45 protein-coding genes (2 of these 45 cut by a window edge) are annotated in these 57671 nt (G+C 68.0%); 21 read left to right on the top strand and 24 right to left on the bottom strand.

What is annotated here, in order from left to right; genetic code table 11:
- Nucleotides 1–591: the final stretch of a glucose-1-phosphate adenylyltransferase gene (gene glgC / locus VPH46_RS02710; protein WP_416608823.1), read on the top strand. It extends 666 nt beyond the left edge of the window; only the last 591 of its 1257 coding nucleotides appear in the window; its start codon lies beyond the left edge, outside the window; it ends in the stop codon at nt 589–591.
- On the top strand, nt 588–2024 hold the full coding sequence (glgA, locus tag VPH46_RS02705) for a glycogen synthase GlgA (protein WP_416608678.1): 1437 nt from the start codon (nt 588–590) through the stop codon (nt 2022–2024). The genes glgC and glgA overlap by 4 nt, the downstream gene beginning before the upstream one ends.
- A gap of 226 nt (nt 2025–2250) precedes the next feature.
- Here the strand turns inward: glgA and VPH46_RS02700 are convergent, their stop codons facing one another.
- Nucleotides 2251–2703, bottom strand: coding sequence for an Lrp/AsnC ligand binding domain-containing protein (locus VPH46_RS02700; RefSeq protein ID WP_125959160.1), 453 nt, complete (start codon nt 2701–2703; stop codon nt 2251–2253).
- A 130-nt stretch (nt 2704–2833) separates the two neighbouring features.
- Between VPH46_RS02700 and putA the strand changes: the two genes are divergently transcribed.
- Complete coding sequence (gene putA, locus VPH46_RS02695; RefSeq protein WP_416608675.1) at nt 2834–5935, top strand: bifunctional proline dehydrogenase/L-glutamate gamma-semialdehyde dehydrogenase PutA; 3102 nt, start codon at nt 2834–2836, stop codon at nt 5933–5935.
- Nucleotides 5936–5973: 38 nt separating this feature from the next.
- On the opposite strand, the gene VPH46_RS02690 is transcribed toward putA, so the two are convergent.
- From VPH46_RS02690 to VPH46_RS02670, 5 genes are all read right to left on the bottom strand, one after another.
- The gene (locus VPH46_RS02690) at nt 5974–7023 is read right to left on the bottom strand and encodes a LacI family DNA-binding transcriptional regulator (protein WP_416608673.1); all 1050 of its coding nucleotides are present in this window, start codon (nt 7021–7023) and stop codon (nt 5974–5976) included.
- Nucleotides 7024–7028: 5 nt separating this feature from the next.
- Nucleotides 7029–8513, bottom strand: coding sequence for a tryptophan halogenase family protein (locus VPH46_RS02685; protein WP_416608671.1), 1485 nt, complete (start codon nt 8511–8513; stop codon nt 7029–7031).
- Nucleotides 8514–8527: 14 nt separating this feature from the next.
- Nucleotides 8528–9559: a cupin-like domain-containing protein gene (locus VPH46_RS02680; protein ID WP_416608669.1), complete on the bottom strand. Its 1032-nt coding sequence runs from the start codon at nt 9557–9559 to the stop codon at nt 8528–8530.
- Nucleotides 9552–10268: a SapC family protein gene (locus tag VPH46_RS02675; protein ID WP_416608667.1), complete on the bottom strand. Its 717-nt coding sequence runs from the start codon at nt 10266–10268 to the stop codon at nt 9552–9554. Before VPH46_RS02675 ends, VPH46_RS02680 begins: the two co-directional genes overlap by 8 nt.
- 129 nt (nt 10269–10397) lie before the next feature.
- Complete coding sequence (locus tag VPH46_RS02670) at nt 10398–13436, bottom strand: TonB-dependent receptor (protein WP_416608665.1); 3039 nt, start codon at nt 13434–13436, stop codon at nt 10398–10400.
- 219 nt (nt 13437–13655) lie between these two features.
- Between VPH46_RS02670 and VPH46_RS02665 the strand changes: the two genes are divergently transcribed.
- Together VPH46_RS02665 and VPH46_RS02660 are read left to right on the top strand one after the other, a co-directional pair.
- Nucleotides 13656–15914 carry a beta-glucosidase gene (locus VPH46_RS02665; RefSeq protein WP_416608663.1) on the top strand — a complete coding sequence of 753 codons (2259 nt, stop codon included), beginning with the start codon at nt 13656–13658 and terminating at the stop codon, nt 15912–15914.
- A gap of 77 nt (nt 15915–15991) precedes the next feature.
- Entirely contained in the window at nt 15992–16387 is a 396-nt protein-coding gene (locus VPH46_RS02660; RefSeq protein WP_416608661.1) for an acyl-CoA thioesterase, read from the top strand.
- Nucleotide 16388: 1 nt separating this feature from the next.
- Here VPH46_RS02660 and VPH46_RS02655 read toward each other — a convergent pair whose 3' ends face one another.
- From VPH46_RS02655 to VPH46_RS02625, 7 genes are all read right to left on the bottom strand, one after another.
- Nucleotides 16389–18386, bottom strand: a complete 1998-nt coding sequence (locus VPH46_RS02655) for an acetyl-CoA carboxylase biotin carboxylase subunit (RefSeq protein ID WP_416608659.1) — start codon at nt 18384–18386, stop codon at nt 16389–16391.
- Between the two features lie 268 nt (nt 18387–18654).
- Complete coding sequence (bioB, locus tag VPH46_RS02650) at nt 18655–19683, bottom strand: biotin synthase BioB (RefSeq protein ID WP_125959170.1); 1029 nt, start codon at nt 19681–19683, stop codon at nt 18655–18657.
- A complete protein-coding gene (scpA, locus tag VPH46_RS02645) occupies nt 19680–21833 on the bottom strand; it encodes a methylmalonyl-CoA mutase (protein ID WP_416608821.1) in 2154 nt (717 codons plus the stop codon). The genes bioB and scpA overlap by 4 nt, the downstream gene beginning before the upstream one ends.
- Nucleotides 21834–21888: 55 nt before the next feature.
- Nucleotides 21889–22308: a methylmalonyl-CoA epimerase gene (mce, locus tag VPH46_RS02640; protein ID WP_416608657.1), complete on the bottom strand. Its 420-nt coding sequence runs from the start codon at nt 22306–22308 to the stop codon at nt 21889–21891.
- Nucleotides 22305–22799, bottom strand: coding sequence for a hypothetical protein (locus VPH46_RS02635; protein WP_416608655.1), 495 nt, complete (start codon nt 22797–22799; stop codon nt 22305–22307). Before VPH46_RS02635 ends, mce begins: the two co-directional genes overlap by 4 nt.
- A 133-nt stretch (nt 22800–22932) precedes the next feature.
- Nucleotides 22933–23757, bottom strand: coding sequence for a hypothetical protein (locus VPH46_RS02630; protein WP_416608653.1), 825 nt, complete (start codon nt 23755–23757; stop codon nt 22933–22935).
- Nucleotides 23738–25264, bottom strand: coding sequence for an acyl-CoA carboxylase subunit beta (locus VPH46_RS02625; protein ID WP_416608651.1), 1527 nt, complete (start codon nt 25262–25264; stop codon nt 23738–23740). Before VPH46_RS02625 ends, VPH46_RS02630 begins: the two co-directional genes overlap by 20 nt.
- 224 nt (nt 25265–25488) lie before the next feature.
- Here VPH46_RS02625 and VPH46_RS02620 point away from each other — a divergent pair, with 224 nt between their 5' ends.
- Entirely contained in the window at nt 25489–26466 is a 978-nt protein-coding gene (locus tag VPH46_RS02620; RefSeq protein ID WP_272695251.1) for a Gfo/Idh/MocA family protein, read from the top strand.
- A 373-nt stretch (nt 26467–26839) separates the two neighbouring features.
- Here the strand turns inward: VPH46_RS02620 and topA are convergent, their stop codons facing one another.
- The gene (topA, locus tag VPH46_RS02615; protein WP_416608648.1) at nt 26840–29428 is read right to left on the bottom strand and encodes a type I DNA topoisomerase; all 2589 of its coding nucleotides are present in this window, start codon (nt 29426–29428) and stop codon (nt 26840–26842) included.
- Nucleotides 29429–29514: 86 nt separating this feature from the next.
- Complete coding sequence (locus VPH46_RS02610) at nt 29515–29967, bottom strand: hypothetical protein (RefSeq protein ID WP_416608646.1); 453 nt, start codon at nt 29965–29967, stop codon at nt 29515–29517.
- A 312-nt stretch (nt 29968–30279) separates the two neighbouring features.
- On the opposite strand from VPH46_RS02610, the gene VPH46_RS02605 reads away from it, so the two are divergent.
- The 3 genes from VPH46_RS02605 (at nt 30280) to VPH46_RS02595 (ending at nt 33211) form a co-directional block, all read left to right on the top strand.
- Nucleotides 30280–30552, top strand: a complete 273-nt coding sequence (locus VPH46_RS02605) for a hypothetical protein (RefSeq protein WP_416608644.1) — start codon at nt 30280–30282, stop codon at nt 30550–30552.
- Nucleotides 30553–30594: 42 nt separating this feature from the next.
- Nucleotides 30595–31323 carry an energy transducer TonB gene (locus tag VPH46_RS02600; RefSeq protein ID WP_416608642.1) on the top strand — a complete coding sequence of 243 codons (729 nt, stop codon included), beginning with the start codon at nt 30595–30597 and terminating at the stop codon, nt 31321–31323.
- Between the two features lie 79 nt (nt 31324–31402).
- A complete protein-coding gene (locus VPH46_RS02595) occupies nt 31403–33211 on the top strand; it encodes a DUF885 domain-containing protein (RefSeq protein ID WP_416608640.1) in 1809 nt (602 codons plus the stop codon).
- 6 nt (nt 33212–33217) lie between these two features.
- Here the strand turns inward: VPH46_RS02595 and VPH46_RS02590 are convergent, their stop codons facing one another.
- Together VPH46_RS02590 and VPH46_RS02585 are read right to left on the bottom strand one after the other, a co-directional pair.
- Nucleotides 33218–33475 (bottom strand): hypothetical protein, encoded by a 258-nt coding sequence (locus VPH46_RS02590; RefSeq protein ID WP_416608638.1) that lies wholly within the window; start codon nt 33473–33475, stop codon nt 33218–33220.
- A gap of 11 nt (nt 33476–33486) precedes the next feature.
- Nucleotides 33487–34506 carry a GlxA family transcriptional regulator gene (locus tag VPH46_RS02585; protein WP_416608636.1) on the bottom strand — a complete coding sequence of 340 codons (1020 nt, stop codon included), beginning with the start codon at nt 34504–34506 and terminating at the stop codon, nt 33487–33489.
- A gap of 113 nt (nt 34507–34619) precedes the next feature.
- On the opposite strand from VPH46_RS02585, the gene VPH46_RS02580 reads away from it, so the two are divergent.
- From VPH46_RS02580 to VPH46_RS02560, 5 genes are all read left to right on the top strand, one after another.
- The gene (locus VPH46_RS02580) at nt 34620–35450 is read left to right on the top strand and encodes an alpha/beta fold hydrolase (RefSeq protein WP_416608634.1); all 831 of its coding nucleotides are present in this window, start codon (nt 34620–34622) and stop codon (nt 35448–35450) included.
- 141 nt (nt 35451–35591) lie between these two features.
- Nucleotides 35592–36092 (top strand): MarR family winged helix-turn-helix transcriptional regulator, encoded by a 501-nt coding sequence (locus VPH46_RS02575; RefSeq protein WP_416608632.1) that lies wholly within the window; start codon nt 35592–35594, stop codon nt 36090–36092.
- Nucleotides 36093–36124: 32 nt separating this feature from the next.
- A complete protein-coding gene (locus VPH46_RS02570) occupies nt 36125–37741 on the top strand; it encodes an NAD(P)/FAD-dependent oxidoreductase (RefSeq protein ID WP_416608630.1) in 1617 nt (538 codons plus the stop codon).
- Nucleotides 37738–38277: a pseudouridine synthase gene (locus VPH46_RS02565; RefSeq protein WP_416608628.1), complete on the top strand. Its 540-nt coding sequence runs from the start codon at nt 37738–37740 to the stop codon at nt 38275–38277. Before VPH46_RS02570 ends, VPH46_RS02565 begins: the two co-directional genes overlap by 4 nt.
- Nucleotides 38262–38642, top strand: a complete 381-nt coding sequence (locus VPH46_RS02560; RefSeq protein WP_416608626.1) for a reverse transcriptase-like protein — start codon at nt 38262–38264, stop codon at nt 38640–38642. The genes VPH46_RS02565 and VPH46_RS02560 overlap by 16 nt, the downstream gene beginning before the upstream one ends.
- Before the next feature lie 98 nt (nt 38643–38740).
- On the opposite strand, the gene VPH46_RS02555 is transcribed toward VPH46_RS02560, so the two are convergent.
- A complete protein-coding gene (locus tag VPH46_RS02555; RefSeq protein ID WP_416608624.1) occupies nt 38741–41158 on the bottom strand; it encodes a PAS domain S-box protein in 2418 nt (805 codons plus the stop codon).
- 301 nt (nt 41159–41459) lie between these two features.
- Here VPH46_RS02555 and VPH46_RS02550 point away from each other — a divergent pair, with 301 nt between their 5' ends.
- Complete coding sequence (locus VPH46_RS02550; RefSeq protein ID WP_416608622.1) at nt 41460–41663, top strand: hypothetical protein; 204 nt, start codon at nt 41460–41462, stop codon at nt 41661–41663.
- 135 nt (nt 41664–41798) lie between these two features.
- Here VPH46_RS02550 and VPH46_RS02545 read toward each other — a convergent pair whose 3' ends face one another.
- Nucleotides 41799–43121, bottom strand: coding sequence for a cystathionine gamma-synthase family protein (locus tag VPH46_RS02545; protein ID WP_416608620.1), 1323 nt, complete (start codon nt 43119–43121; stop codon nt 41799–41801).
- Between the two features lie 398 nt (nt 43122–43519).
- Between VPH46_RS02545 and VPH46_RS02540 the strand changes: the two genes are divergently transcribed.
- The gene (locus tag VPH46_RS02540) at nt 43520–44476 is read left to right on the top strand and encodes a TIM44-like domain-containing protein (RefSeq protein WP_416608618.1); all 957 of its coding nucleotides are present in this window, start codon (nt 43520–43522) and stop codon (nt 44474–44476) included.
- A 66-nt stretch (nt 44477–44542) separates the two neighbouring features.
- Here VPH46_RS02540 and VPH46_RS02535 read toward each other — a convergent pair whose 3' ends face one another.
- From VPH46_RS02535 to VPH46_RS02520, 4 genes are read right to left on the bottom strand one after another with little or no spacing between them, the layout of a single operon-like run.
- Nucleotides 44543–46324, bottom strand: a complete 1782-nt coding sequence (locus VPH46_RS02535; RefSeq protein WP_416608616.1) for a M14 family metallopeptidase — start codon at nt 46322–46324, stop codon at nt 44543–44545.
- 11 nt (nt 46325–46335) lie between these two features.
- On the bottom strand, nt 46336–47697 hold the full coding sequence (locus tag VPH46_RS02530; protein ID WP_416608614.1) for an ABC transporter permease: 1362 nt from the start codon (nt 47695–47697) through the stop codon (nt 46336–46338).
- Nucleotides 47694–49115, bottom strand: a complete 1422-nt coding sequence (locus VPH46_RS02525; RefSeq protein ID WP_416608612.1) for an ABC transporter permease — start codon at nt 49113–49115, stop codon at nt 47694–47696. The genes VPH46_RS02530 and VPH46_RS02525 overlap by 4 nt, the downstream gene beginning before the upstream one ends.
- Entirely contained in the window at nt 49112–49834 is a 723-nt protein-coding gene (locus tag VPH46_RS02520) for an ABC transporter ATP-binding protein (protein ID WP_416608819.1), read from the bottom strand. The genes VPH46_RS02525 and VPH46_RS02520 overlap by 4 nt, the downstream gene beginning before the upstream one ends.
- Nucleotides 49835–49970: 136 nt before the next feature.
- Here VPH46_RS02520 and VPH46_RS02515 point away from each other — a divergent pair, with 136 nt between their 5' ends.
- Entirely contained in the window at nt 49971–52088 is a 2118-nt protein-coding gene (locus VPH46_RS02515) for a TonB-dependent siderophore receptor (RefSeq protein ID WP_416608611.1), read from the top strand.
- Nucleotides 52089–52113: 25 nt separating this feature from the next.
- On the opposite strand, the gene VPH46_RS02510 is transcribed toward VPH46_RS02515, so the two are convergent.
- Nucleotides 52114–54891: a PAS domain S-box protein gene (locus VPH46_RS02510; protein WP_416608609.1), complete on the bottom strand. Its 2778-nt coding sequence runs from the start codon at nt 54889–54891 to the stop codon at nt 52114–52116.
- A gap of 92 nt (nt 54892–54983) precedes the next feature.
- On the opposite strand from VPH46_RS02510, the gene VPH46_RS02505 reads away from it, so the two are divergent.
- The 4 genes from VPH46_RS02505 to VPH46_RS02490 form a co-directional block, all read left to right on the top strand.
- Nucleotides 54984–55451 (top strand): hypothetical protein, encoded by a 468-nt coding sequence (locus VPH46_RS02505; protein WP_416608607.1) that lies wholly within the window; start codon nt 54984–54986, stop codon nt 55449–55451.
- 5 nt (nt 55452–55456) lie between these two features.
- The gene (locus VPH46_RS02500) at nt 55457–55981 is read left to right on the top strand and encodes a spore coat U domain-containing protein (protein ID WP_416608817.1); all 525 of its coding nucleotides are present in this window, start codon (nt 55457–55459) and stop codon (nt 55979–55981) included.
- Between the two features lie 11 nt (nt 55982–55992).
- Nucleotides 55993–56706 carry a molecular chaperone gene (locus VPH46_RS02495; RefSeq protein ID WP_416608605.1) on the top strand — a complete coding sequence of 238 codons (714 nt, stop codon included), beginning with the start codon at nt 55993–55995 and terminating at the stop codon, nt 56704–56706.
- A 124-nt stretch (nt 56707–56830) separates the two neighbouring features.
- Nucleotides 56831–57671, top strand: partial view of a fimbria/pilus outer membrane usher protein gene (locus VPH46_RS02490; RefSeq protein ID WP_416608603.1) — the beginning only. The gene runs 1439 nt beyond the window's last position; only the first 841 of its 2280 coding nucleotides appear in the window; it begins with the start codon at nt 56831–56833; its stop codon lies off the right edge, out of view.

Genomic DNA, 57671 nt, shown 5'->3' with positions numbered 1-57671 from the left:
GCCGCCGATCCAAATTCGGCGCGCGATTTCGGCAAGGACATCATTCCCTATCTGGTCCGCCACGGGAATGCGGTGGCGCATCGCTTCTCCGATTCCTGCGTGCGTGCGCCAGAGGAGCGCGCGGCCTATTGGCGCGACGTCGGCACCGTGGATGCCTACTGGGAAGCCAATATCGACCTGACCGACGTGGTCCCCAAGCTCGATCTCTACGACCACAGCTGGCCACTCTGGACCTATTCGGAGGTCACCCCGCCCGCCAAGTTCGTCCATGACGAGGAAGGCCGCCGGGGCGAGGCAACCAGCTCGCTCATCTCCGGCGACTGCATCATCTCGGGCGCGTCCATCCGCAACAGCCTCGTCTTCACCGGTGTGCGCGCGCACAGCTTCGCCACGCTGGAGCAGGCGGTGATCCTGCCGCGCTGCAAGATTTCCCGTAACGCCCGGCTCACCAAGGTGGTGGTCGACGCGGGCGTGTGCATCCCGGACGGGCTGGTGGTCGGCGAGGATCCGGTGCTCGACGCACGCCGCTTCCGCCGGACCGAAAGCGGCGTGTGCCTGATCACCCAGCCGATGATCGACCGGCTGGCATGATCCGCGCGCTGTCGGTCGCGTCGGAGGCCTATCCGCTGGTCAAGACCGGCGGACTTGCCGACGTGGTCGGCGCACTGCCGGATGCCTTGGCGCCGCACGGGGTCGCCACGACCACCCTGCTGCCGGGGTATCCGAAGGTCCTGGCGCAGGTCTCCGACGCTCAGGTCGTGCATCACTGGCCCGCGTTGCTGGGCGTCGAGGCGCGGTTGCTCGCCGGATCGCTCGGCGACCATCCGCTGTGGGTGCTGGACGCACCCGCGCTGTTCGCGCGCGACGGCGGTCCCTACGCCGATGCATCCGGGCGCGACTGGGACGATAACTGGCGCCGCTTCGCTGCCCTCTCGCGGGCCGCCGCGGACCTGGCATCGGGCGCGATGGGGAACCAGCGCTTCGACCTGCTGCACGCCCACGACTGGCAGGCAGGGCTCGCGCCCGCCTATCTGCGGTTCGCCGGCGACGCACAGGACACGAAGAGCGTCGCCACGATCCACAACATCGCCTTCCAGGGCAGCTTCGACGCGGGTGTGTTCCCCGCCCTCGAATTGCCGCCGCATGCCTGGGGCATCGAAGGGGTCGAGTATTACGGCGCGGTCGGCCTGCTGAAGGCGGGGCTGTGGGCGGCCGATGCCATCACCACGGTGAGCCCCACTTATGCAGAGGAGATCCGCCGGCCGGAGTTCGGCATGGGGCTGGAGGGGCTGATCGCCGCGCGCGGTGCCCGGGTCACCGGCATCCTCAACGGCATCGACCCGGCGGTGTGGAACCCGGCAACCGATCCGCTGCTGGCCGCCCGCTACAGTGCCGACACGCTGGATGCGCGCGCCGCCAACACGCGCGCCGTGGAAGCCCGCTTCGGCCTGAATGGCGAGGGCCCGATCTTCACAGTCGTCAGCCGGCTCACCTGGCAGAAGGGCATGGACGTGCTCGCCGGCCTGCTGGACGAGCTGGTCGCGATGGGCGGGCGCCTGGCGATGCTCGGCTCCGGCGACGCGGCGCTGGAACATGCGTTTCGTGCCGCGGCCGACCGCCACCCTGGCCGCATCGGCGTGGAGATCGGCTATGACGAGCCCTTGTCCCACCTGTTGCAGGGCGGCGCCGACGCGATCCTGATCCCCTCCCGGTTCGAGCCGTGCGGCCTGACCCAGCTCTATGGCCTCGCCTATGGCTGCGTGCCGGTGGTGGCGCGGACCGGCGGGCTCGCCGACACGGTGATCGACGCCAATGTCGCCGCGCTGGACGCGGGGGTCGCAACCGGCGTGCAGTTCGACGGCGTCACACCGCAGGCGCTGCGCGGCGCGATCGCGCGCACGATCGCGCTGCATGGCGACCGGACACGGTGGCGGCAGATGCAGCGGCGGGGAATGGCGGCGGATTTTTCGTGGGGGAACAGCGGGGCGAAATATGCGGCGCTGTACAAGGGGCTGCTGGGGTAACCGCCACCTCCTGCTCTCGCGGCCCTTTCCTCCTCAGACGTTCGTGCCGAGTAGAGGCCGAGTAGCCCCGCAGGGGCGTATCGAGGGCTCGTATCGAGGTACGGCCCCAAGCAACCCTCCCTCGATACGCCGTCTCGGTACGCGGCTGCGCCGCTACTCGACGGCTACTCGGGATGAACGGGAGTGGGTTAGGCGTGGGAGGTTCGAAAGGCGGTGAGCGCCTCCCCTACAGTGGCAGCCGCGTCGTCGCCTTCACTTCCTCCAGCACCGCATAGGTCCGCGTCTCGCGGATGCCGGGCATCGCCACCAGCGTATCTCCCAGGAAGGCGCGGTACGCGGCCATGTCGGCGACCCGCACCTTGAGCAGATAGTCGAAGCCGCCCGCGACCATGTGGCACTCCAGCACCTCCGGCACCCGGCGGACATGCTCGGCAAAGGCGGCGAACGCGTCGTCGGTGGTGCGATCCAGCAGCACCTCCACGAAGATCATCAGCGCGCGGTCGAGCTGCCCGGGATCGAGCAGCGCCGTGTAGCCGGTGATGACGCCGCTCGCACGCAGCCGCTTCACCCGGTCGAAGCAGGCGGCCGGCGATAGCCCGCAGCGTTCGGCGAGCGCCTGGTTGGTGATGCGCCCGTCCTCTTGCAGCACGCGCAGCAGCTTGCGGTCCATTGCGTCCATCGAAGATCCTTCGGCCCAACTGCCATTGGGACGCGCAGATTCGGCGCGAGCCCCCAAAATGCAAAGCACAATCGGCAGGCTTTCGCATAGCTGCCGGAGCAACTTGCAAGAAATCCCGCCGGAGAGCCGCATGCTTCGTTCGTTCGATTGGAACCACCTCGACGCCCTGCAGTACCAGGATGAAGAGGAAACCGTCGCAGACCTGCTGCGCGCGGTTCCGCTGTCGCTGGAGGAGCGCAGCCTGATCGGCCAGGATGCGGTGGGGCTGGTGAAGGCGGCGCGCGCCTCCACCCGCAAGCAGGGCGTGGTCGAGAGCTTCCTTCAGGAATTCTCGCTCGGCACCAAGGAAGGCCTGGCGCTGATGTGCCTGGCCGAGGCACTGCTGCGCACGCCCGACGCCGAGACGCGCGACCGGCTGATCGCGGAAAAGATCGGTTCGGCCGACTGGGCGAGCCACCTCGGCGGTTCCGACAGCCTGTTCGTCAACGCCTCGACCTGGGGGCTGATGCTGACCGGCAAGCTGATCGACGTGGACGAGGAAGCGCGTGCCGACCTGTCGGGTTGGGCCAAGCGGCTGGCCGCGCGGGTGGGCGAGCCGGTGATCCGCCAGGCGGTCGGCGCCGCGGTCAAGATGATGGGCGAGCAGTTCGTGCTCGGCCGCACCATCGAGGGCGCGCTCAGCCGTGCCAAGCGCGAGGGTTATCTCTGCTCGTTCGACATGCTGGGCGAAGGCGCGCGCACGGCCGTGGACGCCGCCCGCTACGAGCGCATCTATGCCGACGCAATTGAGGCGGTCGGCCGCGCGCGTGGTGCCGGGCTTTCGCCGGAGGACGGCCACGGCGTCTCGGTCAAGCTGTCGGCGCTCTGCCCCCGCTATGAGGCGGTGCAGGAAGCGCGGGTGTGGGAAGAACTCTACCCGCGCATGGTGCGGCTGGCGAAGATCGCCGCCAGGCACGACCTCAACCTCGCGATCGACGCCGAGGAGTCGGAGCGGCTGGTGCTCTCGCTCAAGCTGATCGAGCGGCTGGTGCGCGAGCCGGAGCTCGGCAGCTGGACCGGTCTCGGCGTCGTCGTGCAGGCCTATCAGAAGCGCGGCCGCGCGGTGATCGCCGGGCTGGAGGCGCTGGCCCAGTCGAGCGGCCGCCGCCTGATGGTCCGGCTGGTGAAGGGCGCCTATTGGGACAGCGAGATCAAGCGCTCTCAGGTCGGCGGCCGCCCGGACTATCCGGTGTTCACCACCAAGCCGGCGACCGATCTCTCCTACCTCGTCTGCGCCGAGCAGCTGATCCGCGCCGCACCCAGCCTCCATCCGCAGTTCGCGACCCACAACGCGCACACGCTGGCGGCGGTTCGACGCATGGCGGATCGCGCCGGCGTCCGCATCGAACACCAGCGGCTGCACGGCATGGGCGAGGCGCTGTACCGCTCGGCCGGGGACCGCTTCACGCTGCGCGCCTATGCGCCGGTCGGTGGGCACGAGGAGTTGCTGCCCTATCTCGTCCGCCGCCTGCTGGAGAATGGTGCCAACACCAGCTTCGTCCACGCCCTGCTCGACGAGCGCGTGCCGGCGGAGACCGTGGTCGGCGATCCGATCGCGGCAGTGCAGGCGCAGCCCGGCCGCCATCCGCGCATCCCCGTGCCGGGCGACCTCTACGGCGCGACCCGCCGCAACCCGCTCGGCCGGGACTATAGCCGCGACAGCGAGCGGGCCACCGCGCGTCTGGCCGCCGATCTCGGGGCCGCCGACACCATCTCCGCCGGCCCGATCGTCGGCGGGCGCCTGCTGGCCGGCAAGGGACCGCAGCCGATGACCAGCCCGGTCGACCGCAGCCGCCTGATCGGCGCGGTGAGCGAAGCGACCGCGGAGGACATCGACCTCGCCGCTCGTGTCGCCCGCGCCGCCCAGCCGGCCTGGGACCGCAAGGGCGGCGCCGGCCGCGCCGTCGTGCTGCGCGCGATGGGCGATGCGCTCGAGGCCGAAATGGACCGCTTCGTGGCGCTGCTGTCGCGCGAGGCGGGAAAGACGCTCAACGACGGTGTCGCCGAGGTGCGCGAGGCGGTCGATTTCTGCCGTTACTACGCGCATCTGGCCGAGAAGCAGTTCTCCGGACTTCAGCCGCTCACTGGGCCGGTCGGCGAGACGAACCACCTCGAACTGCGCGGCCGCGGCACCTTCGTGTGCATCAGCCCGTGGAACTTCCCGCTGGCGATCTTCACCGGCCAGATCGCCGCCGCGCTCGCTGCGGGCAACGCCGTGCTCGCCAAGCCCGCCGAGCAGACCCCGTTGGTCGCGGCCGAGGCGATCCGGCTGTTCCACCGCGCCGGCCTCGACGCGGACCTGCTCGCGCTCCTGCCGGGCGACGGCGCCACGGTCGGCGCGGCGCTGATCGGCCACCCGTTGGTCCACGGCGTGGCCTTCACCGGCGGCACCGACACCGCCTGGACCATCAATCGCCAGCTCGCCAACCGTCCTGGCGCGATCCTGCCCTTCATCGCCGAGACCGGCGGCCTGAACGCGATGTTCGTCGACACCACGGCGCTCAAGGAACAGGTAGTCGACGACGTGGTCGTCTCCGCGCTCGGTTCGGCCGGGCAGCGCTGCTCGGCACTGCGACTGTTGTTCGTACCGGAGGAGTCCGCAGACGAGCTGATCGCGACGCTGGTCGGTGCGGTCGACACGCTGGTGGTGGGCGATCCTGCCGATGCCGCCACCGACGTCGGCCCGGTGATCGACGCCGACGCCCAGGCGATGCTGGAGGAACACGCCGCCCGGCTGCAACGGGAAGCGAAGATCCTCAAGCGCGTCGATCCGGGCGTGTGGGGCACGCGCGGCAACTTCTTCGGTCCCGTGCTCGCCGAAGTGCCGCGCGCCGACTTCCTGGGCAAGGAAGTGTTCGGGCCGATTCTGCACATCTACCGCTATCGCGCCGACGAGCTGGAAAGCATCGGTCGGCAGCTCGCCGACACGGGCTATGCGCTGACGCTCGGTATCCACAGCCGCATCGAGCGCTTCGCCGAGCAGGTGCGGGACCTGGTGCCCGCCGGCAACGTCTATGTGAACCGCTCGATCATCGGCGCGGTGGTGGGCGTGCAGCCGTTCGGCGGCGAAGGCCTTTCGGGCACCGGCCCCAAGGCGGGCGGCCCGCACGCGCTGCTGCGCTACGCCACGGAGCGCGCGGTGTCGGTCAACATCACGGCCCAGGGCGGCGACCCGGCACTGCTGAACCTGTAAGCGCGCTTAGGGGGAGCGGCCGCGTCGCTCCCCTTTCGTTACCTGCGCGGCACTGCCGTCGACTCCCGTACCGTCAGCCTCGCCGGCACCACCACCGGCTCGCCTTCGCGTTCGCCACCGCCCTGCGCCGCGATCAGCAACTCGACGGCACGAGCAGTCACTTCCGCGATCGGCTGCACCACGGCGGTAAGCGGCGGGTGGGTGAAGCGCATGATCGGCGTGTCGTCGAAGCTCACCAGCGACACGTCGTCCGGCACCTCTAGCCCGCGAGCGAGAATGGCGTCGAGTGCGGCGATGGCCATCTGCTCGCTGCTGGCGATGATCGCCGTCGGGGGATCGGCGCTGGCCAGAAGCCGTTCCGCCGCCGCCCGGCCGGAGTCGTAGCCGAAGTCCCCCACCGCCAGCAGGTCTGCTGCCAGCCCTTCCGCCGCCATGGCAGAGCGCCAGCCCTGGGTGCGCCAGCCGCTCAGTTCATAGTCACCCGGCCCTGCGATGAAGCCGACGCGCCGGTGCCCCAACTCCAGGAGGTGCTCCGTCGCCAGCACCGCGGCATGCTGGTCGTCCATGGTCAGCCGGAAGCCTGGGCCCTCGACCAGCGAACCCACGCGCGCAAAGCAGATATGCTGCTCTGCAAGCAGGCCGGTGATCAGCGGATTGTGCGAGTGCGGCGGCGTCAGGATCACCCCGTCGGGCTGGAGCGCGGCGAGCGCGGCGGACAGCTCGCGCTCGATATGGTCGCTGTGCGTGTCGACCAGTTCGACGATCATGCGATAGCCGTGCTCGGCGCAGGTGAGCATGCCGCCCAGCAGCATCTGGTCGACCCAATCGGTACCCTGCCGGTTGCGCCAATCCTCGATAGTCCGCTGCCGGTCGTTCAGCGCCACGATCAGGTAGGAGCGCGATCCCCCCATCCGCTGCGCCGCGATGGAGGGAACATAGCCGAGCCGGTCGATTGAGGCCTGCACCCGCTCCGCCATTTCCGCGCGGACGTTGGGCTCCTTGTTGATGACGCGACTCACGGTCTGCAGCGACACGCCCGCGTCGGCGGCGACGTGCTTGATCGTCACGCGCTGGCGGCGGCGCGCCATCCGCCTCAAGCAGCCTGTTCGCGGGCGGCCCCGCAATAGCTCGCCACATAGTCGGCGTGCCGCGGCATCGCAGCGACCGTCCGTGCGACATTTTCCCGCAGGGTCGTGAGCAGCCGCGCAAGCTCCTCGTCGCGCAGCTTTTCGGCGATCGGGTGCCAGGCGCGGGGTTCGATCCCCTGCCCCATCATCACCTGCACCCAGCTGTTCTCGGCGAACAGTTCCTCGTTCTTGCGGAACACGCGGCCGGTTTCGCGGAAGAGCTCGATTTTCTGGGAGAGGCTGTCGGGGATCTCCATGTCCGCGCAATGCCGCCAGAAGGCGCTGTCCCGCCGCTCGGTCGCCTTGTAGTGCAGGATCAGGAAGTCACGGACCTGCGTCATGTCCTGCAGCTGCTGCTCGTTGAACTCGGCGATGTCGCGCGGGCTCACCTCGGACAGCGGCAGCATCCGGATCAGGCGAAGCACCGCACGCTGGATCAGGTGAATGCTGGTCGACTCCAGCGGCTCGGCGAAGCCCCCGGCCAGGCCGATCGCCACGCAGTTGCGCACCCACTGCCGCCGGCGCACGCCTGTCGTAAACCGCAGGTGATTGGGTTCGGTGCGCACCGCCCCCTCAAGATTGCCGAGCAATCGTTCCAGCGCCGCGTCGCGGCCAAGATAGCGGCTGCAATAGACCAGACCGTTGCCGGTGCGGTGCTGAAGCGGGATGCGCCATTGCCAGCCCGCGTCGTGCGCGATCGCGCGCGTGTACGGGACGGGCGGACCCACATTGTCCGTCTGCACCGCGATCGCAGAGTCGCACGGCAGCCAGTGGGTCCAATCATCATAGCCGGTGTGGAGCGTCTGCTCGATCAGCAGCGCGCGAAAGCCCGTGCAGTCGAGGAAGAGGTCGCCCTCGACCCGGGTGCCGCTTTCCAGCACCAGCGCGGCGATGTCGCCGGACTCGCCGTCGAGTTCGACCTGCGCGATCTTGCCCTCGACCCGCCGAGCACCATCCCCCTCGGCCATCGTGCGCAGGAAGCGAGCATAAAGGGTGGCGTCGAGCTGATAGGCATAGTTCGCCCGATCCCCCGGCAGGTGACCGAACTTGCCCTCCAGCGCAGCGATCAGCTCGACGCAATAGGCATCATAAGGTGCGTCGTGCCCGCGGGTGCGGCCGTACAACCAGAAATGCTGGAACCCTGCCGACCAGTGATCCTTCCCCGTGAAGCCGAAGGAGTGGAAGTAGCGGTGCCCCGGCAGCTTCCAGTTTTCGAACTGGATGCCGAGCTTGAAGGTCGCCTGGGTGGCGGCCATGAACGCGGCCTCGTCGATGCCGAGCAGCCGGTTGAAGTTGATGAGCGGCGGGATGGTCGATTCGCCCACGCCGACCGTGCCGATCGCGTCCGATTCGACCAGCGTCACCTCGACGGCGCGGCCCATGGTGCGCGCGATCGCCGCGGCTGCCATCCATCCCGCCGTGCCGCCGCCCGCGACCACGATGCGCCGCATGCGCTTGCCGCCGATCATCGGCTGAGCGCCCGCAGGAGGAAGGACCGGATGCGCCCGGCGCTTTCGGGCGTCAGCGAATCGAGCACGCTGCGTGCGTCCGGCGGGATGTGCGCGACCACCTCCTCGTCGTTCTGGAAGACGTAGTAGTCGAACATGTCGCGCCAGTGGCGCTTCTCGTCGTCGGGCAGGTCACGGATGGTGAGCATGGCGTGATTGAGGGCGTCCTGGGGTTGGCCAAGCCAGCGCGGCGTGTCGCGCCACCAATAGTTCACCAGGATGTTGAACGGAGCCAGCCCCTCGACATGATGCCACCACATCGACGGGATGTAGATGGCGTCGCCCGGTTCCAGTTCCGCCACCTGGGCATGCGCCAACGCTTCGCGGAAGCGCGGATGCCGCCCAAACTCGGGGGCGTTGAAGTCCACCATGCTGACCGCGCGTCCGGCGGGCGTGTTGTCCACCGGGCCCAGGTAGAGGTTACGAAACTGCTCGCGCGGGAAGAGTGTAAAACGTCGCCGCCCCGCCGCCACGCAGGCGAGATTGTCGGGATGGTCGTTGTGCGCGGCGATGCGCGTGCGCGTACCGATCCAGATACTCGCCAGAGGCTGGCGCTCGCCCAGATCGACGTGGTTCTCGGCATGCAGGCCGTCGAAGAAGCCGTGGACGTCGATCGATCCGAGGTAGATTGGGGGGGCGGCCGGATCCTGCTCCGCGCGGTCGATCTGGGCGAAGATCTCCGGTAGCTTGGCACGCGCGATACGGAAGTTCATCCCCATCGCATCATCGTAGAACAGCCGACCGTCCGATCCCGGCTGGCCGATCGAGACGGTGAAAGGCAGGTCGCGCCGCCGCTCCAGCAGATAGGCACGCGCGTCGCGCGCCGATCGACGGCCGGCGGCGACCAGCGGCCAATCGGCCACCAGTCCGCGGACCACGAACGGTCGGGTCGCGGTGCGCAGCAGCGTGTCGAATGCGGCCGCATCGGCCACCGCCTCCTCGGGCACCGGAGGCAGATCCGCGAAAATGCCGCCTCCGCCCTCAGCCATGGCGCAGGCGCTGGCTCTTGCGCGCTACCAGCGGGCCGATGTTGGCAAGGGACGCGAGCGCCATGTAGAGCGGCATCAGGTGCCCGGCGCCATGCAGCTCGGCGACTTCGGCTGGATCGAGCGCCCGCAACCTGGCCTCGTCGATGACGTGAAAACCGACCAGGCGATGGGTGGTCCCGTCGGGAAGCGGCACCTCCAGCGACAGCGGTTCGAGCAGATCGTACCGACGCAATGCCGCAAAGAAGCCGGCAGACGCGGCATAGCCTGCATCCAGCACCCGCAGCTTCTCGATCACGGCCTCCAGATAAGGAGTGGGGCTCCCATCCTCCTCGAAGATGCGGACACCCTCGGAACCAAGGCGGGGGCTGTCGAGGTCGATGTGTACCTGCCGCTCGGGCGCATCGATGCCGGCCGGTCGTCCGATCAGGAACGGCTGGATCGCGATCGAAAGCGGCAGGTAGCGGGCCGCCCAGCGCCTGCCGTCGAGGAACAGGTTCTCGCCATCCTCGAAACCGAACATCGCGAATGCGGCAAAGCTGTCCTGCTCCAGGTTGCGGCGGAACAGTATGGGATACTCGTTCTGCACCTGCCGGAACTCCTCCGGCACGACCATGGCGCACATCACGGCGTCCCCGGCGTCCTCCGCGCGGTCGTTGCGGACCTTGAGGTTGCGGTGGGCGTCGGCAGTCAGAATGGCATGGTTGGGCATGTCGACGGTTTAATCCTGGCACGGCGGCGCGGATGCACCGCCGGCGAACGTGCCGCCGAAGCGCGAAAGAAGCCACACTCTTTCGAGCGGACCCCTTTCGCAGCTTCGTGTCGGCGGGGGGCCTCCGGATCAGAAGGTGAAGCGGATACCACCCGAGTAGCGAGCATAGCCCGGCTGTGCGAACGTCACGAAATTGTCGGAGCGCCGATGTCCGCGCCGGCTCTCTCCGGTGAGGTTGATGGCCTCCACAAAGGCGGTGAGGCCGGGCACGAACTCCCAACTCGCGCTGGCGTCCACCTGGCCATAGGCCTCGACATAGGTGGGATCGAACGAGCCGCCGTTGTAGAACTCGTCGCGCCAGTTGTAGGCCACACGCGCCTGGATGCCGCCCTTGTCGTAGTAGAGCACCGCATTGGCGCTGTCGCTCAGGCCCGTCAGCGCGAACTGCCCCACATTCGGATCGAGCGTGTTGTCGAACTTCGCGTCGCCATCCACGATCGTGTAGTTCAGGATGACGCCGAGCCCGGTTTCCCAAAGCCGGTGCTGAATTGCGAACTCCCACCCGTGGATGTTCGCCGTCTGATCGCTGTTGAAGGGCTGCGCGATCTGGAAGTTGAACAGAGGATCCTCGGCCGTCGCGAAGATGTCGCCGGTCAAGTAGGTGACGCCGCCCACATCCGTGGAGCCGGTGACGGTCGACGAGTCCGGGAAGTTGCGCAGGATATAATCGCGGATCCGGACCGCATCGGTGGTGCCCAGCGCATTGGCCGCCGCCTGATAGCGCGGACCGGCCGCCGGATTGCGAAGCCCGAACGCAGGCGTGTCCACCTGTGTCGTGCTGATGAAGTTCGACACATCCTTGTTGAAATAGCCGACCGAGACGTAGCTTTCGCGATCGTAGTACCACTCGGCCGAGAAATCGAGGTTCTTGGACTTGTACGGCAGCAGGCCTGCGTTGCCCTGGCTGCCGGTGCCGCCGCCGATACGCGGATTGGAGTCGATCGTACGACCACCCTGCAGGCTGCCATAATCGGCGCGCGCGATCGTGTGGCTGTACGAGGCGCGCAGCTTCACATTCTCGATCGGCTCGATGTCGAAGTCGACGGCCGGCAGCCAGTTTTGATAGCTCCCCTTCAGCCGGGTGAAGGTGCTTTCACCCGAATAGATCACGCTGAATTCGTTCGCCGACACCCAGCGCGTGCCGACGGGTACCGGCACCAGTGCGGACGAGTCGATGTTGGTGTGATCCCAGCGGATGCCGGCGATCAGGTGCGCCGGGCGCGCGAACAGGTCGAACTTGGTGTTGAACTGGATGAAGGGCGAGATGGTCTTCTCGCTGAGCCGCCGATCGACCGTGTAGTCGGACAGGCAGGTACCTGGCTGCGCGGTGCCGGTCTGCGGATCGCTGCAGATGCCGTAGTTGTTCTCCAGCAGGTCCGCCATGCGCTCGAAGTTGAACATGTAGAGCGCCGGGATGATGCCCGATGCATTCGCGCCAGACAGCCCGTCGAACTTGTCCGGGATGCTCACCTGCTCGAACAGGTCGTCCGGGATGTCGGAAGCCGGGCCGATCCCGCCCCAGGTGTCGTTCTGGATGAAGCCATAGGCCGAACGGACCTTGTTATCGACGAACGAGAAGCCGGCATCGATGCTGTCGAGGAAGCTGCCCTCGTGATCGTAGTGACCCTTCAGCTGGACCTGGTTGATCTCGTCCTTGAAATAGGCGTTGCGGAACGAGTTGCCGGTCGGCGTGATCAGCGACCGGTCGAGCGGGTCGACGCCCGGATACATGGTATAGGAGAGCACGGGCATGTCGTGCTCGAAGTCGACCGTCTGGCTCTGCAAGCCGAAGATCGCGTTGCCGATCGACGTGCTGCTGCCGTACTTGTTGGTCGGCTTCGACTCCGCGGTCGAGTGGTGCGCGTCGAGCGAGACCGTGACTCCGCCCGGAGCTTCCCAGGTGAGGTTGCCGCCCAGCGACTTGTTCTCGGACTTGTTGGCGCTCAGCGCGCCGCTGTACGACAGATCCTTGCCCGGTCCGAACCGCTCCGAATAGAAAAGCGGGCCGGCGTTGGGACCATCCGTCCACGCGCTGGACGTGTCGGCGAAGTTGAACCAGATGCCGACGCTGCTGTCGCGCACCTCGACCTCGTTGCTCGAATAGGTGAAGTCGACGGTCGCCGTCAGCGTGTCGGTCGGCTTCGCCTGCAGCACCAGCTGTCCATTGATGCGCTCGCGATCGATGTCGATGAGGTCATAGGCCGCGCTCTGCGGAATTTCATAGACGTCGTTCGGGCCGGGACGGTTGGTGATATTGGCGGCGCCGGGGGTCCCGGGCAGCGGCAGCGAACCCCAGCCTTCGTCCGAGCCCAAGAAGCCGTCTCGGAAGCCGACGCTTGCGGAGTTGGCGCTTGCCTTGCGCCGCTGGTACGCGCCGCTCAGCAGCACGCCGATGCGATCGTCGGCGAAAGTGGTCGAGATGATGCCCGACACTTCCGGCGTGATCGGGTTGCCCTCGTTGCGGGAACTGTCGAGCACGCCCTTCACCGCCAGCGAGCCGCGCATGCCCGGCTTGTCGAGCGGGCGCGGCGTCCGGATGTTGATGGTCGAGCCGATGCCGCCCGAGGGAACCGCGGCACGTCCGGTCTTGTAGACCTCCACCGCCGCGATGCCTTCGGACGCCAGGTTCGCGAAGTCGAACGAGCGCGACGCGGGCGCGCTGGCGCCGTCACCGAGTGTCGAGGTCGGCATCTGCCGGCCGTTCAGCGTCACCAGATTGTATTCGGGACCGAAGCCGCGAACGGTGACGAACTGCCCCTCGCCGTTGGAGCGGTCGATCGACACGCCGGTGATGCGCTGGAGCGATTCGGCGAGGTTGGTGTCAGGAAACTTGCCGATGTCCTCGGCCGAGATGGCATCGACGACGCCCTGGGCATCGCGCTTGATGTCGACCGCTTCGCGCAGCGACGCCCGGATGCCGGTGACGACGATGTCGTCGCCAGCCTCACCCGGCTCGGCACGCGACGTATCCGCGATCTCGGATGGGCCGGGGTTGCCGAGAGTAGCTGCGGCATCCTGTGCCAGCGCCGTCCCCGGTGTTGCGATCAACGCCAAAGCAGAAACGCCAAGGACCAACTGCGTGTGTGAGCGAGCGGTAAAGCCGCGCATCCGAACCTCCCCTTTTGCCGGCGGGCTGTGATCCCGCATCGTTATTGAGAACGTTCACTGAGCAGGCGAATGATTGTCAAGCAGCAATGCCGTGTCGCCGAAAGTGTGAGCGATACCGTTGTTGAGAACGTTCCCAACCTGTGCTCTGAAAAGCACAGCCATTGCGCGCGGACGATGAATTTGCTCCGAAGCGCGCCACACCACGAGAAGGGGAAGAGGATGTTGAAGTTTCATGGCCTGCTGCTCGGAGGATCGCTCCTGGCAGGCCTGGCCGCGCCGGCGGTGCTCGCGCGGGAGCCGCAGGCGGCGTCTTCGCCCGCTCCGGCAGGGGATGCGCGTGCGCGGGCCGAGGCGGTCGTCGCGCGCATGACCACGGACGAGAAGATCGCGCTGGTGCACGGGCTGTTCCCGCCCATGGCCAACGGCAAGACCAAGAACGAGCTGATCCCCTCCGCCGGTCATATCGACGGCATCCCGCGACTGGGCGTGCCGCTGGTGCGCGAAAGTGACGCGTCGCTCGGCGTCGCCAACCAGGTCGAGCAGCGCAAGGGCGATGTCGCCACCGCACTCCCCTCCGGGCTCGCCACCGCCGCCAGCTTCGATCCCGAGATCGCACGCGCCGGCGGCGCGATGATCGGCGCCGAAGCACGCGCCAAGCGGTTCAACGTGCTGCTGGCGGGCGGCGTCAACCTGACCCGCGATCCCTGGAACGGCCGCAACTTCGAATATCTGGGCGAGGATCCGCTGCTTGCCGGTCTGCTGGGCGGCGCGCACATCGCCGGCGTCCAGTCGAACCGCATCGTCTCCACCGTCAAGCACTTCGCACTGAACGCGCAGGAGACCGGCCGCATGGTCGTCGACGCGCGCATCGACGAAAAGGCGCTGCGGATGAGCGACCTGCTCGCCTTTCAGATCGCGATCGAAAAGGGCCGCCCTGGCTCGGTGATGTGCGCCTACAACAAGGTGAACGGCGACTGGGCGTGCGAGAACCCGCGGCTGCTGACGGACGTGCTGAAGCGCGACTGGGGCTATCGCGGCTGGGTGATGAGCGACTGGGGCGCGGTGCATTCGACTGCCAAGGCCGCGAACGCTGGGCTGGACCAGCAGTCGGGCCAGGAACTCGACAAGGCGCTGTTCTTCGCCAAGCCGCTCAAGCAGGCGGTGGAGAACGGCGAGGTACCGGTGGCGCGGCTGGACGACATGGTCATCCGCTACCTGACCGGCCTGATCGAGACCGGCGCCTATGATGCACCGATGCCAGCGACGGCAGAGGCCATCTCTTACGACCAGCATGCCGAAGTGGCCCAGCGCGCGGCCGAGGCCGGCATTGTGCTGCTCAAGAACGAGCGCAACCTGCTGCCGCTCGCCGCCAGCGCCAAGCGCATCGTGGTGATCGGCGGCAACGCGGACGTGGGCGTGCTTTCGGGCGGCGGATCGAGCCAGGTGCGCTCGGTCGGCGGCGCTCCCGTCGAAGTGCCGCTCGCCTATGGCGCGGCATCCTCGTTTGCGCGCATCACCTATCATGCCTCCTCCCCGCTCGAGGCACTCCGCAAGGCATTGCCGGGCGTGCAGGTCGACTATGTCGACGGGCGCAACTTCAACGCGACCGTAGAGGCTGCGAAGGCCGCCGACCTGGCCATCGTGTTCGCGACGCAATGGACGACCGAGGCGCAGGACGTGCCCGACCTGCGCCTGCCCGATCACCAGGACGCGCTGATCGACGCGATCGCCACCGCCCAGCCGAAGACGGTCGCAGTGATGGAGACCGGCGGCCCGGTGCTGATGCCGTGGATCGAGAAGGTGCCGGCGGTGGTACAGGCCTGGTATCCCGGCCAGCGCGGCGGCGAGGCGATCGCCAACATCCTGACCGGCAAGGTCAACCCTTCGGGACGGCTGCCGATCACCTTCCCGGCCAGCGCCGGCCAGCCGCCGCGTCCCAACCCCGTCGGTCTGGAAACGATGAACTCGCTGGAAGCGCAGGCAGCGGCGAACCCCGCCAATGCCGGCAACTTCCAGTTCCAGAGCTTCCCCGTGGAGTACACGGAGGGCGCGGACGTCGGCTATCGCTGGTACGAGAAGAAGGCGCTGAAGCCGCTGTTCCCGTTCGGCCACGGTCTCAGCTACACCAGCTTCGCCTATCGCAAGCCCAAGGTCACCGGCGGCCGCACGCTGAGCGTCACCGTCGAGGTCACCAACACCGGCAAGCGTGCGGGCGCGGACGTGCCGCAGCTCTACGTCGTTCGCGAAGGAGCGAAGGAGCCGATGCGGCTCGCCGCGTTCCAGCGGATCGAGCTCAAGCCCGGCGAGACGCGGCGCGTCACGCTCACGGCCGAACCGCGCATCGTCGCAGACTATGACACGGCGCTCCCGGGATGGCGGATCGCGGGCGGCCGCTATCGCGTGGCGATCGGCCACGATGCGACCGATCGCAAGCTGACCGCAGTCACCACCCTGGCCGCCAGCACCATGAAGCCCTGAGGCCTGGCGGCTGCCCGGGAGGGCAGCCGCCTACCCATGGATCGACTTGGCCGCCGGGCTGCTGGTAGGAACGCGGCATGGCGCCCTTTGAGACCCGCATCACCGCCGCCCCGGCGGACATCGACGAGCTCGGGCACGTCAACAATGCCGTCTGGGTGCGCTGGATCCAGGACGTGGCCACGGCGCACTGGGAGGCGGTGGCCCCGGCCGAACACCAGCAACGCTATGTCTGGGTCGTGACCCGGCACGAGATCGACTATCGCGGCAACGTTCGCGAGGGCGAAAGCGTCACGGCCGAAACCTGGATCGCAGAACCCCCGCGAGGGGCCCGGTTCGATCGCCACATGCGCTTCGTGGGCGAGGACGGCCGCGTGCGGGTGGAGGCGAAGACCACCTGGGCGATCGTCGACCGGGCGACGGGCCGCATCCTGCGGGTGCCGCCGGAAGTCGCGGCACCCTTCCTGGAGAGCTGAGCTACTCCAGTTCCAGGATCACGGCGTCGACCATCAGGCTCTCGCCCTCGGCGGCGTTGACCGACTTCACCGTGCCGGCCTTCTGGCTGCGCAGGATGTTCTCCATCTTCATCGCCTCGACGACCGCGAGCGGCTGGCCAGCCTCCACCCGGTCGCCGGGCGCCACGTGCAGGCGCGTGAGCAACCCCGGCATCGGGCAGAGCAGCAGCCGCGATAAGTCCGGCGGGACCTTCTCGATCATGTGCCGGGTGAGCGCCGCGACGTGCGGCGGCAGCACGCCGACGCGATGGGCGGCGCCGCGCGCGATCAGGCGCCAGCCGCCCCGGATGCGGGCGACCCGCACCACCAGCGGCTCGTCGTCCAGCATCGCCGCGAACAGCGGCTCGCCCGGCCGCCAATGGCCCACCAGCTCGATCGTGCCGCCATCGGCGAACCGCACCAGCTGCCCGCCTTCGAACGGCTCCACCCGCGTTTCGAAGCGCGCGTCGCCGAGCGTCACGACCCGGTCGGTGGCGGGGGAGATGGGGCCGCTCAACTGCCCCTCGATGCGCGCGGCACGCGCGGCATAGGTCGCGTCGAGCACGCTTGCGATCGCCGCCAGACGGCGCTGCAGCTCCGGTGACGGCGCGGCACCGGTGAAGCCTTCGGGAAACTCCTCGGCGATGAAGCCGGTGGTCAGCGCGCCTTCGCGGAAGCGCGGGTGCTGCATCAGCGCCGAGAGGAAATCGATGTTGGTGCCCAAGCCGTCGATCTCGAACCGGTCGAGCGCATGCACCTGCGCGTCGATCGCGGCCAATCGCGTGTCGGCATGGGTGACCAGCTTGGCGATCATCGGGTCGTAATAGATGCTGACTTCGCCGCCCTCGCGCACGCCGTCGTCGACGCGCACGCCGTCGCGGGCGGGCGGCGGACGGTAGCGGACCAGACGGCCGGTCGACGGCAGGAAGCCGCGATACGGGTCCTCTGCATAGACCCGGTTTTCGATCGCCCAGCCTGTCAGCGTGACATCGTCCTGACCGAACGCCAGCGGCTCGCCGGCGGCGACGCGGATCATCTGCTCCACCAGGTCCAGACCGGTGATCGCCTCCGTCACCGGATGCTCCACCTGAAGGCGCGTGTTCATCTCCAGAAAGTAGAAGCTTTCGCCGGAGGGGTCCGCGCCGGAGACGATCAGCTCGACGGTGCCGGCCGAAAAATAGCCAACCGCACGCGCCAGTGCCACCGCCTGCTCGCCCATGCGGCGACGCATCTCGGGCGTGACGAACGGCGATGGCGCCTCCTCCACCACCTTCTGGTGGCGGCGCTGGATCGAGCATTCGCGCTCACCCAGGTAGACGAGGTTGCCGTGCTGGTCGCCCAGCACCTGGATCTCGATGTGGCGCGGGCTCTGGATGAACTTCTCGATGAAGACGCGGTCGTCGCCGAAGCTCGCCAGCCCCTCGCGCTTGGTCGCCTCGAACCCCTCGCGCACATCGGCTTCGCTCCAGGCGAGCCGCATCCCCTTGCCTCCGCCGCCGGCGGAGGCCTTCATCATCACCGGATAGCCGATATCGCCGGCGATCCGCACCGCGTCCTCCGTCGACGCGATCTCGCCCAGGAAGCCCGGCACGACGTTGACGCCCGCTTCCTTGGCGAGCTTCTTGGACTCGATCTTGTCGCCCATCGCCGCGATCGCCTCTGGCGGCGGGCCGACGAAGGCGATGCCGGCCTCGGCACAGGTGCGCGCGAACTCGGCGCGCTCGGACAGGAAACCGTAGCCCGGGTGGATGCAGTCGGCGCCGGTCTCCTTGGCTGCCAGCAGGATCAGGTCGGCGCGCAGATAGCTCTCTGCCGCCGGCGCCGGCCCAAGCCGCACCGACTCGTCCGCCATGCGCACGTGCGGCGCGTCGGCATCCGCGTCGGAATAGACCGCCACCGTGGCGATCCCCATGCGCTTGGCGGTGCGCATCACGCGGCAGGCGATCTCGCCGCGATTGGCAACCAGGATCTTTCGGAACATGGGCTTACCCCTGCCCGACGAGCGACGTGGGTGCGGCAGCGGACCGGAGTTCCGCCCCCTGCGTCCGGGGGGTTGCACATCGCGCGGCATTCGCCGCGGCCAACAGGGTCACCAGCATTCACTCTCCTTCACGCGCACCGCCGTCGCCGGGCTCACTCCCGATCTGGCCAACGGTGTCGCGTCCTCAACGATCCCAGGGCAGCGCCGCTGCGGAAGGCCCGCTGCTCGGAAGACCTTCCACACGCGACTTATCTCCGTGCCAGCGCGATCAGCAGCATCCGCACGCCTCCTTCACCCGCGGTGCTTCCGCCTGCATCGGGCGCAGGCCCAGGCGTGCGAACAGCGCCGCGTCCTTGTCGTCGCCCGCGTTGCCGGTGGTGAGCAGCTTGTCGCCGGTGAAGATCGAATTGGCGCCCGCCAGGAAGCAAAGCGCCTGGGTCGCATCGCTCATGCTCTCGCGGCCCGCCGACAGGCGCACCATGCTCGCCGGCATGGTGATGCGCGCGACCGCGACGGTGCGGACGAACTCGATGTCGTCGATCTTGGCGAGCGGCGTGTCGGCCAGCATGTCGCCCAGCACCGTGCCCTTGACCGGCACCAGCGCGTTCACCGGCACGCTTTCGGGATGCTGCGGCAGCGTCGCCAGCGCGTGGATGAAGCCGACGCGATCCTCGCGCGTCTCGCCCATGCCGATGATGCCGCCCGAGCACACGTTGATGCCCGCACCGCGCACATGGTCGAGCGTGTCGAGCCGCTCCTGGAAGCTGCGGGTGGTGATGACCTCGCCATAGCGTTCGGGCGAGGTGTCGATGTTGTGGTTGTAATAGTCGAGGCCGGCATCGGCGAGCTGCGCTGCCTGCTCGGGCGTCAGCATGCCCAGCGTCATGCAGGTTTCCATGCCCATCTGCCGCACGCCCTTCACCATCTCGATGATGGCGGGCATGTCGCGGTCCTTGGGGTTGCGCCAGGCGGCGCCCATGCAGAAGCGCGACGAGCCATTGTCCTTGGCCTGCGCGGCCGACTGGAGCACGGCGCGCACGTCCATCAGCTTCGTCGCTTTCAGCCCGGTCTCGGCGTGGACCGACTGGTTGCAATAGCCGCAGTCTTCCGGGCAGCCGCCGGTCTTAATCGACAGCAGGGTGGAGAGCTGGACCTCGTCGGCGCGATGGCTGGTGCGATGCACTTCGGCGGCGCGGAACAGCAGTTCGGGAAACGGCAGGTCGAACAGCGCTGCGATCTCGTCGCGCGTCCAGTCGTTGCGCACGTCCGCGGCGTGCTGGGGAAGGGTGTCGATCATTCGGCGGCGTCCTCGAGTCCGGCAGGTGGCATGTTGTGGCCGAGCAGGCGCAGCACGTCCGCCGCGCATTCGACCACGTTGGTGCCGGGTCCATAGATGCCCTGCACGCCCGCGTCGCGCAGATAGTCATAGTCCTGCGGCGGGATGACGCCGCCGGCCACCACCTTGATGTCGTGCCGCCCTGCCTCGCGCAGGCCGCGGATCAGCTCCGGGATCAGCGTCTTGTGCCCGGCGGCCAGGCTGGAGGCGCCGACCACGTCGACGCCGCTCTCGATCGCCAGCACCACCGTCTCGTCGGGTGTCTGGAACAGCGGCCCGGAGACCACGTCGAAGCCCATGTCGCCGAACGCAGAGGCGATGACGTTGGCGCCGCGATCATGCCCGTCCTGCCCCATCTTGGCGACCAGCAGCCGCGGCTTGCGCCCCAGCCGGCGCTCCACCGCCTGCACACCCGCCGCCACCTGCGCCCAGCGGTCGTCCCCGGCATAAGGCGCGCCATACACGCCCTTCACCGGTACCGGCGTCGTGCCGTAGCGGCCGAAGCCCGCCTCCATCGCGGCCGAAATCTCGCCCAGCGTCGCGCGGGCGCGTGCCGCTTCGACCGCGAGCGCCAGCAGGTTGCCGTCCCCGGTCGCGTCCCGGCGAAGCGCGCCGAGCGCCGCCTGGCACGCATCCTCGTCGCGACCGGCACGCACGCGCTCGATGCGCGCGATCTGCGCCTCGCGGACCTTGGTGTTGTCCACCTCCAGCGTCTCGAGCGGATCTTCGCTGGCGAGGCGGTATTTGTTGACGCCGACGATCACGTCCTCGCCGCGGTCGACGCGTGCCTGGCGGGCGGCGGCGGCCTCCTCGATCATCGCCTTGGGCCAGCCGGCGGCGACGGCCTTGGCCATGCCGCCTTCGGCCTCGACCCGCTCGATGATCCCCCAGGCCTGGTCGACCAGCTGCTGGGTGAGGCTCTCGACATAGTAGGAGCCGCCCAGCGGATCGACGACCTTGGTCATGCCCGTTTCTTCCTGCAGCACGATCTGGGTGTTGCGGGCGATGCGGGCGGAGAAGTCGGTGGGAAGCGCGATCGCCTCGTCCAGCGCATTGGTGTGCAGGCTCTGCGTGCCGCCCAGCATCGCCGCCATCGCTTCGATCGTGGTGCGGATGACGTTGTTGTACGGATCCTGCTCGGTCAGCGACACGCCCGAGGTCTGGCAATGGGTGCGCAGCATCTTGGAGCGCTCGTCCTTGGCGCCCAACTGCGTCATCACCCGGTGCCACAGCACGCGCGCCGCGCGCAGCTTCGCCACCTCCATGAAGAAGTTCATGCCGATCGCGAAGAAGAAGCTCAGCCGTCCGGCGAACTTGTCGATGTCGAGCCCGGAGGCGACGCCGTAGCGGACGTACTCCATGCCGTCGGCGATGGTGAAGGCGAGCTCCTGCACCTGCGTCGCTCCCGCCTCCTGCATGTGATAGCCGGAGATTGAGATGCTGTTGAACTTCGGCATGTGCGCCGAGGTATAGGCGAAGATGTCCGAGATGATCCGCATGCTCGGTTCGGGCGGGTAGATATAGGTGTTGCGGACCATGAACTCCTTGAGGATGTCGTTCTGGATCGTGCCTTCCAGCTTTTCCTGAGCGACCCCCTGTTCTTCCGCCGCCACGATGAAGAAGGCGAGCACCGGGATCACCGCGCCGTTCATGGTCATGCTGACCGACATCTGGTCGAGCGGGATGCCGTCGAACAGGATCTTCATGTCGTCGATGGTGTCGATCGCGACGCCCGCCTTGCCGACGTCGCCCACCACGCGCGGATGGTCGCTGTCATAGCCGCGATGGGTGGCGAGGTCGAAGGCGACCGACAGCCCCTTCTGCCCGGCAGCCAGGTTGCGGCGATAGAAGGCGTTGGACTCCTCGGCCGTCGAGAAGCCTGCGTACTGGCGGATCGTCCACGGGCGCCCGGCATACATCGACGCGCGCACGCCGCGGGTGAAGGGCGCGAAGCCGGGCAGGCCTGGGTTGGAGGTGACGTCGTCGGCGGTGTAGAGGGGCTTGACCGTGATGCCCTCGGGCGTGTGCCAGTCGAGGTCGCGGCCCTTCACTTCCTTGGCGGCGAGCGCCTGCCAGTCCGCAAGACTGGGGCTGCCGGTGCCGTCGCTCACGGGCAGGTCGCGCGGCGCAGGAGCGGCGCCGGAATCCTCGCCCGGCTGGGGTGGCTCAATGTTCGCCACGCGGGCTCTCCATGATTTCGGTCAGCACGCCACCCATGTCCTTGGGGTGGACGAAGAAGATCGGCGTCCCGTGGGCGCCGATGCGCGGCTCGCCCAGCACCCGCATGCCCTGCCCCTCGAACCACGCCTTGGCGGCATGGATATCGGGCACCTCATAGCAGAGGTGGTGCTGCCCGCCGGCCGGGTTTTTCGCGAGGAAGCCGTGGATCGGCGAGTCCGCACCCAGCGGCTCGATCAGCTCGATCTGGGTGTTCGGCACATCCACGAAGCAGACGCGCACGCCCTGTGCGGGAAGGTCGAAGGGTTCCCCGACCGCGGCATCCCCGAACAGCAGGCGATAGCGCTCCGCCGATTGCGCGATCGAGAGGGTGGCGACGCCGACGTGGTTAAGGCGACCGAGGTTCACTTGTTCCTCGCGTTAGCTGAAACGACCTGATTTGGCTGCTTGTTGATAGCCATGATGCTGAACCCGCTGCCGAGCATGAAACATGCGATTGAAAGTCCTAGCAGCGTCGCCCCCATGATCGAGGTACGGTTTGGTTCTGGGTCGAAAATTGCGTTGACCTCGCCGTCTAGCCCTTCACCCTTCCACAACGCGCCCGACATCTGGCCTGCAAACTCGGCAGCGCTGACTGCAAGCGTCAGACCTCCTGCGAACGTACATCCGATACCCGCAACAAAGAGCCATGCCGGACCGGAAAGTAGAACCTTAGCGAAATTAGCAGATCCTAATGCTGCAACTAGCGCCGTCGAATGCAAGACCAGTGTCGACGTTAATATCCATTTCAGGAGGCCAAATGCTGACTCGTATGACCGATTAACATTGTCGGTCGCCAACTCCCGCCGCTTCTCCTTCAACCAGAGAGGAATATTTTCTGGACCAGAGCTGGTGTCCAAGTGGGAGGCTGTCATGCCCCCTCCGAGCTGGATCTACTTGCCCAGCGATCTGCGCTGATCGAACATGGTGTCGTGGCGAACGGCGTACGAACGGCTTTGAGCGAGCACCCAAACAACGACTTAGGAATTTCGCTCAACATGTCGGCATCCGCGTCTCGCCACGCACGGCATATTTGTCGCCCTGGCGGACATAATGATCGGTGAAGCTCTGGGTGCCCGTGTAGTGCACGTCGAACCCGCGGCCCGGCACGATGTTGGCGATCTTGCCCTCCAGCGTGGTGGCAGGCGTGGTGCCGGCGCCGCTGTCGTCATAGCCCTCGGGCACGGAAACCAGGCCGATCGGGCCACCGGCGCCGAGTTCGGTCAGGGTGAACACGCTGCACGTATAGCCCTGCCAGGTCCCGCCGCCGCTTGCATAGATCACCGGATTGGCGCCGAACTTGTCGGAGACCGACCATTCGCCAGGCGGTGCGCCCCAGCTCGATCCCGAGACCGCATCCGGCCAGCGCTGGACGAGGGTGAAGCCGTCCCCCGCCGGCTTGAGATAGGCGATGTCGAGTCCGCCCGTGCATCCGTGGCAACCATCCACCATCTCGGCCGTGCTGATCAGAACGGCAGTGTCGCCGCGCCACACCAGCCGTGCCGGCGTGGTGACGACCTGCCCGCCTTCCCCGGCGCTGCTCGCCTTGCCTGTGGGCCCGAACACCGTCCGGGCGGCGCGCGCGAGCTGCTCGGCGGGCGGCGACGCGCGCACGCCGGTGGGCGGCGCAACGGCGGCAGGAGGTGCAGGCTTGGGCGCCACCGCGGACGGTGCCGGTTCGCTGCGTTCGCCATCGCGCGGCCACAGCAGCAGCGCCCCCATGCCGAGCGTCACCCCCGCCACCATCGCCGTGGCGAGGAACCGTCCGCCGCCGCCCGCCTTGGCCGGTGCCGCACGCCTAGAGCGGGATGTTGTCATGCTTCTTCCAAGGGTTCTCCAGCTGCTTGCCCCGCAGCTTGCGCAGGCCGAGCGCAATGCGCCTGCGGGTGGCGTGCGGCTGGATCACCTCGTCGATGAACCCCTTGGAGGCCGCCACGAACGGGTTGGCGAAGCGCGCCTCATATTCGGCGGTGCGCTCGGCGATCTCCTCCGGCGTGCGGCCGCGGAAGATGATCTCCACGGCGCCCTTGGCGCCCATTACCGCAATCTCAGCGGTGGGCCAGGCATAGTTGAGGTCGCCGCGCAGGTGCTTGGACGCCATCACGTCATAAGCGCCGCCATAGGCCTTGCGCGTGATGACCGTGATCTTGGGCACGGTCGCCTCGGCATAGGCGAACAAGAGCTTGGCGCCGTGCTTGATGATGCCGTTGTGCTCCTGCGCGACGCCGGGAAGGAAGCCCGGCACGTCGACGAAGGTGACGATCGGGATCTCGAACGCGTCGCAGAAGCGCACGAAACGCGCCGCCTTCTTGGACGCGTTGATGTCGAGCACGCCGGCGAGCACGGTCGGCTGGTTGGCGACGAAGCCCACCGTCCGCCCCTCGATCCGGCCGAAGCCGGTCAGGATGTTGGCGGCGTGTGCGGGCTGCACCTCGAAGAAGTCGCCCTCGTCGACCACCTTCCGGATCAGCTCGTGCATGTCATAGGGCTGGTTGGCGGACGGCGGCACCAGCGTGTCCAGACTGTCCTCGATGCGATCCCACGGGTCTTCCGTGGGCCGCTCGGGCGCCTCGACGCGGTTGGAGGCGGGCAAGAGGTCGATGAAGTCGCGCGCCGCTAGCAGCGCCTCGATGTCGTTCTCGAACGCGACGTCCGCCACCGACGAGCGCGTCGTGTGGGTGACGGCGCCGCCCAGTTCCTCCTGCGTGACCACTTCGTTGGTGACGGTCTTCACCACGTCGGGGCCGGTCACGAACATGTAGCTCGAATCCTTCACCATGAAGATGAAGTCGGTCATCGCCGGCGAATAGACCGCCCCGCCCGCGCACGGCCCCATGATAAGGCTCAACTGCGGCACCACGCCCGAGGCGAGCACGTTCCTCTGGAACACCTCCGCATAGCCGCCGAGCGAGGCCACCCCCTCCTGGATGCGGGCGCCGCCGGAGTCGTTGAGGCCGATGACGGGCGCCCCGACCTTCATCGCCATGTCCATGACCTTGCAAATCTTGGCGGCGTGGCGTTCGGACAGCGAGCCGCCGAACACCGTGAAATCCTGCGAAAAGACGAACACCAGCCGGCCGTTGATCGTGCCCGATCCGGTCACCACGCCGTCACCGGGGATCCCCTGATCCGCCATGCCGAAATCGACGCAATTATGCTCGACGAACATGTCGAGCTCTTCGAAACTGCCGGGGTCGAGCAGCACGTCGAGCCGCTCCCGCGCGGTCAGCTTGCCTTTGGCATGCTGCGCGGCCACCCGCTTCTCGCCGCCGCCGGCACGCGCGGCGGCACGCCGCCGTTCCAGCTCCTGCACCTGTTCGCGCAAGCCCTTCTCCTTACCCGGGTGTGCCCCTTTGCCGCTGCGGCTGGGCACGATCCCGGGCGCAACCTAGCGGGCGGGAGGGGGCAGGAACAAGGGGCATGCACCGCCCGAAAAGCAGGGTTGGTGGAACACGGCCGATTGATCGGCCGCCGCTGCGCCGATATGTCGGAGTTATCGACCAGGACCGGCGGTGCGCTGCCGTCCCCCGGAGCGGAGAGGAACGCGGATTGACTACGGCTTTGGAATCCCACGACATCACCGGTGAAGCTGCCGAGGCTGGCGCGGGCACGATCCGCATCGCACTGGCGGGCATCGGCAAGATCGCGCGCGACCAGCACATCCCGCATCTCGCCGCCAACAAGCGCTTCTCGGTGGTCGCAGCCGTGACCGGCCACACCCCGCCCGAAGGCGTGCCGGGCTTCCGCACCATCACCGAGATGATGCAGGCGGTGCCCGACGTGCAGGCGATCTCGATCTGCACGCCCCCGCGCGGCCGCCTCGCGCTGATCGAGGAAGCGCTGGAACACGGCCTGGACGTGATGATCGAAAAGCCGCCGGCCGCCACCCTGTCGGAGGCCGAGGACTTCGTGCGCCTGGCGCGCGAGGCCGGCCGCGTGCTCTTCACGACTTGGCACTCGCGCGAGGCCGCGGGCGTCGAGCCGGCGCGCGCCTGGCTCGCCGAGCGCGAAATCCGCCGCGTCGAGGTCAACTGGAAGGAGGACGTGCGCGTCTGGCATCCGGGTCAGGCCTGGATCTGGGAGCCGGGCATCGGCGTGTTCGATCCGGGCATCAACGCGCTGTCGGTGATCACGCAGATCCTGCCGCGCCCGCTGCTGCTGCAGGATGCGGCGCTGCGCTTCCCGTCCAACCGTCCGGCACCCATCGCGGCCGACCTGTCGTTCACCGACACCGCGGGCGTTCCGGTCGACGTGTTCTTCGACTTCGACCAGCGCGGGCCGCAGACCTGGGACGTGGACGTGGAAACCGACCGCGGCCACCTGAAGCTCTCGATGGGCGCCTCCAAGATGTTCGTCGACGGCGTCGAGCAGGACGTCGGCGACGAGCCCGAATACGCCCGCCTTTACCGCCGCTTCGCCGATCTGCTCGACCGCCGCGAGAGCGACGTCGACCTGTCGCCGTTCCGCCACGTGGCCGACGCGTTCCTGATCGGCCGCCGCAGCGAAGTGGGTGCGTTCGAGGAGTAAGCGCTTTCTTGAGCGAAACAGAAACGGCGCGCGTACCCCGCGGTACGCGCGCCGTTCTGCGTTTCGGGTGCGCACCCGTTCAACTGCTTCGTGCTCCTGCGTAGGCAGGAGCCCAGGGTACCGGCGCAACCGTCGCCCTGCTGGCCCCCTGGATCCCCGCCTGCGCGGGGATAGGGATCAGATGCCGTGTGCCGTACCCCGGCGGAGGCCGGGGTCCAGCTGGGGGCCTTTGGCGAGGTGCGGTGCCTTCCCCCGATGGCACCGCAACTGGGCCCCGGCCTTCGCCGGGGTACGGGTGTGGTTCAGGCTAAAGCCCGATCCACGCTCGTCATCCTGACGGAAGTCAGCATGACGGGTGGACGGAGGCGGAGCGTCAGTCTTCGGTCTTCGCCGCCGCCTTCTTGGCGGGCGCCTTCTTTGCCGGTGCCTTCTTGGCGGCCGGCTTCTTCTCGGCCGCCGGCTTTTTCGCCGCCGCCTTTTTCGCCGGTGCCTTACGGCCCTTCTTGGCCGGCGCCGCGGCGGCGCGGGCGTCGATCAGCTGGGCCGCTTCCTCCAGCGTCAGCGCCTCGGGCGCGACCGTCTTGGGCAGCGTCGCGTTGGTGGTGCCATCCGTGACATAGGGCCCGTAGCGGCCCTCCATCAGCTTGATCTCCGCCTCGGTCCGCGGATGGGCGCCGAGCACCCGCAGCGGCTCGCGCGCCGCCCCGCGCGCCGGACGACCGGCGGCCGCCTCGGCGAGCTTCACCACCGCGGCGTTCATGCCCGTCTCGAACACGTCCGCCGTGGTCTGCAGCCGCGCGTACTTGCCCGCGTGCTTCAGATACGGCCCATAGCGCCCGATCGCCGCCTCGATCGGCTCGCCCGTCTCCGGATGGTTGCCGATGACGCGCGGCAGGCTCAGCAGCTTCAGCGCCCATTCCAGCGTCAGCTCGCCGCCCGGGAGGTCCTTGGGGATGGAGGCGCGCTTGGCGTCCTTGCCCTCCCCCAGCTGGATGTAGGGCCCAAAGCGGCCGGACTTGCGCTCGACCTCCAGACCCGTCTCCGGATCCTTGCCCAGACCTTCCGGACCTGTCTCCTCCGCGCCCTCGCCACCCGGCTGGCCGAAGCGCCGGGTGTATTTGCACTCGGGATAGTTGGAGCAGGCGACGAAGGCGCCGAACTTGCCGCCGCGCAGCGCCAGCCGACCTTCGCCGCAGTTCGGGCACAGGCGCGGATCGCTGCCGTCGGCCTTGGCCGGGAAGAGATAGGCCTCCAGGAACTTGTCGAGCTCGGCGGTGATGGCGGAGGGCTGCTGCTCCATCACCTCGGCCGTGCGCGGCTTGAAGTCGCGCCAGAAGGCCTCCAGCACCGCCTGCCATTCGGCACGGCCGCCCGACACATCGTCGAGTTCCTCCTCCAGCCCGGCGGTAAAGTCGTAGCCGACGTATTTTTCGAAGAAGCGCTCCAGGAACGCCGTCAGCAGGCGCCCGCTCTCTTCGGCGAAGAAGCGGTTCTTCTCGACGCGCACATAGGCGCGGTCCTTGAGCACCTGGATGATCGACGCGTAGGTCGACGGACGGCCGATGCCGAGTTCCTCCAGCCGCTTGACCAGCGAGGCTTCGGAGAAGCGCGGCGGCGGCTGGGTGAAGTGCTGCTCGGCAGTCACGCCCTTCTTGGCCGGCGCATCGCCGTCGCGCAGCAGCGGCAGGCGGCGCGAATCCTCGTCGCCCGCATCGTCGCGGCCTTCCTCATAGAGCGCGAGATAGCCGGGGAAGAGGACGACCTGGCCGGTGGCGCGCAGACCAAGCCGGCCGGTGCCGTCCTCCAGCTCAACGGCGGTGCGCTCCAGCCGGGCGGACGCCATCTGGCTGGCGAGCGCGCGCTTCCAGATCAGGTCGTAGAGGCGACCGTGGTCGCCCGAACCGGCGCGATCCTTGGAGAAGTCGGTCGGGCGGATCGCCTCGTGCGCTTCCTGCGCGTTCTTCGCCTTGGTCTGGTACTGGCGCGGGCGATCGGGGACGTAGCTGGCGTCATAGCGGTTGGCGATCGCCCCGCGGGCGGCATCAATGGCCGATCCGTCCATCTGCACGCCGTCGGTACGCATATAGGTGATCGCGCCGTCCTCATACAGCGACTGGGCGATGCGCATCGTGTGGCTGGCGGAGAAGCCGAGCTTGCGCGCCGCCTCCTGCTGCAGCGTCGAGGTGGTGAAGGGCGGCGGGGGGTTGCGGGTCGCAGGCTTTGTCTCGACCGAGACGACCGACAGGCGCGCCGCCTCGACGGCTTCCCTGGCTGCGAACGCCGAGCCCTGGTCGCCCAGCGACAGGCGGTCGAGCTTCTTGCCGTCGAACTTCACCAGCCGCGCCTCGAACGGCTGGCCGTCCTGCTCCATTTGCGCGACGACGGACCAATATTCCTGGGCGGTGAACCCCTCGATCTCGCGCTCACGCTCGACGATCAGGCGCAGCGCCACCGACTGGACGCGGCCGGCGGACTTGGCGCCCGGCAGCTTGCGCCATAGCACCGGCGACAGGGTGAAGCCGACCAGATAGTCCAGCGCACGGCGGGCGCGGTAGGCGTCGATGAGGTCGGTATCGAGCTCGCGCGGGGCCTTCATGGCTGCCAGGATCGCGGGCTTGGTGATGGCGTTGAAGGTGACCCGCTCGACCTCCTTGGGCAGCACCTTCTTCTTGGCCAGCACTTCCTGGACATGCCAGGAAATCGCCTCGCCCTCGCGATCCGGGTCGGTGGCGAGGATCAGTCGGTCGGCCTTCTTGGCCTCGTCCGCGATCGCCTTCAGCTGCCGCGACTTGTCGGCATAGGTCTCCCATTCCATCGCGAAGCCCTCGTCCGGATCGACCGATCCGTCCTTGGCCGGCAGGTCGCGGACATGGCCGTAGGAGGCGAGGACGCGATAGTCCTTGCCGAGATACTTCTCGATGGTCTTCGCCTTGGCCGGGGATTCTACGATGACAAGCTGCATGGAGGTGTGCGGGGTCCTTACGTGTACGCGCGAGAGTGGGGATCGCCGGTAGCCCGCGTCAAGCGCCCCCTATCCTGCCGGAGGCGTCAGGCGAAGACCTGTTCCAGCTCTTCCTGTGACGCGCGCGTCCGGGCGTAGACGGCCATCCCGACGTACCAGGCGCAAACATAAGATAGGGCGATGGCAAGGTTCGTTCCAGCCACCGCGCCGACGCTCGTGGAACCGGGATCGGTCCACAGCGCCAGCGCAACGCCCGCGGCGACCAGCGGCAGGAAGACGCCGCACAGGACGAGGGCGATGACACCGACCCACTCGCGCGTGCGCGTCCAGCTCTCGCCCAGCGCCTCCGTCGGACTCGCGCGTTCGGCAACCAGGATGACACCCGCCGCCGACCAGCGGGCAGCGACGTAGAGGCCAGGCAACAGGAGCAGAAGGCAGGCGAGCCCCACGCCAACGGTGTGCAGGATGTTGAGGCCGAGAAGGCCGAGGACGCCACCGGCGCTGCTTCCCGGTGGGATCCAGCCCTGCCGCTGTGCCATAGACCGCAGGATTCCCCAGGACACGCCCAGCTGGACCGCCCCACCAGCCAGCCTCCCGGCGGGCCCAAGCAGGTCCGAGGCGGTACCGGCGCCACACAGGAGCAGGATCGCCCCTCCCGCGATCCACCATCCGCCCGCGGCCAGCGCCAACGCCTCCGCGCAAAGCTCCGACACCTTCCGTCCCATGTCTCGCATGATTTTCGCCCCCCGCGCAGCAGGATGGGCGGAGCGCTTCCTCCCGACAAGGGGAACATCGACGGGTCGTCAGGCTTTCTAGCTGCCATCACCACTTCAAGGGACTTCGACGCCGCAATGACAAGCCTTGCCGCAGCCATCCTCGTGCTGGCCATCAGCGGCACCGCTGCAACAGCGACGCCGACAGCGCGGGATAACCAGGCGCCGCGAGCGAAACTTTCCGACGCCGGCTCGTTCGACCTGCAGCGGATCGAATCCGCCACCGCCGCCGAGGATAGCCGCTGGCGATTGCGCGAGCTTGCCGAGCCGGTCGAGGACGAAGAGGATTCGATGATCCGCTGGGGCTGGAAGAAGGTGACCTTGCGGGTACCGCTCGGCGGAGGCCGCTGACGCACTTGAAATAGGCTTGCTGGCCTGCCGATCTAGGATGGCATGCGGCAGGGCTATCATCAGGGTGGGCGGCATCGGATCGCCTCCGCGCTTGCCGTCCTGCTGCTGCACGCGGGACTGGGCATCGCGCTGGTGACGGCGCTCGGCGTCACGCCCGAAGTGAAGTTCGACGACGTGCTGCTGACGTTCGACCTGCCCGCGCCAGCTCCGCCACCGCCGCACAACGTCCAGCCGGCGCCCCGGCCGGAGCGGGAAAGCGGCACGGCGGCGCCCGCGAACCGGCACGCGCGCGCCGTCGATCTGGTGGCACCACCCGTGCCGGTCCTGTCGCCGCCGCCGATTGTCGCCGCGCCGATCGCCGGCTCGGGTCCGGACGCTGCGGCGGGCGCAGCACCGCTCCCCGGCCCGGGGACCGGCGCAGGCGGCGTGGGCCAGGGCACCGGCAGCGGCACCTCCGGCAGCGGCGCGGGGAGCGGTGGCGGTTCCCCTGCCCGGCTGCTGCGCGGTGCGATCCGCGATTCCGATTATCCGCGCGCTGCCCGGCGGGCGCGGGTGGAGGGCAGCGTCACGGTGGGCTTCACGGTCGACGCCGCCGGCCGCGCCACCGGCTGTGCCGTGACCCGTTCGAGCGGCTCGGCCGAGCTGGACGCCACCACCTGCCGGCTGATCGAGGCTCGCTACCGCTATGCCCCTGCCCGCGCCCCCAACGGCCGGCCGATCGAGGAGATGCGTGGCTGGCGTCAGGACTGGTGGCTGGAGCCGCGTCGCTGAGCGGCACTCCCTGGGTGACGTGCGGCCGGGCCTCGCTTACACCTGCTCCCCAAACCAGGGGCAACAGGGGGAATTGGCCGTGCAGCGTCGTGATTTTATGGTGGGTGGAGCTGCCGTCGCACTCGCCGGTGCCGTTCCGGCACGCGCAGCCTTTGCCGCGGGGAACGCCGACGCGGACTTCCGCGCAATGCTCGACCGCTTCTTCTACGCCCGGCTGGATGAATCCCCGGAGCAAGCGACCCGGCTCGGCCTCGACACCGGCGCGCGCGCACGCCTGAAGTCGCAGCTCGACGACGAATCCGCCGCGGGCCAGGCGCGTGCGCTCGCCCGCACCCGGCGCGAGCTTGCCGAGCTCCAGCGGGTCAAGACTGCCGACCTGTCCCCCGCTTCCAAGCTCGACCACGAGATCGTGGAATATCAGCTGACCCGTGCGATCGCGGGTGCGGAGCGCTTCACCTATGGCAGCAGCCTGGGCCGGTTCGCTCCCTATGTGCTGAGCCAGCTGAGCGGCCCCTATCGCGACGTGCCGGACTTCCTGGAGTCCCAGGCGCGCGTGCGGGACGCGGCAGAGGCGGACGCCTATCTCGCCCGGCTGGAGGCATTCCCCAAGGCGATCGACGACAGCAGCGAGCGGCAGCGCCGGGATGCCGCGCGCGGCGTCTTCGCGCCCGACTATATTCTCGACACCACGCTCAAGCAGCTGGCGAGCGCGCGGGAAAAGCCCGCCGACCAGACGGTGATGGTGGCCAGCTTCGCCGCCAAGCTGAAGGCCGCGGGATTGCCGGCAGACCGCGTCGCCCGTGCGACGGCGATCGTCGAGCAGAAGGTGTTCCCGGCGCTCGATCGCCAGCGCGCGCTGGTGACGGAGCTGCGCGCCAAGGCGGTCCACGACGCCGGCTGCTGGCGCCTGCCCGACGGCGACGCCTATTATGCCGCAGCGGCCGAGGCGGCGACCACGGTGGCGATGACGGGCGACGAGATCCACCGGCTCGGCCTTGAGCAGGTGGCGGAGATCAGCGGGCGCATCGACGCGATCCTGAAGACGCAGGGCATGGCGCAAGGAAGCGTGGGCGAGCGGCTGGTGGCGCTCAACAAGCGCCCCGACCAGCTCTTCCCCAACACCGATCCCGGCCGCGAAGCGCTGCTCGCCCAGTTGAACACGCAGATCCAGGCGATGCACGCGCGCCTGCCCGAGGCGTTCGCCACCCTGCCCAAGGCGCCGGTCGAAGTGCGGCGTGTTCCCCCGACGATCCAGGCCGGTGCACCCGGCGGCTATTACCAGAACGCCTCGCTCGATGGCTCGCGCCCGGCGATCTACTACATCAACCTGCGCGACACCTTCGACCGGCCGAAGTTCGGGCTCGCCACCCTCACCCATCACGAGGCGGTGCCCGGCCACCACCTCCAGGTCAGCCTCGCGCTGGAAAGCACGCAGATCCCGCTGATCCGCCGACGCGGCTTCTTCAGCGGCTATTCGGAAGGCTGGGCGCTCTATTCCGAGCAGCTGGCGGACGAGATGGGGATGTACGAGGGCGATCCGCTCGGCCAGGTCGGCTATCTCCAGTCGCTGCTGTTCCGCGCCACCCGGCTGGTGGTCGACAGCGGCATGCACGCGAAGCGCTGGAGCCGCGAACAGGCGACCGACTATCTGATCGCGACCACCGGGATCGCCCGCGGCCGCAGCCAGGGGGAGATCGATCGGTACACCGTCTGGCCGGGCCAGGCGTGCAGCTACAAGATCGGCCACACCGTGTGGACGCGCCTGCGCGCCGAGGCGCAAAGGAACCCGAAATTCGACCTCAAGCAGTTCCACGCCGTGCTGCTGGACGGCGCCATGCCGCTCGCAGTGCTGGAACGCGTCGTGCGGGAGCGCTGGGCGGTGGCGTGAGGCGGGTCAGCCGCGCGTCTTGACCAGCTCCACGACTTCAAACGCGTAGGAGCGCCAGCCGCGGGTCGCGGCCGCATCGGCGGCGGCGGCCTGCTTGCCCTTCCCCTCGGCCAACGACTTGGCATGGCCCCAGAACACCTCGGTCTTGCCGTTGGCGAGTTCGGCGACGATGCGCCAATAATGGGTGAAGGGGATCGAGGTCGGCCCGATCGTCTTCACATAGCCATCGGGCAAGGTCGCGGTCAGATAGTGTTTCTTGGCCACGGTGCCGGCGCCTAGGCAGGCAGCAGGGCGCTGTCCAGCCGCTGCGCCGGACCGGAGCCTTCCGCCCCGCCCACGACGCCGAACCGTCGCCGATATTCGTTCGGGGCGAGGCCCGTCACGCGCTGGAACAGCTTGCGGAAGGTCGAAGGGTCGCCGTAGCCGACCTGCCAGGCGATCTGCTCCACGGGCTTGCGCGTCCGTTCCAGCGCCTCCCGCGCCTTGGCCACGCGGATCTGCTGGGCATATTCGGTGGGGCGCAAGCCCGTCGCGTTCTTGAAGCGCCGAAGAAACGTGCGCTCCTCAAGCCTTGCCCTGGCGGCGAGCATCGGCACGCCATGCTCCTTCGCCCCCGTCGCCTGCAGCCAATGCTGCACGGCCAGGATCGCCGCATCCCCATGATCGAGCCGCGGGACAAACTGGCCATAGGGGCGCTGCGCACGACCCGGCGGATCGACCAGCAGGAAGCGCGCCGTGTCGAGCATGACGCTGGGACCCAGCAGGCGCTCGACCAGCGTGAGGCCAAGATCCGTCCAGGCGAGGATGCCCCCCGCCGTGATGATGTCGCCGTCGTCGATCAGCATGCGATCCGCATCGACGCGGACGGCGGGGAAACGCGACGCGAGCGTTTCGGCGAACGCCCAATGGGTAGTCGCCTCCCGCCCCTGCAACAGGCCGGTTTCGGCCAGCACGAACGCCCCCGCGCAGACCGAGCACAGCGTCGCCCCGGCGCGGTGGAGCGTGGCCATCCACTCGGCGAGGCTGCGCATGGGCTGCATCCGGTCCGGCAGGACGATGCTGGGGGGCGTGATGAGGTGGCTGAGCGCATGCTGAAAACCGGGTGCGCTGTCATAGGTACAGACGATCGCATCGCCATCCTGGCGCCAGTGGCTCACCCGGATCGCCGGAGGGTTCGAGCCGCCCCAACGCGCCGCGATGTCGCTCGCGATCCGGAACAGGTCCGTCAGGCCATAGATCGCGGACAACTGGCAGTCGGGATAGAGGACGAGCCCGACCTCCGCGACGATGTGCATCCTGTCAGTTTCGCCTCGCACTGTGTCACTTCCCCCACGCGTGCCGCCACCCTGGTCCTTGTACATCATCTTCGACAGCGGCGCTCCTGCCGCCTTCACCGAGGAGACAAGCGATGGCGACGATCACCACGAAGGACGGCACGGAAATCTTCTACAAGGACCTGGGCAGCAAGGATGCACAGCCCGTCGTGTTCCATCACGGCTGGCCGCTGTCGGCGGACGATTGGGACAACCAGATGCTGTTCTTTCTGGGCGAGGGCTATCGCGTGATCGCCCACGACCGCCGCGGCCATGGTCGCTCGACGCAGACGGATACCGGAAACGAGATGGACACCTATGCCGCCGACGTGGCGGAACTGGTGACGGCACTGGATCTGAAGGACGCCATCCACGTCGGCCACTCCACCGGTGGCGGCGAAGTGGCGCATTATGTTGCCCGCGCCGAGCCGGGACGGGTCGCCAAGGCGGTGCTGATCGGTGCCGTGCCGCCGGTCATGGTCAAGTCCGACACCAATCCCGACGGCGTGCCGATCGAGCTGTTCGACAGTTTCCGTGCCGCCCTTGTCGCCAATCGTCCCGAATTCTACCGCGAGGTCGCGTCCGGACCCTTCTACGGCTTCAATCGCGAGGGCGCGAAGGTCAGCCAGGGCCTGATCGACAACTGGTCACGCCAAGGCCTCGCCGGCGGTGCCAAGGCGCAGTACGACTGCATCAAAGCGTTCTCCGAAACGGATTTCACCGAGGACCTGAAGGCGATCGACGTTCCGGTGCTGGTGATGCACGGCACCGACGACCAGGTGGTGCCCTTCGCCAATCACGGCCCCAAGGCGGCGGGCCTGCTGAAGAACGCCACGTTCAAGGCTTATGAGGGCCTGCCCCACGGCATGGCGCAGACCCACCCGGAGGTCATCAATCCCGATCTGCTCGCCTTCTTCCGCGGCTGATCCCAAAAGGCTCCCTGGAGCAGCGCTCCGGGGAGCCTCGTCCTTTTGCGCCTTCCCTCCTCCTCGCGCACGGGCTTGTTCATCAAAAGATTATCGCGATATATGCGGTGCGTCGCGGCGCGGTTGCACCAGGAGTGAGGAATGACGGACGTCGCAGAGACGCTGCTGCCGCTGGATGACCAGCTCTGCTACGGCCTCTACTCCGCGAGCATGGCGATCCAGCGCGTGTACAAGCCGTTGCTGGATCAGCTCGGGCTCACCTATCCGCAGTATTTGGTGCTCAACATCCTGTGGCGGGAGGACGGCCAGACGGTCGGCCGAATCGCGGAGCGACTGGCGCTGGAATCGAGCACGCTGACCCCGCTCCTCAAGCGCCTGGAGGCCGCCGGCCTGGTGCAGCGCACCCGCAATCCCGAGGACGAACGACAGGTACTGGTCGCGCTGACGCCGGACGGCCGCGAGCTTCGTACCAAGACCGGCTGCCTCGCCGAGGCGTTGCTGTCGTCCTCCGGCCAGCCGGTGGAGGAACTCAAGGCGCTCAACGCCCGGGTGCGGGAACTGCGCGACGCGCTCTATGCGCAAATCGGCGGCTGGAACCTCAAGCCGGAGCGCCCCGAGGCTGCGGCGAACGAGCAAGGTTAGCAAGCGCGCGGATCTCGATGTAAGGCGCGGCCATGATCCGCATCACCGAGTTGAAACTGCCGCTCCACCATGCCGACGAGGCGCTGTCGGCAGCGATCACCAAGCGGCTGCGCATCACCCCGCGCGAGCTCGTCCGCTTTTCGGTCGCGCGGCGCGGCCATGATGCGCGCGACCGGACCGACATCCAGCTCGTCTACTCGGTCGACGTTTCACTGAAGAACGAATCCGCCGTCCTCGCCCGGTTCCGGCGCGACCCGCATGTGCAGCCGACGCCCGACACGCGCTATCGCCCGGTCGGCACGGCACCCGCCGACGCCCCGCGTCCCGTCGTCATCGGCGCCGGGCCGTGCGGACTCTTCGCCGCCCTGATCCTCGCGCAAATGGGCTTCCGCCCGATCGTGCTGGAGCGCGGCAAGGTGGTGCGCGAACGCACCAAGGACACCTGGGGGCTGTGGCGCCGCAGCGTGCTCAACCCGGAATCCAACGTGCAATATGGCGAGGGCGGAGCCGGTACCTTCTCAGACGGCAAACTCTACAGCCGCATCAAGGACCCGCGCCACCTCAACCGCAAGGTCCTGACCGAGTTCGTGAAGGCGGGCGCCCCCCCGGAGATCCTGACGGAGGCGCATCCGCACATCGGCACCTTCCGCCTTGTGACGATGGTGGAGAGCATGCGCGAGACGATCGAGGCGCTGGGCGGTGAGTACCGCTTCTCCACCCGGGTCGACGGATTGGACATCGCGACCGACGGCTCGGGCGAACGGCGCCTGCGCGGACTTCACCTGAACGGCGGCGAATATCTGCCGGCCGAGCGGGTGGTGCTGGCCATCGGGCACAGTGCCCGCGATACCTTTGCGATGCTTCACGAGGCTGGGGTCTATGCGGAAGCCAAGCCGTTCTCGATCGGGGTGCGCATCGAGCACCCGCAATCCTGGATCGATCGTGCCCGCTTCGGGCAGGACGCCGGCAACCGCATCCTGGGTGCGGCCGAGTATCATATCTCGCACCACTGCTCGAACGGGCGAACGGTCTACAGCTTCTGCATGTGTCCCGGCGGCACGGTGGTCGCCGCGACGTCGGAGGAAGGGCGGGTCGCGACCAACGGCATGAGCCAGTATTCGCGCAACGAGCGCAACGCCAACTCCGGCTTCGTCGTCGCAATCGACCCTGCCCGCGACTATCCGGGTGACCCGCTCGCGGGCATCGCCCTCCAGCGCCATTGGGAAGAGCGCGCTTTCGTCGCCGGCGGCTCCAACTACAAGGCCCCCGCCCAGCGGCTGGGGGACTTTCTGGCGGGCCGCCCCTCCACCTCGCTCGGCTCGGTCGTTCCGTCGTACCGCCCCGGCGTGCACCCGACGGATCTCGCCGAATGCCTCCCCGACTTCGTGATCGCGGCGATGCGGGAGGCGCTGCCGGTGTTCGGGCGCCAGATCCAGGGCTATGACCATCCCGACGTGGTGATGACCGGCGTCGAGACGCGCACCTCCTCGCCCGTGCGCTTCACGCGCGGCGACGATTTCCAGAGCCTCAACACCGCGGGCCTGTTCCCGGCCGGCGAGGGCGCGGGCTATGCCGGTGGAATCCTGTCCGCGGCCGTGGACGGCATCAAGGTCGCCGAAGCCGTGGCGCAAAGCCTCGGCGCGCAATGACGCTGGTCCTCTTCAACAAGCCCTATGGAGTGCTGAGCCAGTTTACCGACCGCGGCAGCCCGACGGCCCGTGCAACGCTCTCGGATTTCGTGAAGATCCCCGGCGTCTACCCGGCCGGGCGGCTCGACCGGGACAGCGAGGGGCTCTTGCTCCTGACGGACGACGGGCGGCTGCAGGCGCGCATCGCCGATCCGCGCTTCAAGCTGCCGAAGACCTATCTCGTCCAGGTCGAAGGGACTCCCGCAGAGGGGACGCTCGATCGACTGCGTACCGGAGTGCTGTTGAACGACGGCCCGACGCGTCCCGCGGAGGTGGAGCGGATCGAGGATCCGACGCTTTGGCCGCGGGACCCGCCGATCCGCGTTCGCGCAAGCATTCCCGACTGCTGGCTGAAGCTCACCATCCGTGAGGGCCGTAACCGGCAGGTACGCCGGATGACGGCGGCGGTCGGCCACCCGACCCTGCGGCTGGTCCGCTGGCGGATCGGCGATTGGACGCTCGGCGATCTTTCGCCCGGCGCGTGGCGCGACGCGTGAAGCTGTTCTTCGACGGCGGCTGCCGGCCTCTGCCGATCGGCATGGAGCTGGCGGTCGTCGTGGGTGGACAGAGCCATGTCCAGCGCGGGCTCGGCCCCGGCACCAGCATGGATGCCGAGTGGCTCGCGCTGATCGAGGCGATGCACCGCGCCCATGCGCTCGGTGTGACGGACGCTGTTCTGCTGGGGGACGCGGCAGCGGTGATCGCGCAGGCGAACGGCCTGGTGCGATGCCCGCCTTCCTGCCTGGGCCACTTCGAGCGCTTCCAGCAGATGCCGAGGCCGGGGGGCCGGACCCGTATCCGGTACGTCAAGCGAAGCCAGAACCTCGCCGGCATCGCATTGGCGGCGCTGCACGCGCGCTGACGCAGCCCGATCCGCACATCCGGCAAGGCCAAGCCTCACCAACGCCGAGCACGACGGGCCAGCGCCGCTACTGCCCATGATAGCCCCACCCGCATCGCCTAGGCTTGCGAGCGTCGCTCCACGCTTCTGGCGATGAGTTCCCGGATGCGGGAGGCAAGCGATTCCATGGCGAAGGGCTTGGTCATGACGTGCATGCCCGGTTCCAGCTGGCCGTTCCCGATCAGCGCGTTCTCGGCATAGCCGGTGATGAAGAGCACCTCGAGATCCGCCCGGCTCCGGCGCGCGGCATCCACCATCTGGCGCCCGTTCATACCGCCCGGCAGGCCGATGTCGGTCACCAACAGGTCGATGCGCGCATCCGACTGGAGGATCTTGAGCCCGGCTGCCCCGTCGCCTGCCTCCAGTGCTGAATAGCCGAGCTCGTCGAGCACCTCGATCACCAGCATCCGGACGGTGGGCTCGTCGTCCACCACCAGCACCGTCTCGCCCTGACCGGCCTGCTCCGCATCGGCAAGCGTGCCGAGCTCCGGCTCGGGTTCCGCCTCGCCATGGTGCCGCGGCAGGTAAAGGCAGACCATCGAGCCTTCCCCGACTTCGGAATAGATGCGAGCGAGGCCGCCGGACTGCCGCGCAAAGCCGTACACCATCGACAAGCCGAGCCCCGTGCCCGCTCCGATCGGCTTTGTCGTAAAGAAGGGATCGAATGCCTTGTCGATCACCTCCCGGGACATGCCGACGCCCGTATCGGACACGCAAAGCGAGACATATTGCCCCGGCTCCAGGTCCCGTTCCCGTGCCGCACGGCGATCGATCCAACGGTTGCACGTCTCGATCGTCAGGCGCCCGCCCTCCGGCATCGCGTCGCGCGCGTTGATGCAGAGGTTGAGCAGCGCGTTCTCGAGCTGGTTCGGATCGACCAGCGTCGCCCAAAGGCCGGCGGCCCCGACCACCTCCACCTCGATCTCCGGTCCCACGGTGCGACGGATCAGCTCCTCCATGCCGTCGATCAGCCGGTTCACGGCCGTGGGCTTCGGATCGAGCGTCTGGCGCCGGGAGAAGGCGAGCAGCCGGTGGGTCAGGGAGGCGGCACGCTTGGCGGCGCCGCGCGCGGCCGCCACATAGCGTTCCACCTCGCCGAACCGCCCCTGCGCGATCCGGACCTCCAGGATCTCCAGGCTGCCGGTGATGCCGGTCAGCAGATTGTTGAAGTCGTGCGCGATGCCGCCGGTCAGCTGGCCGACTGCCTCCATCTTCTGCGACTGGCGCAGCGCCGCCTCGGCTTCCTCCAGCGCGACGGCCGCTGCCGCCTCTGCGGTGATGTCGCGGCCGAAGCCATAGAACATGCCGTTCTCAGGGACGGTGGTCCATTCCACCAGCCGGCTTTCGCCATGCTTCGTCCGCAGGGACATGCGGTAGTTCCGCAGCGGCTTGCCGGATGCCAGCGTCTCCACCCGCGCCTGCCAGCTGGCCTCTTCCTCCAGCACGAACTCCGTGCTGCGCTGGCCCACCGATTCCTCGCGGCTCCACCCCAGCAGCGTCGTCCACGACGGATTGACGTCGGTGATCCAGCCTTCGGAGTTGGTCACCACCTTCAACACGGGCGACAGCTTCCAGATGCGCTCGCGCTCCAGGGCCAGCTGGCGCTCGTTGGTGATGTCGCGCGCGACCGCATGGATGCGTCCGGCTTCCGGAACCGCAGTCCAGGCAAGCAGGCGATAGTCGCCCGACTGGGTGCGATAGCGGTTCTCGAACGCCAGCGTGGTGACGCCGTCGCCGAGCTTCTCGACCTCTGCGGCGGTCGCGACGAGATCGTCGGGGTGGAGGAAGTCTGCGAGACGCGCGCCGACCATCTCGGCCTCATCCCACCCCAGCAGGCGCTTGGCCGAGGGGTTCACCGCGGTGATCACCCCTTCGAAGGTGCAGACCAGCATCAGCTCCTGCGACATCGACCACAGCCGATCGCGATCTGCGACGCTGGTGGCCTCGCTCTGCTTCTGATCCTCGATGTCGGTGTTGGTGCCGACCCAGCCGGTGACGTTGCCCTCTTCGTCGCGGACCGGCTCGCCGCGGGTCAGGAACCAGCGGTACTCCCCCTCGCGATTTCGCAGGCGATATTCGTGCTCGTACACATCACCGCGCTCGCGCGCCTGGCGCCAGGCTTCGACGGTCGGGGGAACATCCTCCGGGTGGACGAAGCGCTGCCAGCCATCCGCGCCGAGGAGTTCGTCCGCGGACCAGCCCGAATAGGCATAGACCTGGTCGTTGAACCAATAGATCGCGCCGTCCGGCCGCGCCGCCCAGATCTGGTTGGGCATGGCCTGGGCGAAGGTGCGGAACTGGAGTTCGCTGGCCTCCAGTGCTGCGGCGACGTCCGCTTTCTCCCGCCCCGCGACCACGGCGAAGTCGGCGCTGCTGTCGAGGATCCTACGCGCGCGGCCAAGCTGTGCTCGCAGGTGCGTGGCTTCGGCTTCCAGCGCTTCCAGACGGCTCTGCAGTTCTTCGTTCGTGCCAGTCATCAGCCCTTGATCGCCCACCTTCTTCTCCGACGGCGCCGCAGCACCGCTCCACCCTTCGTCATCAACCGGGCGCCCTCTCTGGCGTGTAGTGGAACGCAACGGAACGGGAAGCCACTGAACGTACCTGAAGGGCGTTGGTGCCACCCCCGGGCGTTGCAGACCCTGCCCGAAACGCCGGGATACCGGCGCTGACGGTGACGGAAAGCCCAAGCGAGGCGTACGAGCGCCGACCGGAAGCGGCGCGCGACATAAGGCGTTGCGGCCGCCCGCGTTCGGGCTAGCGTCCGCTCAGGAGAGAATGATGCACGAGATCGAACCGTCCCACGCGCGCAAGGCTCCCGCCGCCAGGAAAGGGGCGCCGGTGCTGGGCACTCTGCTGCAGGACGCCTTCGCGCTTCCGCACGATACGCTGATCACCGGCGATCTGCCGTTTCTTCTTTCACAGCTCTCCCTGCTTCCGCGTACCGAGCCGCGGGAAGATGCGGCGCTCGGGCGCAGCGCCTGAACCCGCGTTCGCTGCGTCGGAAGTAGCACGCGGGCTGGCCGCCGGGCCCTCCAACGACGCCGGGCCGGCGGCGCTGGAGGAAGCGCGTTGGTCCACTCATCCCGCCCCACGTGCATGGGGCGGGACGCATGGCCGTCACACCGCGTTCAGTGCCTGGTCGAAGTCGGCGATGAGGTCCTCGGCATTCTCGACGCCGATGGAGATGCGCACGAGGTTGTCCGTGATGCCCAGGTCCTGCTTGCGCTGGTCCGGAACCGACAGATGCGTCATCGCCGCCGGACAGGAAGCGAGCGTCTCCGTACCGCCCAGGCTCACCGCGAGCTTCGCGATCTTGAGGTTGTCGAGGAAGGCGAAGCTCTCGCGCTCCCCGCCCTTCAGGTACAGCGAGAAGGTCGATCCGGCGCCGCTGCAATGCCGCTGGTAGATGTCCGCCTGACGGCTCCCTTCCTTCAGGAAGCCCAGATAGCCGACGCTTTCCACCTTGGGATGATCGCGCAGAAACGCGCAGACCTTGGCCGCATTCTCGCCGGCCCGGCTCATCCGCAACTCCAGCGTCTCCAGGCTGCGCAGCAGCATCCAGGCGGTGTTCGGATCGCAGATCGTGCCGATGGTGTTGCGCATCATGCGAACCGGATCGATCCACTTCTTCGCGCCCGAGATCCCGCCCGCGACCAGGTCGGAATGGCCGCCCGCATATTTGGTCAGGCTGTAGACCACCAGGTCTGCGCCATGCCGCAGCGGTTGCTGCCAGAGCGGGCCGAGGAAGGTGTTGTCGATCGCGATCGGCGGCACGGCGTCGCCGAGCAGGCGGTCGCGCACGCGCGCCACCGCCTCGATGTCGACCAGTGCGTTGGTGGGGTTGGCGGGACTCTCGAGATAGATCAGCGAGACGTTGCCCTGCGCCTTTGCCCGCTCGATCACGGTGGCGATCTCTTCCTCGGTGGCGCCCGCCGGGAAATCGAGGAAGGTCACGCCGAAGCGGCCGAGGATGCGGCCGATCAGGGTTTCGGTCGCGGCATAAAGCGGGGCGGAATGCACGATCACGTCGCCGGGCTTCACCAGCGCCAGCATCAGCGTCGCGATCGCCGACATGCCGGAGGAAAAGACCAGCGCGTCCTCCGCATCTTCCCAGATGCCCAGCCGATCCTCGAGGATCTCCTGGTTCGGCCCATTGAAGCGCGAGTAGACGAGGCCGTCGACCCCGCCCGGCCGCTTGCCGGTCACCCCTTCGAAGTGGCGCTTGCCGGCCGCGGCATTCTCGAACACGAAGGTCGAGGTCAGGAAGATCGGCGGCTTCAGCGAGCCTTCGGACAGCGCCGGATCATAGGCGTGACCCATCATCAGCGTGGAAGGGGAAAGGCGGCGGCCGCCCACCTCCAATATCTCCGGCCGTGGCCGGCGGCGGGTCGTGGCCCCGGTGATTTCGGCTTCGGTTTCGGGGTTCGATGATCCGCTCATGGCAGTCCTCTCTGCTTGTTTGTCGATCACCCTAGCCGTTCCTAGACCGCTCGCCATCCGTTTCCGGTCGCCGCAGGCGCCGTTTGGAGCTGGACGCACTTGAAGCCCCGGCCGCCCTCGCCTAGCTTGCGGGAGCGGGCCGGGCCCCTCTGACACCCCACGACGTGGTGTGATGTCGGACCGCAGAACATGAGGGGCCTGGCTGATTCCACAATTCTCCGGCCAGTCCCGAACATGGAGTTCGCGATGACTGCCGCTGACCGGAACGACCTGCCCCGTACGCCGCGTGCCGCTTCGCTGGGCGGCCGGCGCAGCGGCGCGTCGCCAGCCACGAATGGCGCGGCTTGAGCCAGCAGTCCCATCGCACAATCGACCCAATCCCAACGCGAGGAAAAGCAATGAAGTCCTTCAAGATCGGCAACCTGGGCGCCATCGCGGCCGGTCTCGCCGTGGCAGCGATGCTCGTCGTTCCCGATGATGCGGACGCGCGCCGGAGAGGAAGCTTCGGCAGCCGCGGCGCGCGCACCTATGATGCACCGGCCACCACTACGGTGGCTCCCAAGTCCACGGCTCCGGTGCAGCGTTCGATGACGGAGAAGCCGGCTGCTTCAAGCCCGGCGGCGCAGGCCGGCAGGGCCGCTCCTGCCAGGCGCGGCGGCATGGGACGGGGCCTGCTTGGCGGCCTCATCGCGGGCGGACTGATCGGTGCGCTGCTCGGCGGCGGCCTGGGTTCGCTTGCCGGCGCAGGGATGCTCATGGCGCTGCTCCAGGTTGCCCTGATCGGCGGCCTCGTCTGGTTCCTGTTCCGCATGTTCCGTCGCAAGCCCGCGCTTGCCGGGGCGCATGGCGGCGCGATGGCGTCCCCGTTTGCCGGCTTCCAGCCGCAGCCGGCGCCGCAGCAGCCGTTCTCCCAAGGCTTCCGCAGCGCCGCCGTGGCGCCGCGCAGTCAGGACATCGACATCGTCGACGCGGACCGGCGCGACTTCGAGCGGCTGCTGATCGAGGTGCAGGACGCCTTCTCCAAGGAGGATTTCGCGGGCCTGCGTGCGCGGACCACGCCGGAGGTGATGTCCTATTTCGCCGAGGAACTCAGCCAGAACGCCACCGCCGGCCGGCGCAACAGCGTCTCCGGGACCGCGCTGATCGACGCGGAGGTGTCGGAGGCCTGGCGCGAGGAGGACGCCGACTACGCCACCATCGCCATGCGGTACGAGAGCATCGACGTGATGCTCGACCGGAGCAGCGGCGCCGTCGTGGAGGGGGATCCGGAGCGGCCGAGCCAGGCGGTCGAGCTGTGGACCTTCAAGCGCGGGATCGAAGGCCAGTGGCGCCTCTCGGCGATCCAGGAAGCCTGACGGGCTTCTGACGCGATGCACGGCGAGTCCAGGCTCGCCGTGCTCGCCCGCCCCCCTGTCTTGTGGTTAGGGCAGTGGGCGGAGCTCTCGTCCGATCGGATAGAGGAGGTAGCGGTCGTCGCGGTAGGGCGACCGCTCGATGAACCAGGCCAGCCGGGCGGCGCCGTCCGCGGCGAAGGCCGGGTCGGCCGCCAGCCGGGCGTCGAACGCACTGCGCAATGCGGGGTCGCGCGCCAGCATCGCCTCCGCCATCGGCGCGCTGGCATAGCGCTCCATGCCGCCCGACTTCTGGAGCATGCCGGGGAAGAACCCCCAGGCGAGGAACGAGTCCGGCGCCTCCGCCTCCAGCAGCGCGGCCGCGAGCAGCCCCTTGGGCTGGTCATAGGGCACGCGGACCGATCCGGCAGCCAGCGTTTCGCGCCGCCGCTCGTGCGTGAAACTGCCGGCGACCATCACCCGCTGCTCGCTCGCCGGCCCAAGCTTCGGCTCGGCCAGCCGCACCATGTCGAGGTCGAGCGTGCGCGGTGCATCGATCCGCTCGTAGCGGATGCCGTGGAGGTCGAGCCGGGCGATCACCGCGGTGGCGCTTGCCGGCACCCACCACGCCTGCGGGAGGGTGACGCTCGCCACCGGCTTCTGGCCGATGACCGGAAGCGTGAGCGGCTGGGTGCGTGCGACATAGCGCACCTCCTCCTCGCCCGAGGCGGGCGAGCGATAGCGTTCCAGTGCCATGCCGGTGAACTTCACCCATGCCTGGGGAGTCTCGTCGCGCTCCCAGCGCACCGCGAGCGTCTTCGGGCGGGCGGCGCGGTCGGCATCGATCGCGGCGCGTAGCGCAGCGGCGTCGCGGCCCGCATGACGCAGCGCCCCTTCCATCAGCGCATAGGCGCCGAGCACGCGCTGGCGATAGGGCTTGAGGCAGTGCATCTCGACCAGCACCGTCGGGATGCGGGCGAAGTCGCCGTAGCCGGTCGAGTAGCGCGGTCCCTCGGCGGCGACGCGCAGGCCCTTGCTCAGGTCCCGCTCGTCGATCGCACTGGGATAGAAATGCGGCTTGTGCCCCATGCGCTTCACGAACGCATCGACGCCTTGCGTGAAGGATCCGTTCAGCCAGCGGGTGATCGCCTGCGACTGGACGTGCCGTCCCCAGCCCGCGAAGGTGTAGGTCACGTCATAGCCGTGATCGAAGCCGTCCGACACGTGCATGTCGATGTACAGGATCGGGTCGAGCCGGTTCAACAACCGCAGCATCGCCTGCGTTTCCGGCGCGTCGGCCTTGGCATAGTCGCGGTTGAGGTTGATGTTCTGCGCGGTCGATCGGAGCCCGGGATTGTTCGGCCCGCGCTGGTTGGGGCGATTATAGGGACTGGTCTGCTCGTGCCCGTCGGCGTTGTAGATCGGCACGAACACCAGATCGACCGCGTCGAGCAGATCCGCCTTGCCGCGCAGGCCGATGTCGCGCAGCAGCATCAGCCCGGCGTCCTTGCCGTCGATCTCGCCCGAGTGGATGCCGGCCTGAATCAGCACCACCGGCTTGTTTCCTCCCCCCTTGCTGGCGCGGACGTAGTAGAGGTCGCGCCCCTCCGGGGTGGTGCCGAAGCTTTCCAGCGTCAGCAGCGGCGAGGCGGCGACCAGCCGGTCCAGCCAGGCACGGGTCTCCGCATAGCTCGGCGTTTCGGCGAAGCCGGAACGTTCGGCCGGGGTGATCCAGGGGTCCCCCGGCTTGGCGATCCATTGCTCGCTCGCGCCCGACCAGGCGAGCACCGGCGGCAGGGGTGCGCGCTCCTGGGCCAAGGCGGAAGGTGCGGCAAGGGTGACCAGCAGGCCGGCGGCGATACGAAGCGTCACGAAAGGTCCTTTCAGGCGCGGCTGGCGCCGCTGATCTGTGCGATCCGGCGGCCCCCGATGCCGAGCAGCAACCCGGCCGCAGCGACCAGCGCCAGCAGCGGTGCGATCGGGATCGAGCCCGAGGGGGCACGCGGCACATAGGCCGGCATCCAGTCAAAATCGGCGCGGGTGAACGGCCGGTCGGCGAACAGGTAGGGATAGAAGAACTGCCGCAGCTCCCGGTGAAAGGCGGCGATGCTGTCCTGATAGGCGAACTGGCCGAATTGGTCGGTGTCGGCGATCCGATGCAGCGCCCCCTGGGCAGCCACCCCCGGCAGGAAGTAGCCGGCGCGCTCGCTCCAACGCTCGCGCGCGATGAGGCTGGCGCGGTAGGCCGCGACTTCACCCGCGACCGCCTCGTCGCCGACCTGGTGCATGGCGAAGTACCATTTCCAGTGGAAGCGGCCTTCGAACCCCTCGCGGCCGCGCCATTCGGGATGGTGGACGAAGAACCGCTCGAACGTCTCTGCCTTGGGCGCGTCCCAGCCGTGATGGACGATCTCGCGTTGCGCCAGCGTCAGGTCGATGCCCTTGGCGGTCGGGATCGTCCGCGCGATCACCGCATTGGCGAGCGTGGGGAGCACCAGGGTCAGCAGGATCCAGCAGCCGATCAGCGATGCCGCCGCCGTGGCGGAGGCGCGCACCAGGCTGCCGACCAGCAGCGCGACGCCGAACCAGAAGGCGAGGTAGAGCGCCGCGACGAACAGCATCGCCGCCGCAGGCCCGACCGGTGCCGCGGTGAGTGCGCCGACGACGAACGGCAGCGCAACCGCGGCGAGCACCAGTGCGTAGCGCAGCCCCACGCGCCGCCGCCACAGCCCGCGGCCGGGCATCGACAGCAGCAGTCGCAACCGCCCGCCTTCGCGCTCGCCGGTGACGAGGTCGTGGGTCAGTGCGATCACGATCAGCGGCGCGAGATAGACCAGCACGAACGCCCAGTCGAACACGCCCGGCAGCGCCAGTTCGGCGTTCACGGCTTCGGCATCGTAAAGCTGCTGCTGCAGTCCGAGCGCGCGGACCCGCAGCACGAACGGCTGGATGTCGCGCTGGCCGATCGCGGCAAAGGCGAGCGGCGGCGGCGCGTCGTGGGTGAGGAGGAAGCTGTAATAGGCGGCATAGCCCGCGTCCCCGTCGGGCTTGCCGTGGGTGGCGGCGACCGCGGCGAAATCGCGTTGCTGCTCGGCGGCGACACGGGCGATCGTCGCTTCCTGCCGCGCGACCTGCGCGATGCCGGACCAGACGGCGAGCGACGCGAGCAGCGCCAGCAGTGCCAGCGAGACCACGCCCAGTCGCGAGCGCAGGATCAGGCGGAGTTCCGCGTGCAGGCGGCTCATCGTGCGATCCCCCCGATGCGACGCGCGGTGAAGGCGGCGAGCAGCCCCAGCCCTGCCAGCCAGCCGAACAGCACCGCCAAGCTCCAGCCGATGGTGCCACGCTCGGCGGTGAGCGGTTCATAGGGCTGATAGGCGAAACGCGGCACGCGCTTCCAGTTCTCGGCCGAGACGCGCGGGTCTTCGCCGCCGATGTGCGGGATCAGCTCCGCCTGCATCCGGTTGAGCGTCTGGACGAAGCGATAGCGAAAGCCCTCCGCCTGCTCGAGAAAATCGAGATGCGCGGCGAGGTCGCTCGCCGTCAGCGCCATCGACAGCTGCCGGATTGCGATCAGCGGGCTGACGGCGGCAAAGGCGTGGACGAAGCGGTTCTGCGTCGCCTCCCGCGCGGCAGTGTCCGCGGCAGCACGCGCGTAAAGGGCGGTGCTCAGCCGCTCGCCCTCCATTCCCACCAGCCCGGCATATTGCACCGGCAGGTCCTCGACCCGGGACACGCCGTAGCGTGCGAGCGTGCGCGCCTTGAACTCGGCGAAATAGGGATCGTCGGGGTCGTGGCTGTCGCCGATCTCGGCGAGGTCGCGGTGCAACGCCACCTCGGTCTCGATCCGCGTCGGCAGCGTGGCGCGGCCCGCCGCCACCTCGGGCAAGGCCCGCGGCAACAGGATCACACCCACCATCCAAAGGCCAATCAGCACCGCCAGCGCATCGCGCGAACGCGACACCAGCGCGGAAACCACCACCGCCAGCAGCGCCCACAGCAGCAGCCAGCCGGCATAGCCCAGCACCAGCAGCAGGGTCGTGCCCCAGCCTGCCGAGCCGGTGAGCGCAAAGCCGATCAGCACCGCAAACGCCGGCGCGCCTACCGCCAGCGCCACCGCGGCATGGCCGAGCAGCTTGCCCGCCAGCAAGGTGCGCCCGCCGATCCCCTGCGCCAACAGCAGCCGCAGCGTGCCGCGCTCGCGCTCACGCGCGACGCTGGTGAAGGCGAGAAAGATCAGCAGCAGCGGTGCCAGCGTCTGGAGCACGAACGCCGGGGTGAGCTGCCCGAAGCGCAGCAGCAACGACGACTGGCGCGCCTCCGCAAAATTGGCGCTGTTCTGGCGATGCCCCTCCAGGAAGAGGGTATTGCCCGTGTAGCTGTCGACGCCGGCGTCGAAGAAGGCGAGCGGAGCGATCGGCCGGAACACGAACTGGCCGTAATGCACCATGCGATGCGGGTGGCGATCGGGCTGGCGGTCGAACTCCGCATCGGCGCTCGCCTGGTAGCGCGTGCGATCGGCCTCCATCCGCGCGCGACGCTCCAGGCTGACGACGCTCGCCACCAGCACGAGGGCCACGAGCAGCACGGTCGCGATCACGCCGGCACGGTTGCGCAGCAGCGCGCGCCACTCCTCGCGCGCGATCCGCAGCGTCGCGCTCATGCCGGCACCTGCGGGTGCGCGTAGCGGGCGTGCAGCGCGTTCAAATCGAAGCGGGTCTCACCGGCGGCGGCGACCCGCTCCTCCTCGATCCGGCCATTGCTCAGGAAACCGATGCGGTCGGCGATGTCGACCGCGCTCAGCAGATCGTGCGTCACCATCAGGATCGCGACGTCCCGCGCCCGCGCGGTGGCGAGCAGCCGGTTGAACTCCAGCGTCGCCTGCGGATCGAGACCCGAAGTCGGCTCGTCGAGCAGCAGCACCGGCACATGGCGGGCGAGCGCCAGCGCGATGGCGACCTTCTGCCGCATGCCTTTCGAAAAACCGCCGACGCGCTTGTCCCAGGCGTGGCGCGGCAACCCGACGGCATCGAGCGCCGGGTCGATCACCGCCTCGCGACCCCGTTCCGCATCGGCCAGGGCAAGGAAATAGTCGACGTTCTCGCGCGCGGTCAGATGCTCGTAGAGCGCGACGCTCTCGGGCACATAGGCGAGCAACGCGCGTGCCTCGGCCGGCTGCGCCACCGGATCGACGCCACAGATCCGCACCGTTCCAGCCGAGGGCGCAAGGAAGCCCAAGAGGGCATTGAGCGTGGTCGACTTGCCCGCACCATTGCCGCCCAGCAGCGCGTAGATCTCGCCGCGCGCGACCATGAGGTCCAGGTCACGCAGCACCAGCCGGTCGCCATAGCTGTGGCGCACGCCACGAAGCGTGATCGCCATGTCGGATGCAGGGGTCGTGTCGGTCAACTCTCGGCCTCGCCTTTTCGATCTTGCGTTGCAGCATCCCGCCTCTATGAGACGGTGTAACATTACGCAACCCGCTGCGGCGGGCGGCATCAGCAACATTGGGGATAGCATGCGCATCTTTCGGACGGTGAAGCGGTTGGGCGCCTTCTGCGGCTCGGCATCGGCGATGGCGTTGTCCGCCACGCTGGCGCCGGCCGCCGCGCAGAAACTGCCCGCCGAGGAGCCGGCGGAAGCGCGCGAGCACGAACACAGCAGCGTCGACGACATCGTCGTGCTCGGCCGCCGCCGCGTCGATCGGGTCAACGGCTCCGATGTGGTGACGGAGCGCATGTCGCAGGCGAGCATCGCACTCGATCGCGCGATCCTGGACGACTATGGCGTGCGCCGGCTGGCCGACGCTCTCGAACTCGTCAGCGGCATCTCGCAGCAGAACAACCTAGGCGGCCTGCGCGACAATTACGCGATCCGCGGCTTCCTCGGCACGCCCGACACCGGCGCGGAATATTTCGTCGACGGCTTCCTCGCCAACCGCGGCTTCGGCCCGCCCCGCGATCCCGCCAACGTCGAGCGCATCGAGGTGCTGAAGGGGCCGGTCGGCGCGGTGTTCGGCTCGGTCGACCCGGCGGGCGTGGTCAACGTCGTGACCAAGAAACCGCAGTTCCGCACCGGCGGCAGCTTCACCGCCAGCGCCGGATCGTTCGACACCTATCGGCTGGAGGGCGACGTCGAATCGCTGCTCGACCCGAGCCTCGCGATCCGCCTAGTCGGCGCGATCGAGAACAGCGACGGCTTCCGCGACTATGTCGACCTGCGGCGCCGGCTGTTCGCACCGTCCGTGAGCTGGCGTCCGACCGAGGGCACGACCCTCACCTACCAGGGCGAGTATATCGAGTTCCGCGCGCCGTTCGATCGCGGCATCCCGGCGATCGGCGACGACGCCGAGGCGGTGCCGCGCGATCGCTTCGTGGGCGAACCCGGCGATGGGCGCGTCGCGTCCACCAACTGGCGGCATGAACTGACGCTGGAGCAGGCACTGGGGGGCGGCTGGTCTCTGGTCGGCGGCGGCGCTTATCGCGACGCGAGCATCTATGGCTATTCGAGCGAGGCCTCGACGCTGCTCCCGGACGGGACGGTGCGCCGCCAGCGCCGCCTGCGCGACTGGAACCTCACCGACTGGTCGGCGCGCGTGGAGATTCGCGGCACCGTCGAGGCGTTCGGCACCCACCGGCCGAGTGTCGGCGCAACCTTCTACGACCTCGACTTCGACACCTATCAGGAACGGTTCCGCCCCACCGCTGCCGATCCTTACCCGATCAACGTGTTCGATCCGGTCTACGGCGGCACCGCCGGCCCGCTGGTTCCCTTCACCGTCACCAACGAGCGGCGCCGGGCGGTGGCGCTCTACGCACAGGACATGTGGGAGGCGACGGACACGCTGAGCGTCGTCGGCGGCATCCGCTACGAGCATCTCGATCAGCGCATCGACAATCTGCGCACCGGCCAGCTCAGCCGGTTGAAGCGGGATCCCGTCGAATTCCGCGCCGGCATCCGCTACCGCCCCGATCCCCGCTTCGCCTTTCACGCCAATTGGGGTGAAGGCTTCCGCCCCAATTCCAGCGTGGGACGCGATGGCAACGCCTTTGCACCCGAAACGGGCAAAGGATATGAAGTGGGCGCCAAGCTGGTGCTGCCCGCCTTCCGCGCGGGGCTGAGCTGGTTCAGCGTGTCGAAGCGCAACATCCTGGCCACCGATCCGGTAGACCTGAACTTCCTTGCTCCCGTCGGGCGCATCCGCTCACGCGGTGTCGAACTGGACGGCGAGATCGACCTCGCGCCCGGCGTACGGCTGATCGGCAACTATGCCTTCACCGATGCGGAGGCGCGCGACCCCGCCTTCGCCAGCGCCGACGTGCTCAACGTGCCACGCCATTCGGGCACGCTGCAGCTGTTCGCGACACTGCCGGTGGCGGGGCGTGACCTCGATCTGAGCGCCGGCGGCACCTATGTCGGCCCGCGCGCGGCCGCGCTCGACGGCGGCGACCTGCGGCTCGACGGCTATCTCAAGGCGAAGGCGAGCGCGGCCTACCCGCTCACCGACCGGATCACCGCGCGCATCGAAGTCGACAATCTGTTCGACGAGACCTACGCGCAGAGCAGCTACAGCGCGCTCTGGATCTACCCGGGAGCTCCCCGCTCGGTGCTCGGATCGGTCACGATGCGGTTTTGAAGCACGGCGCGCGCGAAGCGCCGGCTTACCGCGTCCGCGCCGTGGATCGATCCAAGATGGCGCGGCGCAACACCCGCGTCAGGTCCTCGATCGAATAGGGCTTGTGCAACAGCTCGAAGCCGTGGCTCCCCTCCTGTGCCAGCACATGGCTGTACCCGCTGGTCAGGATCACGGGGAGGCCCGGCTCGCGGCGTCGGATCTCCAGCCCGAGTTCGACGCCGTTCATCCCCGGCATCACCACGTCCGAGAACACCGCGGCATAGTGCCGCGGGTTTTCGGCCAAGTGCCGCAGGGCGGCGTCGGCATTGGGCGCCCAGGTCGTCGTGAAACCGAGTTCGGCCAGGAGATCGGTCGAGAACGCCCCGACCTGCTCATTGTCCTCAACGACCAGGATGTGCCCCCTCCCCTGCGCCTCTTCGCGCAACTGGGCCACCGTTGCCTCACCCACCTCCGCGGGAACGCGCGGGAGGAACATGGTGAAGGTGCTTCCCTCCCCGACCACGCTCTCCACCGCCACTTCGCCTCCCGATTGTTTGGCGAAACCATAGACCTGGCTGAGCCCCAGCCCGGTGCCCTTGCCGACCTCCTTGGTCGTGAAGAACGGTTCGAAGATCTGGGCCAGCTTCTCGGCGTCGATGCCGCTGCCGCTGTCGGACACCCGCACGGCGACGAAGTCACCGGTGCTGGCACGGTGGCCCCGTACCGGAGGAATGCTGCTCGTCGGCTCGATCTCGATCCTCAGTTCGCCGACGTCTTTCATGGCATCGCGCGCATTCACCGCCATGTTGACGAGCGCGGTCTCGAACTGGCTGGGATCCGCCTCGACATAGCAGACGTCGCAATCCGTGTTGACCGCGAGGGTCACCCCGGCCCCGACCACCGTCGCGAGCATGTCCCGGATGCCTTCGATGCGGTGCCCGACGTTGAACACTTCCGGCTTGAGCGCCTGGCGCCGGGAGAATGCCAGCAGCTGGCTGGTGAGTTTCGCCGCGCGATCGGCGGTATCGGCGATGGCCTGGATGTACCGCGCCTTCTTCTCCTCCGGGAGCGTGGGACGACGCAGCATCTCGGCCGCGCCACGGATCACGGTCAGGAGGTTGTTGAAGTCGTGCGCAACCCCGCCGGTGAGCTGGCCGATCGCCTCCAGCTTCTGGCTCTGGCGCAGCGTATCCTCGATCTTCATGCGGGCGGCGACTTCCTCCAGCACCCGGTGCTCCAGCGTCTCGTTGAGCTGGCGCAGGACCGCTTCCGCCTGCTTGTGCGGCGTTAGGTCGTGCATGGCGCCGACCATCCGGCGCGCCTGCCCTGTCTCGTCGCGAAGCACCGTGCCCCGGTCGAGTACCTCGGCATGGCTGCCGTCCTTGCGTTCGAACCGATATTGCGCCGCCCAGCCCTTGTCCCGGCCGGCGATCGCGCGCTCGATGCTGCTGACGACCCGGTCGCGATCCTCAGGGTGGATCTTGCTCTTCCACCAGCGCCCGGTTTCTTCGAGGTCGCCGGGCCCATAGGCGAACATCGTGCCCATCGCCTCGGACCAGCGGAGGTGATCGGTCTGGAGGTTCCAGTCCCAGATGACGTCGTTCGTCGCCTGGGCGGCGAGCCGATAGCGCTGTTCGGTTTCCCGGAGCACGTCTTCGGCCATGCGACGATCGGATTCGTCCCGGCCGATCTTCAGGAAGCCGATCTCCTCGCCAGCGGCGCTCCGCAGTAGGTTCGACGAGCCGTTGATGAACACCCGGCTGCCGTCCTTGCGTAGGTGCCAGCGAACGTTTGCAGCGGATCGGGCGCGTCTTGCCGTCTCCGCCTCCTGGGCAGGAATGCCTGCCTCGCGGTCTTCGGGGGTGAAGAGGATGTCGACCAGTTCGCCGAGGACCTCGGCGGCGTCATAGCCAAAGGTCTTTGCGGCTCCCGGCGACCAGCTGGTGATCCGCCGGTCGGGGCTCAGCGTCATGATGGCATAGTCGGTGGCCGAATCGACGATCAGCCGCAGCCTCTGCTCGCGATCGCGGACCGCTTCTTCCGCTTCCCGGCGTTCGGTCACGTCGAGGACGAATTCGACCACCTCCTCCGCGCTGACCCGGCGCGGCGCGAACAAGCCCCACCAGCGGGTGCCGTCCTTGCGAAAATACTGCTTCTCGTACGGGATCGCCTCACCGACCGTGTTCACCTGGTGAACGGCCCATTCGGACGCGGGCCAGAACTCCGGTGGCGTAAGCTGCTGCCATGTGAGCCCCAGCGCTTCCTCGCGCGTGAAGCCCGTCATGCGCAGGAATGCATCGTTCACCCGGGTGAGCCCGAAGTCCGGCCCCCAATAGATGATACCGACGGTCTTGATCTCGAAGCTGCTCTTCAGTCGGCGCTCGGCAAGAACCCGATCGGTGACGTCGGATCCCTGCACGAAGATGCCGATCACGTCGCCGCCGGGATCCCGGACCGGCTGAAGCAGCAGGTCCAGGATCCGCTCGTCCGACGCCCCGGGAACATCGGACTGGATCGGCAGCCGCGCATCCGTGATCCGGATCGGCTCGCCGGTTCGAAAGGCTTCGTCCAGCCGGTCCACTCCCATTGCGGAAAAGGCTTGCGGAAGGACCTCTGCCGCGATGCGTCCGACGATCGGCGCATCGCCGAAAAGCCGCCGGAACGCCGGGTTGACGAGGACGATGCGGTGGTTCGGTTCCCGCAGCAGCGCCATCAGGCTGGGCGCCTGCTCGAACATCTGCGCGAGGCGCTCGCGCTCGTCCCCCTGCGTGGAGCCGAAATCGGGAGAAGGGTCGCGCGCGTCCATGATCAGGAAAACGCGCATGGGGACGTAAGTTGCCGTCCCGGCACGCGTTTGTCTGAACCGCGGCCGATCCTTCCGTCCCCCACTGCGCGCGCGTGTCTTCGGCGCCGGTGATGGCTGCGGAGCAGGCAGCCTTGGCGCGGCCGGCCCACCGCTTCGAAGACGGAGCAGCAGCCTCCAGTCAGGGGAAATCTCAGGACCAGCTTGGGCTTATCCTGATGGTTCCGAACCGCGCACGAGGCAATTTTCTTATCCGTAGTTCTGGGATCCCAGCGGAGACGGTCATGTTCGGCAGCAGGCTCGATATTCTGGTTGCTTTGCCAAAGAGTGTAAGCACCAGAGAGATCGACACCGGCGCCGACGCTTCGGTCGACTATGCCAATTCCAGTGCTGATCAATCGATTCGCGGACACGATTCAGGTGCGACGCCCGTCTTCAGTATTCTGAAGGGGCTTTCATCCTCGCCAACCTCAGAACAACAGCAATCGAGCCGGACTTTGCGAAAGACCTCCGTCATGCTCAACGGGTTAGGCGCGCTTTTGGCAAACTTAACCCTTCATACGTCGGCCAAAGGAGTTTGATCATCATGCGACGATCGTCAGCCATCGCCTATGTTCTTGCCTTTGCGTCGGTCACACCGGCCTATGCCCAGGTAAACCAGGATACCGGATCCCTCGATGTTCGCCTGATCGTCGAGGAAGCATGTGAAATCTCCTGGCCCGGCAGTACGATCGGCGGGGGTGACGCGGAACTGGATTTCGGAACCACATCCCGGATCGACGCGGCAATCGACCGGGAGATTGGTACCGGCACGGTCGGCGGCATCGAGATACGCTGCAATGCGGGCACGACGTACGACGTCGCGTTCGGCACGGGGGAGAACGCCGCCAACGTCGATGGCCGGGCGATGCGGGGTGCGGTGAACACCGCTCAGTTGATCCCCTACCAGATCTACAGCGACGCTGCGCGGACCAACGTTCTTTCGGTGATCTCCGTAACCGCCAACGGCGCCTACCAGCCGCTCCCCATCTACGGTCGGGTGCCCCCTTTGACTCCGGCGCCACCTGCCGACCGCTATACCGACAACGTCATCGTAACAGTCAGCTTTTGAAGGAGATCGCGATGTACGTGCGTTTGTCCGTCGCCCTTGCGGCTCTTCTCACCGTCCCGAGCACCGCCGCGCCGCAAGCATCCCTTCGGGTGGAACCGCTGCGTGTCGCGGTAAGCGCGCCATCACAGGCATCCGCGATCACGCTCCAGAATACCAGCGCCGACAAGATCGGGGTCCAGATGCGCGTGTTCGAATGGTCGCAGACGAACGGGACCGATACGCTCAAGCCCACGACGGATGTGGTCGTGAGCCCACCGGCGACGACGATCCCCAGCGGCGCTTCCTATACCATCAGGATCGCGCGCACGGCGGGCGCGGTGGCGAGCGGCGAGAAAAGCTATCGGCTTTGGGTGGATGAACTGCCCGCCCCGGGACGGGAAGGTCCCGCGGCGCGCACGGTCGACATCCGCATCCGATACGATCTGCCGGTCTTCTTCGGCGCAGCGAACGCCTCCCCCAAACTTTCCTGGAAGGCGTATCGGTCGGGCGGCCGCTTGATCGTGGAAGCGACGAACACTGGCACGGGTCACGCGCGCGTCGAAGCGCTGACCGTGGGGAACGTGTCGTTTGGAAGCGGTCTCAACGGGTATGTTCTACCCGGAACGATGCGGCGGTGGACATCGGGCGCCAATGCCTCGCTTCCCCCGACCAACGCCAACCTGACACTTGTGGCCGAAGTTGGCGACCGTGAAGTCCGCACACCGATCGCGGTCGCGAGCAACTGACCTGTGCCTCTTGCCCGCGCTGATGGTGGCGACTGCTGGCGTGAGCTGGAATCCCGTACCAGCACGCGCCCAGTCAAATCCTCAGGCGGGCATCGCACTCATTCTTGAGGCTCGGGTGAACGGCGTGCGGTCTCGCTTGCTGTGGGAGTTCGTCCAGCTTCCCGACGGAACCCTCGCGGCAACGGCCGAACGCCTGCGCAGCCTCGGGCTGAAAGTTCCGGCTGCGCCCTCTCCGGCAGATCTCGTTCGCCTGGATGACCTGCCGGGCGTCACCTACCGCTATGTCGAAGGCGCGCAATCGGTAGAGATCGATGCGACCGACGCCGCGGTCATTCCGATGGTGCTGGATGCGGGGATCGCCCCCCGGAACATCGATCTGGACAAGCTTAGCCGCAACACCGGCGCCCTGCTCAACTATGGGGTCTATGCCGATCTTGGTGACGACAGCCAGGCATCGGCGCAATATGACCTGCGCATCCTCACCCGCCTGGGGGTCGCGACGACGACCGGATATGCCACTCTCGCCGCAGACGGCAGGGACAAGATCGATCACACGCGCCTCGACACCTACTGGCGCATGGTCGATGTGAGAACAGCGATCGCGCTGACGCTTGGCGATACGATCGGCGGCGTGGGCGAGATGACGACCGCCTATCGGCTTGCCGGCATCCAGATTCAACGCGATTTCGAATCTCGGCCCGATCTGATCACCACCGCGCTCCCGATGCTGAGCGGATCGGCGGCGGTCCCCTCCACGATCGACCTGTATCTGAACGGGCTGCGCTACTATTCGGGCTCGGTGGGCCGCGGCCCCTTCCAGTTTCGTTCGCTGCCCAGCATGGGCGGCGGCGCGACCGCGACGGTCGTGCTGACGGATGCGATGGGACGCGAAACGACCATCAGCAAGCAATTGTTCTTCGTTCCCCGCCTGTTGCCGAAGGGAAAGCTGGATTTCTCAGTCGAGG

The organism is Sphingomonas sp. MJ1 (PH-R8) (assembly GCF_048058635.1).
GTDB lineage: Bacteria > Pseudomonadota > Alphaproteobacteria > Sphingomonadales > Sphingomonadaceae > Sphingomonas.
This window is presented reverse-complemented; position numbering and strand designations above follow the sequence as displayed.

What these genes read in the sequence shown, in the direction of transcription:
- glgA (WP_416608678.1), top strand. Translation starts at nt 588, where the DNA reads ATGATCCGCGCGCTGTCGGTCGCGTCGGAGGCCTATCCGCTGGTCAAG.
- VPH46_RS02700 (WP_125959160.1), bottom strand. Translation starts at nt 2,703, where the DNA reads ATGGACGCAATGGACCGCAAGCTGCTGCGCGTGCTGCAAGAGGACGGG.
- putA (WP_416608675.1), top strand. Translation starts at nt 2,834, where the DNA reads ATGCTTCGTTCGTTCGATTGGAACCACCTCGACGCCCTGCAGTACCAG.
- VPH46_RS02690 (WP_416608673.1), bottom strand. Translation starts at nt 7,023, where the DNA reads ATGGCGCGCCGCCGCCAGCGCGTGACGATCAAGCACGTCGCCGCCGAC.
- VPH46_RS02685 (WP_416608671.1), bottom strand. Translation starts at nt 8,513, where the DNA reads ATGCGGCGCATCGTGGTCGCGGGCGGCGGCACGGCGGGATGGATGGCA.
- VPH46_RS02680 (WP_416608669.1), bottom strand. Translation starts at nt 9,559, where the DNA reads ATGGCTGAGGGCGGAGGCGGCATTTTCGCGGATCTGCCTCCGGTGCCC.
- VPH46_RS02675 (WP_416608667.1), bottom strand. Translation starts at nt 10,268, where the DNA reads ATGCCCAACCATGCCATTCTGACTGCCGACGCCCACCGCAACCTCAAG.
- VPH46_RS02670 (WP_416608665.1), bottom strand. Translation starts at nt 13,436, where the DNA reads ATGCGCGGCTTTACCGCTCGCTCACACACGCAGTTGGTCCTTGGCGTT.
- VPH46_RS02665 (WP_416608663.1), top strand. Translation starts at nt 13,656, where the DNA reads ATGTTGAAGTTTCATGGCCTGCTGCTCGGAGGATCGCTCCTGGCAGGC.
- VPH46_RS02660 (WP_416608661.1), top strand. Translation starts at nt 15,992, where the DNA reads ATGGCGCCCTTTGAGACCCGCATCACCGCCGCCCCGGCGGACATCGAC.
- VPH46_RS02655 (WP_416608659.1), bottom strand. Translation starts at nt 18,386, where the DNA reads ATGTTCCGAAAGATCCTGGTTGCCAATCGCGGCGAGATCGCCTGCCGC.
- bioB (WP_125959170.1), bottom strand. Translation starts at nt 19,683, where the DNA reads ATGATCGACACCCTTCCCCAGCACGCCGCGGACGTGCGCAACGACTGG.
- VPH46_RS02630 (WP_416608653.1), bottom strand. Translation starts at nt 23,757, where the DNA reads ATGACAACATCCCGCTCTAGGCGTGCGGCACCGGCCAAGGCGGGCGGC.
- topA (WP_416608648.1), bottom strand. Translation starts at nt 29,428, where the DNA reads ATGCAGCTTGTCATCGTAGAATCCCCGGCCAAGGCGAAGACCATCGAG.
- VPH46_RS02610 (WP_416608646.1), bottom strand. Translation starts at nt 29,967, where the DNA reads ATGGCACAGCGGCAGGGCTGGATCCCACCGGGAAGCAGCGCCGGTGGC.
- VPH46_RS02605 (WP_416608644.1), top strand. Translation starts at nt 30,280, where the DNA reads ATGACAAGCCTTGCCGCAGCCATCCTCGTGCTGGCCATCAGCGGCACC.
- VPH46_RS02600 (WP_416608642.1), top strand. Translation starts at nt 30,595, where the DNA reads ATGCGGCAGGGCTATCATCAGGGTGGGCGGCATCGGATCGCCTCCGCG.
- VPH46_RS02585 (WP_416608636.1), bottom strand. Translation starts at nt 34,506, where the DNA reads ATGCACATCGTCGCGGAGGTCGGGCTCGTCCTCTATCCCGACTGCCAG.
- VPH46_RS02580 (WP_416608634.1), top strand. Translation starts at nt 34,620, where the DNA reads ATGGCGACGATCACCACGAAGGACGGCACGGAAATCTTCTACAAGGAC.
- VPH46_RS02575 (WP_416608632.1), top strand. Translation starts at nt 35,592, where the DNA reads ATGACGGACGTCGCAGAGACGCTGCTGCCGCTGGATGACCAGCTCTGC.
- VPH46_RS02570 (WP_416608630.1), top strand. Translation starts at nt 36,125, where the DNA reads ATGATCCGCATCACCGAGTTGAAACTGCCGCTCCACCATGCCGACGAG.
- VPH46_RS02565 (WP_416608628.1), top strand. Translation starts at nt 37,738, where the DNA reads ATGACGCTGGTCCTCTTCAACAAGCCCTATGGAGTGCTGAGCCAGTTT.
- VPH46_RS02555 (WP_416608624.1), bottom strand. Translation starts at nt 41,158, where the DNA reads ATGACTGGCACGAACGAAGAACTGCAGAGCCGTCTGGAAGCGCTGGAA.
- VPH46_RS02550 (WP_416608622.1), top strand. Translation starts at nt 41,460, where the DNA reads ATGCACGAGATCGAACCGTCCCACGCGCGCAAGGCTCCCGCCGCCAGG.
- VPH46_RS02545 (WP_416608620.1), bottom strand. Translation starts at nt 43,121, where the DNA reads ATGAGCGGATCATCGAACCCCGAAACCGAAGCCGAAATCACCGGGGCC.
- VPH46_RS02540 (WP_416608618.1), top strand. Translation starts at nt 43,520, where the DNA reads ATGAAGTCCTTCAAGATCGGCAACCTGGGCGCCATCGCGGCCGGTCTC.
- VPH46_RS02530 (WP_416608614.1), bottom strand. Translation starts at nt 47,697, where the DNA reads ATGAGCCGCCTGCACGCGGAACTCCGCCTGATCCTGCGCTCGCGACTG.
- VPH46_RS02525 (WP_416608612.1), bottom strand. Translation starts at nt 49,115, where the DNA reads ATGAGCGCGACGCTGCGGATCGCGCGCGAGGAGTGGCGCGCGCTGCTG.
- VPH46_RS02520 (WP_416608819.1), bottom strand. Translation starts at nt 49,834, where the DNA reads ATGGCGATCACGCTTCGTGGCGTGCGCCACAGCTATGGCGACCGGCTG.
- VPH46_RS02515 (WP_416608611.1), top strand. Translation starts at nt 49,971, where the DNA reads ATGCGCATCTTTCGGACGGTGAAGCGGTTGGGCGCCTTCTGCGGCTCG.
- VPH46_RS02510 (WP_416608609.1), bottom strand. Translation starts at nt 54,891, where the DNA reads ATGCGCGTTTTCCTGATCATGGACGCGCGCGACCCTTCTCCCGATTTC.
- VPH46_RS02505 (WP_416608607.1), top strand. Translation starts at nt 54,984, where the DNA reads ATGGCTGCGGAGCAGGCAGCCTTGGCGCGGCCGGCCCACCGCTTCGAA.
- VPH46_RS02500 (WP_416608817.1), top strand. Translation starts at nt 55,457, where the DNA reads ATGCGACGATCGTCAGCCATCGCCTATGTTCTTGCCTTTGCGTCGGTC.
- VPH46_RS02495 (WP_416608605.1), top strand. Translation starts at nt 55,993, where the DNA reads ATGTACGTGCGTTTGTCCGTCGCCCTTGCGGCTCTTCTCACCGTCCCG.